This is a genomic window from Arthrobacter sp. UCD-GKA (assembly GCF_001863355.1).
Classification (GTDB): Bacteria; Actinomycetota; Actinomycetes; order Actinomycetales; family Micrococcaceae; genus Paeniglutamicibacter.
Genome location: NZ_MOLR01000006.1, coordinates 228,571 through 286,241, shown reverse-complemented (window position 1 = coordinate 286,241; position 57,671 = coordinate 228,571). Strand labels below are relative to the sequence as shown.

48 protein-coding genes and 2 pseudogenes (2 of these 50 only partly in view) are annotated in these 57,671 nt (G+C 67.6%); 40 read left to right on the top strand and 10 right to left on the bottom strand.

Features of this window, described 5'->3' with window-relative positions; translation table 11 throughout:
- The 11 genes from BLJ79_RS12890 to BLJ79_RS12835 all read left to right on the top strand — a co-directional run.
- Window positions 1-29, top strand: the final stretch of a protein-coding gene (locus tag BLJ79_RS12890) for a DNA polymerase III subunit alpha (RefSeq protein WP_071215141.1). Its footprint begins 3,541 nt before the window's first position; only the last 29 of its 3,570 coding nucleotides appear in the window; its start codon lies off the left edge, out of view; its stop codon occupies window positions 27-29.
- A 437-nt stretch (window positions 30-466) separates the two neighbouring features.
- Entirely contained in the window at window positions 467-1,510 is a 1,044-nt protein-coding gene (gene moaA, locus BLJ79_RS12880; protein ID WP_071215139.1) for a GTP 3',8-cyclase MoaA, read from the top strand.
- 285 nt (window positions 1,511-1,795) lie between these two features.
- Window positions 1,796-4,111, top strand: a complete 2,316-nt coding sequence (locus BLJ79_RS12875; protein ID WP_071215138.1) for an FdhF/YdeP family oxidoreductase — start codon at window positions 1,796-1,798, stop codon at window positions 4,109-4,111.
- Between the two features lie 85 nt (window positions 4,112-4,196).
- Window positions 4,197-4,721 carry a hypothetical protein gene (locus tag BLJ79_RS12870; protein WP_139194855.1) on the top strand — a complete coding sequence of 175 codons (525 nt, stop codon included), beginning with the start codon at window positions 4,197-4,199 and terminating at the stop codon, window positions 4,719-4,721.
- Between the two features lie 52 nt (window positions 4,722-4,773).
- Window positions 4,774-5,445 (top strand): alpha/beta fold hydrolase, encoded by a 672-nt coding sequence (locus tag BLJ79_RS12865; RefSeq protein WP_071215202.1) that lies wholly within the window; start codon window positions 4,774-4,776, stop codon window positions 5,443-5,445.
- Window positions 5,446-5,731: 286 nt separating this feature from the next.
- On the top strand, window positions 5,732-6,406 hold the full coding sequence (locus tag BLJ79_RS12860) for a TetR/AcrR family transcriptional regulator (protein WP_071215136.1): 675 nt from the start codon (window positions 5,732-5,734) through the stop codon (window positions 6,404-6,406).
- 10 nt (window positions 6,407-6,416) lie between these two features.
- Entirely contained in the window at window positions 6,417-7,373 is a 957-nt protein-coding gene (locus tag BLJ79_RS12855) for an ABC transporter ATP-binding protein (RefSeq protein WP_071215135.1), read from the top strand.
- Entirely contained in the window at window positions 7,370-9,010 is a 1,641-nt protein-coding gene (locus BLJ79_RS12850) for an ABC transporter permease (protein ID WP_071215134.1), read from the top strand. Before BLJ79_RS12855 ends, BLJ79_RS12850 begins: the two co-directional genes overlap by 4 nt.
- A gap of 109 nt (window positions 9,011-9,119) precedes the next feature.
- Window positions 9,120-9,497 (top strand): glyoxalase superfamily protein, encoded by a 378-nt coding sequence (locus BLJ79_RS12845; RefSeq protein ID WP_071215201.1) that lies wholly within the window; start codon window positions 9,120-9,122, stop codon window positions 9,495-9,497.
- A 111-nt stretch (window positions 9,498-9,608) separates the two neighbouring features.
- A complete protein-coding gene (locus BLJ79_RS12840) occupies window positions 9,609-9,857 on the top strand; it encodes a helix-turn-helix transcriptional regulator (protein WP_286135385.1) in 249 nt (82 codons plus the stop codon).
- Window positions 9,854-11,050 carry a type II toxin-antitoxin system HipA family toxin gene (locus BLJ79_RS12835; RefSeq protein WP_071215133.1) on the top strand — a complete coding sequence of 399 codons (1,197 nt, stop codon included), beginning with the start codon at window positions 9,854-9,856 and terminating at the stop codon, window positions 11,048-11,050. Before BLJ79_RS12840 ends, BLJ79_RS12835 begins: the two co-directional genes overlap by 4 nt.
- A 72-nt stretch (window positions 11,051-11,122) precedes the next feature.
- On the opposite strand, the gene BLJ79_RS12830 is transcribed toward BLJ79_RS12835, so the two are convergent.
- Complete coding sequence (locus BLJ79_RS12830; RefSeq protein WP_071215132.1) at window positions 11,123-11,863, bottom strand: hypothetical protein; 741 nt, start codon at window positions 11,861-11,863, stop codon at window positions 11,123-11,125.
- Between the two features lie 149 nt (window positions 11,864-12,012).
- Here BLJ79_RS12830 and BLJ79_RS12825 point away from each other — a divergent pair, with 149 nt between their 5' ends.
- Together BLJ79_RS12825 and BLJ79_RS12820 are read left to right on the top strand one after the other, a co-directional pair.
- Window positions 12,013-13,974 (top strand): sensor histidine kinase, encoded by a 1,962-nt coding sequence (locus BLJ79_RS12825; RefSeq protein ID WP_071215131.1) that lies wholly within the window; start codon window positions 12,013-12,015, stop codon window positions 13,972-13,974.
- Window positions 13,965-14,615: a response regulator gene (locus BLJ79_RS12820; protein ID WP_071215130.1), complete on the top strand. Its 651-nt coding sequence runs from the start codon at window positions 13,965-13,967 to the stop codon at window positions 14,613-14,615. The genes BLJ79_RS12825 and BLJ79_RS12820 overlap by 10 nt, the downstream gene beginning before the upstream one ends.
- On the opposite strand, the gene BLJ79_RS12815 is transcribed toward BLJ79_RS12820, so the two are convergent.
- Entirely contained in the window at window positions 14,612-15,052 is a 441-nt protein-coding gene (locus tag BLJ79_RS12815; protein ID WP_286135383.1) for a carboxymuconolactone decarboxylase family protein, read from the bottom strand. The genes BLJ79_RS12820 and BLJ79_RS12815 overlap by 4 nt on opposite strands.
- Window positions 15,053-16,019: 967 nt before the next feature.
- Here BLJ79_RS12815 and BLJ79_RS12810 point away from each other — a divergent pair.
- Window positions 16,020-16,571, top strand: coding sequence for a PxKF domain-containing protein (locus BLJ79_RS12810; RefSeq protein WP_139194853.1), 552 nt, complete (start codon window positions 16,020-16,022; stop codon window positions 16,569-16,571).
- A complete protein-coding gene (locus BLJ79_RS12805) occupies window positions 16,568-16,993 on the top strand; it encodes a hypothetical protein (RefSeq protein WP_139194852.1) in 426 nt (141 codons plus the stop codon). Before BLJ79_RS12810 ends, BLJ79_RS12805 begins: the two co-directional genes overlap by 4 nt.
- A 143-nt stretch (window positions 16,994-17,136) precedes the next feature.
- On the opposite strand, the gene BLJ79_RS12800 is transcribed toward BLJ79_RS12805, so the two are convergent.
- The 3 genes and pseudogenes from BLJ79_RS12800 to BLJ79_RS12795 all read right to left on the bottom strand — a co-directional run bounded on the left by BLJ79_RS12800 (window position 17,137) and on the right by BLJ79_RS12795 (window position 18,938).
- A complete protein-coding gene (locus BLJ79_RS12800) occupies window positions 17,137-17,400 on the bottom strand; it encodes a DUF4190 domain-containing protein (RefSeq protein ID WP_071215126.1) in 264 nt (87 codons plus the stop codon).
- 150 nt (window positions 17,401-17,550) lie between these two features.
- Window positions 17,551-17,866: pseudogene (locus BLJ79_RS22435) on the bottom strand (IS3-like element ISAar4 family transposase); the annotation flags it as partial.
- Between the two features lie 19 nt (window positions 17,867-17,885).
- Entirely contained in the window at window positions 17,886-18,938 is a 1,053-nt protein-coding gene (locus tag BLJ79_RS12795) for a site-specific integrase (protein WP_071215125.1), read from the bottom strand.
- A 290-nt stretch (window positions 18,939-19,228) separates the two neighbouring features.
- Here BLJ79_RS12795 and thrS point away from each other — a divergent pair, with 290 nt between their 5' ends.
- The 3 genes from thrS (at window position 19,229) to pdxS (ending at window position 23,270) form a co-directional block, all read left to right on the top strand.
- Window positions 19,229-21,232 (top strand): threonine--tRNA ligase, encoded by a 2,004-nt coding sequence (gene thrS, locus BLJ79_RS12790; protein ID WP_071215124.1) that lies wholly within the window; start codon window positions 19,229-19,231, stop codon window positions 21,230-21,232.
- A 4-nt stretch (window positions 21,233-21,236) separates the two neighbouring features.
- Window positions 21,237-21,845, top strand: coding sequence for an HIT family protein (locus BLJ79_RS12785; protein WP_071215123.1), 609 nt, complete (start codon window positions 21,237-21,239; stop codon window positions 21,843-21,845).
- A gap of 468 nt (window positions 21,846-22,313) precedes the next feature.
- Window positions 22,314-23,270 carry a pyridoxal 5'-phosphate synthase lyase subunit PdxS gene (gene pdxS, locus BLJ79_RS12780; protein WP_373457910.1) on the top strand — a complete coding sequence of 319 codons (957 nt, stop codon included), beginning with the start codon at window positions 22,314-22,316 and terminating at the stop codon, window positions 23,268-23,270.
- Between the two features lie 279 nt (window positions 23,271-23,549).
- Here pdxS and BLJ79_RS12775 read toward each other — a convergent pair whose 3' ends face one another.
- Complete coding sequence (locus tag BLJ79_RS12775; RefSeq protein ID WP_071215121.1) at window positions 23,550-24,308, bottom strand: GNAT family N-acetyltransferase; 759 nt, start codon at window positions 24,306-24,308, stop codon at window positions 23,550-23,552.
- Entirely contained in the window at window positions 24,305-26,326 is a 2,022-nt protein-coding gene (locus BLJ79_RS12770) for a M3 family metallopeptidase (protein WP_071215120.1), read from the bottom strand. The genes BLJ79_RS12775 and BLJ79_RS12770 overlap by 4 nt, the downstream gene beginning before the upstream one ends.
- Before the next feature lie 79 nt (window positions 26,327-26,405).
- Here BLJ79_RS12770 and BLJ79_RS12765 point away from each other — a divergent pair, with 79 nt between their 5' ends.
- The 10 genes from BLJ79_RS12765 (at window position 26,406) to BLJ79_RS12720 (ending at window position 37,778) form a co-directional block, all read left to right on the top strand.
- The gene (locus tag BLJ79_RS12765; protein ID WP_071215119.1) at window positions 26,406-27,659 is read left to right on the top strand and encodes a CapA family protein; all 1,254 of its coding nucleotides are present in this window, start codon (window positions 26,406-26,408) and stop codon (window positions 27,657-27,659) included.
- A gap of 98 nt (window positions 27,660-27,757) precedes the next feature.
- Window positions 27,758-28,468 (top strand): pyridoxal 5'-phosphate synthase glutaminase subunit PdxT, encoded by a 711-nt coding sequence (pdxT, locus tag BLJ79_RS12760; protein ID WP_071215118.1) that lies wholly within the window; start codon window positions 27,758-27,760, stop codon window positions 28,466-28,468.
- Between the two features lie 2 nt (window positions 28,469-28,470).
- The gene (locus BLJ79_RS12755) at window positions 28,471-29,226 is read left to right on the top strand and encodes a YebC/PmpR family DNA-binding transcriptional regulator (protein WP_071215117.1); all 756 of its coding nucleotides are present in this window, start codon (window positions 28,471-28,473) and stop codon (window positions 29,224-29,226) included.
- Between the two features lie 7 nt (window positions 29,227-29,233).
- Complete coding sequence (ruvC, locus tag BLJ79_RS12750) at window positions 29,234-29,842, top strand: crossover junction endodeoxyribonuclease RuvC (RefSeq protein ID WP_071215116.1); 609 nt, start codon at window positions 29,234-29,236, stop codon at window positions 29,840-29,842.
- Between the two features lie 150 nt (window positions 29,843-29,992).
- The gene (gene ruvA / locus BLJ79_RS12745) at window positions 29,993-30,610 is read left to right on the top strand and encodes a Holliday junction branch migration protein RuvA (protein ID WP_071215115.1); all 618 of its coding nucleotides are present in this window, start codon (window positions 29,993-29,995) and stop codon (window positions 30,608-30,610) included.
- A gap of 9 nt (window positions 30,611-30,619) precedes the next feature.
- On the top strand, window positions 30,620-31,678 hold the full coding sequence (gene ruvB / locus BLJ79_RS12740; RefSeq protein ID WP_071215114.1) for a Holliday junction branch migration DNA helicase RuvB: 1,059 nt from the start codon (window positions 30,620-30,622) through the stop codon (window positions 31,676-31,678).
- 173 nt (window positions 31,679-31,851) lie between these two features.
- Window positions 31,852-32,313, top strand: a complete 462-nt coding sequence (gene yajC, locus BLJ79_RS12735; RefSeq protein WP_286135381.1) for a preprotein translocase subunit YajC — start codon at window positions 31,852-31,854, stop codon at window positions 32,311-32,313.
- A 224-nt stretch (window positions 32,314-32,537) separates the two neighbouring features.
- Entirely contained in the window at window positions 32,538-34,271 is a 1,734-nt protein-coding gene (gene secD, locus BLJ79_RS12730) for a protein translocase subunit SecD (protein ID WP_071215113.1), read from the top strand.
- Entirely contained in the window at window positions 34,264-35,247 is a 984-nt protein-coding gene (secF, locus tag BLJ79_RS12725) for a protein translocase subunit SecF (protein ID WP_071215112.1), read from the top strand. The genes secD and secF overlap by 8 nt, the downstream gene beginning before the upstream one ends.
- Window positions 35,248-35,486: 239 nt before the next feature.
- Window positions 35,487-37,778: a RelA/SpoT family protein gene (locus BLJ79_RS12720; RefSeq protein WP_083411265.1), complete on the top strand. Its 2,292-nt coding sequence runs from the start codon at window positions 35,487-35,489 to the stop codon at window positions 37,776-37,778.
- A 38-nt stretch (window positions 37,779-37,816) separates the two neighbouring features.
- On the opposite strand, the gene BLJ79_RS12715 is transcribed toward BLJ79_RS12720, so the two are convergent.
- Both BLJ79_RS12715 and BLJ79_RS12710 read right to left on the bottom strand, forming a co-directional pair.
- Window positions 37,817-38,479 carry a type IV toxin-antitoxin system AbiEi family antitoxin gene (locus tag BLJ79_RS12715; RefSeq protein WP_071215111.1) on the bottom strand — a complete coding sequence of 221 codons (663 nt, stop codon included), beginning with the start codon at window positions 38,477-38,479 and terminating at the stop codon, window positions 37,817-37,819.
- Between the two features lie 157 nt (window positions 38,480-38,636).
- Window positions 38,637-40,328, bottom strand: a complete 1,692-nt coding sequence (locus tag BLJ79_RS12710; RefSeq protein WP_071215110.1) for a DUF349 domain-containing protein — start codon at window positions 40,326-40,328, stop codon at window positions 38,637-38,639.
- Window positions 40,329-40,603: 275 nt separating this feature from the next.
- Between BLJ79_RS12710 and hisS the strand changes: the two genes are divergently transcribed.
- The 4 genes from hisS to BLJ79_RS12690 all read left to right on the top strand — a co-directional run bounded on the left by hisS (window position 40,604) and on the right by BLJ79_RS12690 (window position 45,948).
- Window positions 40,604-41,938, top strand: a complete 1,335-nt coding sequence (gene hisS, locus BLJ79_RS12705) for a histidine--tRNA ligase (RefSeq protein ID WP_071215109.1) — start codon at window positions 40,604-40,606, stop codon at window positions 41,936-41,938.
- 210 nt (window positions 41,939-42,148) lie between these two features.
- Window positions 42,149-43,951, top strand: a complete 1,803-nt coding sequence (gene aspS / locus BLJ79_RS12700; RefSeq protein ID WP_139194851.1) for an aspartate--tRNA ligase — start codon at window positions 42,149-42,151, stop codon at window positions 43,949-43,951.
- A gap of 496 nt (window positions 43,952-44,447) precedes the next feature.
- A complete protein-coding gene (locus BLJ79_RS12695) occupies window positions 44,448-44,774 on the top strand; it encodes a PadR family transcriptional regulator (protein WP_071215107.1) in 327 nt (108 codons plus the stop codon).
- Window positions 44,775-44,835: 61 nt separating this feature from the next.
- Entirely contained in the window at window positions 44,836-45,948 is a 1,113-nt protein-coding gene (locus tag BLJ79_RS12690; protein ID WP_071215106.1) for a hypothetical protein, read from the top strand.
- 28 nt (window positions 45,949-45,976) lie between these two features.
- Here the strand turns inward: BLJ79_RS12690 and dtd are convergent, their stop codons facing one another.
- Window positions 45,977-46,417: a D-aminoacyl-tRNA deacylase gene (gene dtd, locus BLJ79_RS12685; RefSeq protein ID WP_071215105.1), complete on the bottom strand. Its 441-nt coding sequence runs from the start codon at window positions 46,415-46,417 to the stop codon at window positions 45,977-45,979.
- Between the two features lie 217 nt (window positions 46,418-46,634).
- On the opposite strand from dtd, the gene BLJ79_RS12680 reads away from it, so the two are divergent.
- The 8 genes and pseudogenes from BLJ79_RS12680 to mltG form a co-directional block, all read left to right on the top strand.
- Window positions 46,635-48,548: an HNH endonuclease signature motif containing protein gene (locus BLJ79_RS12680; protein ID WP_083411264.1), complete on the top strand. Its 1,914-nt coding sequence runs from the start codon at window positions 46,635-46,637 to the stop codon at window positions 48,546-48,548.
- Window positions 48,549-48,830: 282 nt separating this feature from the next.
- Window positions 48,831-50,277, top strand: a pseudogene (locus tag BLJ79_RS12675) (replication-associated recombination protein A).
- Window positions 50,278-50,519: 242 nt separating this feature from the next.
- Entirely contained in the window at window positions 50,520-51,146 is a 627-nt protein-coding gene (gene rpsD, locus BLJ79_RS12670) for a 30S ribosomal protein S4 (protein ID WP_071215103.1), read from the top strand.
- 158 nt (window positions 51,147-51,304) lie between these two features.
- Window positions 51,305-51,676 carry a DUF948 domain-containing protein gene (locus BLJ79_RS12665; protein ID WP_071215102.1) on the top strand — a complete coding sequence of 124 codons (372 nt, stop codon included), beginning with the start codon at window positions 51,305-51,307 and terminating at the stop codon, window positions 51,674-51,676.
- Window positions 51,677-51,806: 130 nt separating this feature from the next.
- Window positions 51,807-52,040 carry a hypothetical protein gene (locus BLJ79_RS12660; RefSeq protein WP_071215101.1) on the top strand — a complete coding sequence of 78 codons (234 nt, stop codon included), beginning with the start codon at window positions 51,807-51,809 and terminating at the stop codon, window positions 52,038-52,040.
- Window positions 52,041-52,186: 146 nt separating this feature from the next.
- A complete protein-coding gene (gene alaS, locus BLJ79_RS12655; RefSeq protein WP_071215100.1) occupies window positions 52,187-54,868 on the top strand; it encodes an alanine--tRNA ligase in 2,682 nt (893 codons plus the stop codon).
- A gap of 5 nt (window positions 54,869-54,873) precedes the next feature.
- Window positions 54,874-55,398, top strand: coding sequence for a Holliday junction resolvase RuvX (gene ruvX / locus BLJ79_RS12650; RefSeq protein ID WP_286135380.1), 525 nt, complete (start codon window positions 54,874-54,876; stop codon window positions 55,396-55,398).
- Between the two features lie 172 nt (window positions 55,399-55,570).
- On the top strand, window positions 55,571-57,671 hold the 5' portion of the coding sequence (gene mltG / locus BLJ79_RS12645) for an endolytic transglycosylase MltG (protein ID WP_071215098.1). The gene runs 125 nt beyond the window's last position; only the first 2,101 of its 2,226 coding nucleotides appear in the window; it begins with the start codon at window positions 55,571-55,573; its stop codon lies beyond the right edge, outside the window.

Sequence of the window (57,671 nt, the reverse complement as noted above, 5' to 3'; positions counted from 1 at the left end):
TGGACACCCGCGGCTACCTGGGTGCCTGAACGCACCGAAGGACAACCCCTGGATTGATGCGAAAGGCATCAATAAACACTTTTCACACGCATACACATGGCGCCCGGGATCTGCGCCGACTCACTTCCCCTGCGATTCGGCCGGGGACGCGAGCGCTGGTTGACCGGGGCGGACGGAAAACGGCAAACCCGAGGCGGGCAAGGAAGCGGCGGGAGCGCTTTCCCTCATGATCATGCCCGGACCCATCACCCCACGGCCCGGGTCAAAGGCCACCCGCGAAACCGGCCGGCCTCTTCGGGTGAAGGCAAAGACCAGGTTCAATTGGCGATTCCGGCCAGCACCGATCCCGGGGATGGGCGCGGCGGCCGTCGCACTCGCACTCCCCATCCTCGACGTCGGCTTCGTGCAGGCCTATGGTGGAAACAGGGTTCCGGCCAAGGTCCGGACCCGTGTTGGAGGTTGAACAATGGCTGCCCCACAGATGACCGATACGCTGCAGCGCCCGTTGCGGGACCTGCGGATATCCGTCACGGACCGCTGCAACTTCCGCTGCGTCTACTGCATGCCCAAGGAAATCTTCGGCCGCGATTTCGTGTTCATGCCGCATGACCAGCTGCTCACCTTCGAGGAGATCACCACGCTGGCCCGGATCGCCATGGACCACGGCGTGCGCAAGATCCGGCTGACCGGTGGCGAGCCGCTGCTGCGCCGCGGCATCGAGGACCTTATCGCCATGCTCGCCGCACTGCGCACGCCCGGCGGCGAACCGCCCGACCTCGCCATGACCACCAACGGCTCCGTCCTGGCGCAGAAGGCGGAGGCACTCAAGGCCGCCGGCCTGGACCGGGTCACGGTGTCGCTGGATTCCCTGGACGAGGCCGTCTTCCAGTCCATGAACGACGTCGAGTACCCCGTGGCGAAAGTCCTGCACGCAATCGACGCGGCCCAAGCCGCGGGTCTGGGCCCGGTGAAGGTCAACATGGTGGTCAAGCGGGGCCTGAACGATGGCAGCATCGTTGACATGGCCCGGCACTTCCGGGGCACCGGATTCATCCTGCGCTTCATTGAATACATGGACGTGGGAACCTCCAACGGCTGGAAGATGGACCAGGTGGTGCCGAGCGCGGAGGTGGTTGAACGGATCGGCAGCGTGTTTCCGCTGGAGCCGCTGGAGGCAAACTACCCGGGCGAGACCGCCCAGCGCTGGCGGTATGCGGACGGCGCCGGCGAGATCGGCGCGATCTCCAGTGTTACCCGTGCCTTCTGCGGCGGATGCACCCGGGCGCGGCTCTCCGCCGACGGCAAGCTGTTTACCTGCCTGTTCGCCACCCGGGGCACCGACCTGCGGGCACTGCTCCGCGCCGGTGCCACGGACGAAGACCTGGCCAATGCACTCGCGGCCCTGTGGGGCGCCCGGACGGACAGGTACTCGGAACTGCGCAGTGCCAGAACACCCGGCGTGACCAAGCCGGGCAGGAAAAAAATCGAGATGAACTACATCGGCGGCTGAAGACCGGCGTGCTGCAGCCGGGCTGGCAAGCGGTGCGCGGATGCGCGGTTTCCCGAGGGGATTGCCGGGCCGTTGCGACGGGCAACCGCCAGTGTAAGGCACGTCACGTGATGGCCATGTTGTCTTTGCCAAGTAGCGATGCTAGAACGGTCCTACCTGCTAATGAACGCCCAACGTCGTGCGTGTGGGGGGGCGACGCACACGACACCGGGCGTGGAACCGGATTGACCGGACACACCCTTCATTCCGGAGAATCGATTCTTCAAGCAAAAGGTTGTGTGTGCCATGAGCAACAAGCCCCCGGTCCAGGATGACTCGGACGCCAAGATGAAGGTCGGCCGGCCCGCCCGGGCGGCCGCAGGGCTTCACGGCCTCACCGAATCCCTTCCCCAGGCGCTTTCGGCCATGGGCCCCGTGCGATCCGCAAAAACCCTGCTGGCAATGAACCAGAAGGACGGCTTTGACTGCATGAGCTGTGCCTGGCCGGATCCGCCGCACCGCAAGACGGCGGAGTTCTGCGAAAACGGCGCCAAGGCGGTGACGTGGGAAGCGGGGCTGCTGACGGTGCCGCGGGAATTCTGGGAAGCCAATTCGGTGTCCTCCATGCGGGAGCGCAGCGAGTACTGGCTGGGCCAGCAGGGACGGCTGGTTGATCCGGTCTACAAGCCGGCAGGCTCGGACCATTACCAGCCCATCAGCTGGGACAACGCATTCCGGCTGGTGGCCGGTGAGCTGAACGCCCTCGATTCCCCGAATGAGGCAGCGTTCTATACCAGCGGCCGCACCAGCAACGAGACGGCCTTCCAATACCAGTTGTTTGCCCGCGCCTTCGGCACCAACAACCTGCCGGACTGCTCCAACATGTGCCACGAGTCCACGGGACTCGCCATGGGGGAGACCATCGGGGTGGGCAAGTCCGCGATCTCCTATGAAGACTTTGCCAAGTCCGACCTGATCATCATCATGGGGCAGAACCCTGGCACCTGCCATCCGCGGATGCTGACGGCGCTGGAGGAAGCCAAGCTCGCCGGTGCCCAGATCGTGGCCGTCAACCCGCTGCCCGAAGCCGGCCTGATCAACTTCAGGAACCCGCAGAAGCCCCGCGGGCTGGTCGGCAAGGGCACCGATCTGGCCGACCAGTTCCTGCAGATCCGGCTGGCCGGAGACATGGCCCTGGTGCAGGCCCTGGCCAAGCGGGTCCTTGCCGCCGAAGACGCGGCACCCGGCGCCGTCCTGGATCACGCGTTCCTGGAGGAAAGCTGCCAGGGCCTGGAGGAATACCGGGCCCACATCGCCAACCTCGACGATGCGGAAGTCTTGGCCGCCACCGGACTGCGGACGGCGGAAATCGACGAACTCGCCGACCGCTACCTGAAGGCGGACAAGGTCATTGTCACCTGGGCCATGGGCCTGACCCAGCACAAGAAGGCCGTGCCCACCATCAAGGAAATCGTCAACCTGCTGCTGCTGCGCGGAAACATCGGAAAGCCCGGGGCCGGCCCCTCGCCCATCCGCGGACACAGCAATGTCCAGGGCGACCGGACCATGGGCATCTGGGAGCAGATGCCGCCGGTCTTCCTGGACGCACTGGGCAAGGAGTTCAATTTCGACCCGCCGCGGGAGAACGGTTTCGACGCGGTCCAGAGCATCCGCGCCATGCGCGACGGCAAGCTCAAGGTGCTCTTCGCCATGGGCGGGAACCTGGTCAGCGCAATCTCCGACACCGCCGTGGCCGAGGAGGCCATGCAAAAGATGAAGCTCACGGTCCAGGTGTCAACCAAGCTGAACCGATCCCACGCCTTCACGGGGGAGAAGGCCCTGATCCTGCCCACCATGGGCCGGACCGAAATCGACCGGCAGGCATCCGGCGAACAATTCGTCACCGTCGAGGACACGGTGTGTGCCGTGCATGCCTCGCACGGAAAGGTGGAGCCGGTCGGGACGAACCTGCTCTCCGAGATGGCCATCGTCAGCCGGCTTGCCCGGGCCGTCCTGGGCCGCGACCACCCCATCGACTGGGCCGGGTTCGAGGCCGACTACGACACCATACGCGAGCACATCGGGCACGTCTGCAAGGGCTGCGAGGACTACAACGCCAAGGTCCGCCGTCCCGGCGGCTTCGTCCTGCCGCACCCGCCGCGCGACAGCCGCACGTTCCCCACACCTTCGGGCAAGGCCATCTTCACGGTCAGCGAGCTGGAAACCGTGGAGGTCCCCAAGGGGCGGCTGCTGCTGCAGTCCGTCCGCGCCCACGACCAGTTCAACACGACCATGTACACCCTCAACGACAGGTACCGGGGCGTGAAGAAGGGCCGTCACGTCCTGTTCGTGAACCCGGCCGACCTGGCCGAACTCGGCATCGCCGACGGCAGCTACGTGGACATCCACAGCGAGTCGCCCGACGGCATCGACCGGGTGCTGCGCCAGCAACGCATCATCGGCTACCCCACCGCGCGCGGCTGCGTGGCCGCGTACTTCCCCGAGGCCAATGTGCTTGTCTCCCTGGACGCCACGGCGGAAGGCTCCAATACCCCGGTGTCCAAGTCCGTTGTCGTGCGCCTGGAAAAGGCCTCCGTGCCCGCCTACGCCATGGGTTCCTGAGCAAACCCGCCCGGGGAGCGGGAGGGCATTCCTATGGCCCGGCCTGGATGGTCAACGGCTTTTCAGTTTGCCAAGGAGTATGGCAATGGACTTGATCGTCGAGTCATCGGCGTTTGCGCCGCTGCCGCTGGGTTTTTGCGGCCTGGGGACCGGCTACTTGATCTACGGTCCCGAGGAATTGTTTCACTGGCCCAAGCGTGACGAATCCGTGGACAGGTCGACAGGCGTGTGGGGCATCTGGCTCCCGGGCTTCTGCCAGCTGGTCACCGGCATCATCCTCTTCGTCGGCCTGACATGGTTCCAGGTGTTCAAGGACGCGCCGCTGTACATGGCAGCCCTCGCCTTCTCCGCATACGGGATCCACTGGTTCGCACTGGGCTACAACCGCTGGCAGGGTGTGGACCCGCGCACCAACGCCGGAGACTGGCCCGTCGGGCTGCTGTTCGTGGGCCTGACCTTGATCTACATCAGCGACTTCTTCCACAGCATTGGGCAGGCATGGGGCGAGCGGTCGCTCGGGCTGTGGCACCTGGTCACGGGCCTCTGGCTGATGTACCTGACCTTTGCCACGAGCCTGAACTTCTCCCTGGGCATGACACTGCCCCTGTAGGGTGTTGCTGCGGGCAAGCCAACTACGGGAAAACGGGGTTTCGGTGGCGGTCATGGCGCTGGTGCACGGGTTGTGGTCCGACGGTTCGGCCTGGTTGCGGGTCATCGCCGAGCTGCGCGCCCTTGGCCATGACCCCGTGGCCGCCCAGCTCGGCCTCGAATCGTTTGACGACGACGTGGCCAGCGTGCGCCGGACCCTGGCCACCGTGGGTGCACCGGTCCTGCTGGCAGGGTGGTCGTACGGCGGGGCAGTGATTGGCGAGGCGGCACGCGGGGCCCGAAACGTGGGGGCGCTGGCCTATGTCGCGGCGTCTGCACCGGCCGAGGGCGAATCCGTGAGCCGCTTGTCCAGGCTGCATCCGGGCAGCATGATCCCGCAGCACGTGGTCGTCGCCGGAAACCACACCTACATCGACCGGGCGCACTTCGGCGAGGTGATGGCGGGGGAGCTGTCCTCCGAGGATGCCGCGCTGGGTGCGGCCGTGCAGAAGCTGACGCGCATCGGGCTGGACAAGGCAACGGTGGGGCGGCCGGCATGGCTGGATCTGCCGGCGCATTACCTGGTTGCCACCGCCGACCGTGCCGTGCCTCCGACGCTGCAGCGGGAAATGGCCGAACGGATGGGCGCTGCGGTGACGGAGATCGATTCCGGCCACGCACCCTTGCTCTCCCGCCCTCGCGAGGTGGCCGTCTTTCTGGACGGCGCCTGCAAGGCCTCCCTCTAAGGCCGTCGCCGGTGCGGCGGCCGGCAAGGAGCGCCGGGTCCACGCACGGGCCGGTCGTGCGCCGCCCCTTGCGCAAGCCAAAGCCGGCACATCCGTCCGTGCCGCCCCCGTCCTCGGCAATGAGGTGTTCGCGCCGCCGGACCCGCGAGCGGCACCTTGATCCGGCCGTCCGGCCCTACCTCGAAAACGCCGGGCCCCCGCGGCAAAAACCGAGGCGGAGGACGAAGGGAAAATCGGGACCTTCGACCTATTGCCGAGCGCTATACACGCGAGTAGCGTCCTATACATGAGTACAGCCCGAGAGGATCTGACCGGACGGGCCCGGCTGCGCGACGCCGCCATCGAGTGCTTCGCGGCGCACGGGTTCGATGAATCCCTGCGCGCCATTGCCGCCCGCGCCGAGGTCAGCGCCGGCCTGGTCCGCCACCACTTCGGATCCAAGGAAGCGCTGCGCGCCGAATGCGACGTCACGGTGCTTGCACGCTACCGCGCGCTGAAGAACGAAAGCCTCAAGGCCTCGCCCCGGCAACTCTTTGCACAGTTCCCGTCATCGCGCGAGGGCGGGATCCTGCTGGTCTACATCCTGCGCTCGGTCCGCGAGGGCGGGGAGGCGGGAAGGGACTTTATCGAGCACATGGTCGTCGAGGCCCTGGAATTCTCGCGCGACGCCGTGGAGCGGGGAATCATCATTCCCAGCCGCGACGAGGAGGCGCGCGTGCGCTTCCTGGTCCAGCAGTCGATCGGCGCCATGGTGGTCAGCTTCGCCATGCGTCCCGGGACGCCGCTGGAGGACTTTGGTGCGGTGATGGAACGCTACTACGCCGAGGCAGTGCTGCCAACCCTCGAGCTGTACACCGAGGGGCTGTTCACCAGCCGGGAATACCTCGATGAATACCTGGCCTTCCTGGCCGGCACCAAGAACCCGCCCGCGGGCCTCGCGGGAGAAACCGTGACACGGTAAGGAGAAAACCATGTCCACCAACACCCAGGCCATCTCGGTGGCCGGCCTGCACAAGCATTTCGGGCGCACCGCGGCCCTGGCGGGACTGGATCTGCAGGTCGAGGCCGGAGAGGTCGCCGGATTCCTCGGGCCCAACGGGTCGGGCAAGTCGACCACCATCCGCATCCTGCTCGGGTTGCTGCGTGCCGATTCGGGCAGCGTGAAGCTGCTGGGCGGGGACCCGTGGGACGACGCCGTGGCCCTGCACCGGCGCATCGCCTACGTGCCCGGAGAGGTCGCCCTGTGGCCCAATCTCACCGGCGGCCAGGCCATCGGCATCTTGGCGTCCCTGCGCGGCGGCGTGGATGCCACCAAGCGCGACGCGCTGCTCGAACGCTTCGACCTGGACCCCACCAAGAAGGCGCGCAGCTACTCCAAGGGCAACCGGCAGAAGGTCGCCCTGGTCGCGGCCCTGGCCTCGGACGCCGAGCTGCTGCTGCTGGACGAGCCGACATCGGGCCTAGACCCGCTGATGGAACAGGTCTTCACCGCCTGCATCCGCGAGGTCAAGGCCGAGGGGCGTTCGGTGCTGCTTTCCAGCCACATCTTCGCCGAGGTCGAGAAGCTCTGCGATACCGTCACCATCATCCGCGAGGGCCAGACGGTCGAGGCCGGGCGCCTCGAATCCCTGCGCCACCTGCACCGCACCACCGTCTCGGTGCTGCTGGCCGGAAACACCTCCGCACTTGCCGCGGTCCCGGGCATCGGTGACCTGGTCATGGACGGTCCCAAGGCCACCTTCACCGTCGGCGAGGAAGACCTGGGCGGCGTGCTCGAGGCGCTTTCCAGGTACTCGCCCCGTTCCCTGGTCTCGACCCCGCCGTCGCTCGAGGACCTGTTCCTGCGCCACTACGGGGGGCTGCCGCTACAGCCGGCAGCCGCCAGGCCCGGACGCCACGCCCACGCACCTGCGGCAGGTGCGCGATGAGCAGCGCAACGGCCCCGGGCCGCGCCACGCGCCGAACCTCCGCCTCCACCGGTTCCCTGGCCGGGGTGGGCACGGCCGCGGGATTCATCCTGCGCCGCAACTGGCTGCGGCTGCTCATCTGGGCGGGGGTGCTGGCGGTGATGATCCCGATCGTCTACGGCTCCCAGCAGGAGGCCTTCCCGACCCAGGAGTCCCGCGACGCCTATGCCCAGGTGGCCAACACCCCGGCGGTGGCGGCCATGACAGGCCTGCCCTACGCGGCAGGTTCGCTCGGCGGCATCCTGGTCATCAAGATCTGGATGACCCTGGCCGTGGCCCTGGGCTTCGCCTCGATCTTCCTGGTCACCCGCAACGGACGGGCCGACGAAGAGACCGGGCGCACCGAGCTGCTGCGTTCGGCCGCGCTGGGGCGGCACGCCTACCCCGTGGCCAACTACCTGGTGGCCGGATCGCTGTCCGTCGTCACCGGCTTGCTGATCTCCCTGCTGTGCCTGGGCCTGAAGCTGCCGACCGGCGGATCGTGGACCATGGGCGCCTCCATCGCCGGAACCGGGTTGGCTTTCGTGGCGGTCTCGGCGATCTGCGGCCAGCTGGCGACCACCAGCCGCGGGGCAAACTCGCTGGCCGTGGCACTGTTGGCGCTCTTCTACTTCATCCGCGCGGGCGCCGACCTGCAGGCCAACGGCACCGACCCGAGCGCACTGAGCTGGTACTCGCCCATTGGCTGGGCGCAGAACATGCGCTCCTTCGGCCAGGACAACTGGTGGCCGCTGACGGCCCTGCTGGGGCTGGCGGTGCTCGGATGCGCGCTGGCGCTGCGCCTGGAAACCCGGCGCGACCTCGGCTCCGGCATCCTGCCCGAGCGCGCCGGCCCGGCCACCGCCTCGGCGCTTCTGGCCAACCCGCTGGGCCTGGTGCTGCGGCTGCAACGCGGCTCGCTTCTCGGCTGGTTCCTGGGCGCGGTGGTTGCGGGGCTCTTCTTCGGGTCGGTGGCCCGGGCCATGACCTCGGTGCTGGACCCGGACAACCCGTTCGCCAAGTCCTTCGTGGGCCCCGGACACGACATGCTTGACGGGGTGATGGGCATCTTCGTGCTTTTCAACGGGCTGCTGGCCGGGGCGTTCGCCGTCCAGGCGCTGGCCGGGGCACGCAGCGAGGAGGAAAGCGGGCGGCTGGAGAGCCAGCTGGCCGGATCGCTCTCGCGCTTCGGCTGGCTGTGGGCGCACGTCCTGGTGGCGGGGGCCGGCTCCGCGGCGATGCGGCTGGTCGGCGGCTACCTCACCGGGGCATCGTCCCAGGGCGCGGCGACCGGCGGATCCATGGCCGCCGCCTCGTTCGCCTACTGGCCGGCGGTGCTGCTGATGCTCGGGGTGCTGCTCTTCTGTCACGGATTCATCCCGCGTCCCAGCACCGGCATCGCGTGGGCGGTCTACGGGCTCTCGGTCATGGCCGCGATGTTCGGCGGATTGCTTTCGCTCTCCGAGGACGTTATCAAGGCCACCCCGTTCGGGGCGGTCCCGAGGCTCCCGGCCGAGGACTTCGCCCTGCTGCCCCTGGTGGTCCTTGGCGTCATCGCCCTGGTGCTGGCCACGATCGGGTTCTGGCGCTTCCGGGCCAGGGACCTGATGCCCGAATAGCGGAACGGGGCGCGTGCCCCGTTCCCCTGTGCGGGTGCTGCGCCCCGGCAGGGGTAGGGCCCTTGCAACCCCTTTACACGGGTTTTGTTGCGGCAGTAGCGTGGGCGCCATGGACTGGAAACTGGAACTGGTATTTGTCCCCGTGTCCGATGTGGACCGCGCCAAGGATTTCTACGTGAACAAGGTCGGGTTCAACGCCGACTACGACGAGCGACCCACCGAGGCGATCCGCTTCGTCCAGCTGACCCCGCCGGGATCCGCCTGCTCCATCACCATCGGCGAGGGCCTGAACGACGCGGCCCCCGGAACGGCGCCGAGCCTGCAGATGGTGGTCAGCGACATCCGCAAGGCCCACGACCAGCTCAAGGCCAACGGCGTGGACGTAAGCGACGTCGACATCCAGCCGTGGGGGCACTTCGTGTACTTCGCCGATCCGGACGGCAACAAGTGGGCGGTGCAGTACCTGCCGCAGCGCCCGAACGGGTAGACGCCCAACCGGCAACAAATTGCCGATCAGCCGCCCTGTAGCGGGTGGGCCCGCTCAGAAACCCGTTTTCGGCAAGTTCTTGCCGAAAACGGGTTTTCCGTGGATCATGGGATGATGAAGCATCAAGAGCGGCATTATCTTGCCGGTGCAGGAAGTGGCATTGACACCGTATCGGCACTGGCGCTGGAGATCCGCCGGGCCCGCAAGGACGCCGGGTTGACCCAAGGGGAACTGGCCGACTTGGCCGAGGTCTCCGAACGGACCGTGCGCGCGCTGGAAACCGCCACCGGCAATCCGTCCCTGCGCGCCGTGGCCTCCGTCCTCAACGTGCTGGGGCTCAAGATTGGCGTCGGTCGATGACCCCGGACCTCCACCGGCTCAGGTTCATCGAGGGTGCCGACGTCTACAAGAACGGTGTCCACGCGGGGGAGCTAACCCGGACGGCTGCCGGGGGCATCCGCTTCGGCTACCTAGACAGCTACCTGGCCGGCGGCAAGGCGCCGGTGGCCTTTTCCCTTCCGCTGGAAAACGCCGCAGTCGAAACGCCCAATGGTGCCCTTCCCGCGTTCTTTGCGGGGCTGCTTCCCGAGGGACACCGGCTGACGGTGTTGAAGAATGCGACCAAGACCAGCTTCGACGACGAACTGACCTTGCTGCTCGCCGTGGGTGCCGATGTCCCGGGCGACGTACAGGTGGTTCCCGCGGGGGACGTTCCCGCCGAACCGGAGGCGCTGGCGGACACCTCGACACCGGAAGACCTGGACTTCGCCGTCCTGGCGAACTCGGTGGACCTGCACGCACTTCCCGGGGTCCAGGACAAGGCGAGCGCCTCGATGCTCACCACGCCATTGGCGACGCGGGGCCGGCGCTATCTGCTCAAGCTCGATCCCGCACAGAACCCCCATCTGGTGGCCAACGAGGCCGCGCACCTGGCCGGGGCAAGAAACCTGAACCTCCCGGTGGTTGGCAACCGGATCATCCATGACAAGCACGGACTGGCCGGCCTGCTGGTCGAGAGGTTCGACCGCCGGAAGGGAACCGACGGCCACTGGCACCGGATGGCCCTCGAGGACGGAACACAGGTCATGGGCCTGCCCCCGGCCGCGAAGTACGGTGTGGCGGCCGAGGACCTTGCATTGGCCCTGGCCCGCTTGTGCATTGCCCCTGTGGTGGCCCGCCGAAACCTGTACCTGCAATTTGCCTTTGGCTGGCTGACCGGCAACGGCGACCTTCATGCCAAGAACCTCTCCGTGCTGGGAAGGCAGGCCGGCGGTTTCGAGATCTCGCCCATGTATGACCTGCCCTGCACACTGTTGTACGGCGATGAAACCATGGCACTTCCGATTGCGGGAAAACTGAAGAACCTCAAGGCCAGGCATTGGGCGGAATTTGCCGACGCCCTCGGCCTGCCGCCCAGGGCCGCGGCGTCGGCAAACCGGCTCGCACTCAAGGCGGCGGCCTCGGTGGACCTGGCTGCCTTGCCTTTCGAGGGTTCCCCGTTGCGCGGGACGGAGCGGGAACTGCGCTTCCGCCGGCACGAGCTGCAGGCATAGCACCGCCCCGGCGTCCACGGGGCATCATCTGCACCATGGACGCCGAGACGATCCGTGTTTGTGGTTTTCCCCTCAGCGCATTGCTCGAATCCTGGCCGCGGGCCCCAGGTCCCATTGGTCGTTGGACATCCGCAGGACGGCCAGGCTGACGAAGGCACTGGCAATCGTGGTCAGTCCCCAACCGAGCGTCACATCCAGCAACCTGCTGGGAATGACGACAGCGGCAATGAAGTGGATGGGTTGGGAGACGATTAGCGCGCCGGCGATCCACCAATTGATGATCCCGGCCCTGCCCAGGGCAACGCCGGTCAAGACCATTCCGGCAATGTGCCCGATGAGCCAAATGATGCCGCAGGTCGCGGCAAACGCGCTGTTCTGCACGGCGTCGCCGATGCGCACGATCGTGGCCTGGTCGAATCCGTTGGCACCCAGCCGGGACACCAAGTAGTCCATGTTTGCGGTTGCCGAGCCCATGGTCCAGGCCAGGAAGCCGAAGGCTGCACCCAGGGTGGCCAGCAGCGGCGCCCCGCGCCTGGCAACATGGGCGATGGCCAACACGCCCAGCAGCAGCGCCGGCGAGACGATGATGCCGCCCCAAAGCAGGGCGTCCATGGTTTGCTGGTGCTCCAGGACCCCGGAGACCATGGCGGCGGCGTCGTCTGTGGTCCAATACGGCATGACGCCCCGGCCCACCGCGATGCTCAGGGGCCCAAGGGTGATCACCAGGGCCGCCAGGATCCTCCACACCCCACGCATATCGCGCCCCGCGCCCCGATCCGCGATGCCGGGCCGCACCTCACTGGTCTTGGTCATGTTCTTCCCCTTTCAAACGCAGGTCCACGCTCGTGGACCATGGATCCAGCATGGGCCTGAACCGTGGTTCGCGGATCGTGGGGAACACCGGAAGAATCCCCGTGCCAGCACGGACGAACGGGGCAACGCCACAGGTTTAGGCTTGCTCCATGGCATGGGCGCGTGCGGTATCGATAGCCGTCCTTCCACTGGCAGCTGGGCTGCTGGCGGTGGACGCCACTGCCGTGCTGCTGGGCCTCGACGGCGCAGCGGCGCGTTGGCTCGTGCTGAGCATCGCATTCGCCCTTCCACCACTCGTCTTGGGACAAGCCATCACCGGCAGGTTCCCGGCCCAGGCCGTGGGCGCCTTGCTGTGCTGCGCGGGACTTGCCACGCTGGCGGTCGGCACCAATGACACCTGGATGGCCGCAGCCCAACTGCATCCGGGGCTTCCGCTCAGCGGCTTGCTGGTGTCCCTGGCGCAGGGCAGTTGGATGCTGCTGTACCTGCCATGGGCGCTGATGCTGTTGCTCTTCCCCGCGGGCCGGTTCGGGAGCCGGGCCACACGGAACCTGGCCCGCGGGCTCTGCGCCGTCACCGCGGCCTTCACGGTGCTGGCGGGCCTGGGACCCGGGCCCTACGCCAGCGGTTTCCAGCAGCAACACCGCGCGATGGCGCCGGTGCAGGGCGCCGACATCGCGGCCGCCGCCCTGCTTCCGGTGTTCCTGGTGCTGCTGCTCGCCAGCGCCTACGGACTGCTCGAGCGCTTTCGCGCGGCCGACCCGGCAACGAGGACGCAGATCCGCTGGTTGGCCGTTGCCGGGGCCATTGTGCCGGCGGCCTTGTTGCTGTGCTGGGCGGGCTACCTGATGGGTGGGCGGCAGTGGCCGGTACTGCTGGGCCTGGCTGCCATGAACCTGTTGATCCCCGCCGCCATCGCCGTGGGGATCCTGCGTTCGGATCTCCTTGATGCCGGCCGGGTCCTGGTCGCCCTGCTGGGCCTGACGGTGATGTGCGGCCTGGTCATGGCGCTGACGCTGTTGCTCTTGCGCTGGCCGGGTGTGGGGAGCCCGGCCGCCGCGGTCCTGTCCCTGGTCGGGGTGGCCGCCGGAACCTTGTTCTTGGCCGGGCTGCGGCCGCGCATCCTGCGCGCGATCGGCCGAATCTTCCATGCGGAACACGAAAGGCTCATGGATGCCCTGTCGATGTTCCAGCGGCAGGTCCTGGCGGATGCGGCACGGCCCACGGACCTGGAAGCGGTGCTGCGCACCGCCACCGGGGACCTTTCCTTGCGCCTTGGCTACGCAACGTCCGGCGGTTCGACATACCTGGACGCCTCCGGGCACCGGATCGAGGCCGGCGGGGGCGTCCCGGTGGACCTGGCCGGGCGCAGGATCGGAGTGGTGCTTCCCTCTCCGGGACACCGGGCCGTGTTTAACACCCATGTCACCCGGGCGCTGGCGCTGCCGCTGGAAATGGGCAGGCAACAACTCGAGTTGGCAACCGCACTGGCGGAGACGGATGCCAGCCGCATCCGGATCCTGCTGGCCGCCCACCACGAACGCAAGCGCCTCGAGCGCGACCTGCACGACGGCGCCCAGCAACGGTTGGTGGCCCTGGGCATGGCGCTTCGCCTGATCCAGCGGCAGCTGCCGCCACGTGAGCAGGCCCTGCGCGGGATGCTCGACGAATCGGTGGCCGAGCTCGGCACGGCCGTGGCCGAATTGCGGCAGATCGCCCATGGCATCAGGCCCAGCGCCCTGGACGAGGGCCTGGAAGTTGCGCTGCGGCAACTCAGCGGCCGCTCCCCGACGCCGGTGCAGCTGCGGATCGGGGATTCCCTGGGCATGGTCCCGGAGCTCGTGGGAGCCACCGCCTACTTCGTCGCCGCCGAAGCGGTGCACAACGCCGTCAAGCATGCCGGGGCCCGGCGCATCACCGTCAGGCTGGGACGGGAAGGCGAATCGGTCCGCCTGAGCGTGAGCGACGACGGCCGCGGCGGGGCCACGCGCACCCCGGGCGGGGGACTGGCGGGCCTGGCCGACAGGGTCGGAGCGTTGGGCGGATCAATGAACGTGCGCAGCCCGGACGGCCGCGGCACCGTCATCGAGGCGGTGCTGCCATGCGCATAGTCATCGCCGAGGACTCCGCGCTCTTTCGCCAGGGGCTCTCGAACCTTTTGGAAGACGCGGGACACGAGGTGGTTGCCGCGGTCGGGAGTGCCGCGGCCGCATTGGCGCGGACGCGGGCACTGGAACCTGACGTGCTGGTCTGCGACGTGCGCATGCCCCCGGACCTCACCGACGACGGGGCGCGTGCGGCGGTGCTGCTGCGCGGCGAGTACCCCAGGATGGGCATCGTGCTGCTGTCCCAGCACATGGAAACCACGCACACCGCACGGCTGGTCCCCGGCGGGTACTTCGCCTACCTGCTCAAGGACCGGGTGCTGGATGTGAACGAATTCCTCGAGACCCTGCGCCGGGTGCGCCAGGGCGCCACGGCACTGGACCCGGAAATGGTTGTTGAACTCATCGGAGCCGCACGCACCAACCGCCGCGTCGAGGCACTGACCGCGCGCGAGCGCGAAGTATTGGCGCTGATGGCCGAGGGGCGCACCAACCTGGGCATTGCCCAGCGGCTCTGGCTGACCGAACGCACCGTGGAGACCCACGTGGGAAACATCCTCGCCAAGCTCGAGCTGCCGGTGGCCCCGCAGGACCACCGCCGGGTCATGGCGGTGGTCACCTACCTGCAGGCGCAGGGAAGCAACTAGGGCTTGACCGGGTAACGGGAAGTGATCGCGACCCGGTTGAACATGTTGATCGCCGCGCTCAGCCAGGCGACGGCCGAGATCTGCTCGTCGGACAGCACCGCCCGGGCCATCGTGTACACCCCATGTGGGACGTGGTCCACCGAGATCATCGTGATGGATTCGCACAAAGCCAGGGCCGCGCGTTCCACAGCGGTGAAGTACTCGGAATCGGCCCACGCCGAGACCACTGCCAGCCGGTCGGTGCTTTCCCCGAGTGCAAGGGCATCGCGGGTATGCATGCGCAGGCAATAGGTGCAGCCATTGATTTGCGAAGCCCGCACCTTGAGCAGCTCGCGAAGCTTGGGATCAATTCCTGCGGCGTCGGCGGAATCGCTGGCGGCCTTGTTCATGGCCAACAACGCCGCATACGCAGCAGGATCGGACTTGCTGAGATTCACCCTGGGTTCCATGACTAGATGCTAGCCCGGCTTGCCGACAAGTAGCTAGGGGGTTGACAACGGGCCCCAGAACCCCTGGCGGGCCGTGTTTGGACAGATGGGCACCTGCATTCGGTGTCAACAGGTCTTCGCGGTGTTCGCCGATGCACTTGACGCTTGACCGCGTTTCCCGCGCCCCACGAATTTGAAGGGCTCCCGCATCAACGAGCTTCTGGATCCCCGAGTTGGCGGCGGTTCCGCTGAGATGAGGGCGCCGTGCGGTCGTTTGAACCGTGACCAAGGGTTGGCCAGGGTTATGTAGCCACGCGTCCCGGTCGCTGCGGAAGGCCCCCATATTCTGGTGTGCCCGTTGCGTGCGGAGCCACAGTGCACCCAGTTTTTCGGCCCGGCCTGCGGCATCCGTCCGTGTTCAGGCACGAAGCTCGAGAGCTCACGGGCCCGATCGGCCCACGCCTCGTCCGTGGTCTGCAGCCACCCGGGAAGAAGTTGGTCCAGGGCTTTGGCCCGGAAGGGGCCCATCGCCCCGGAGGCATGGGAAGTGCGCTGTTGGACCAGTAATAACCCGAGCTCTCGCTCACCGGATCGTCGGGTGTTGCGGAGGGCCGGCGGCCGGCGGAAATGAAGTGGTTGGAGGTTTTCTCCACTGCCGCCGTCTCGTGATTGCGGGTCGCGGCCGACGAACATGCGCAGACGGGGGGATGGCACCCTGGATCCTTCGGGGCCGACACCTGGAGGAAACCTTCCCCGGTCGAGCCGGTCCGCGCTGACCAGCACAGCCAACGTAAACTCATTGGGGAAACCGATGGACGCTGTTGAGTTGGCGATGGTAGCTTTAGGCTCGTCATCGTATCTCTGGGGGAGTAGAAATGCACAGTCGTGCGTGGGGAAAGAATTCAGCCATTGCTTTTGCGGCAACGCTCGTTGCCCAACCGGTTGTGGCGCAGACCGTTCCTGAAGGCCAGTGGCGGTGAACAAAACCACCGATTGCAACGAAAACGTTTTGAATGCCAACGACGACTCATCGACGGCGCCAGTCCCGCTTCCATTCGGCGTCAACTTCTACGGGTCGTCATTCCAGAGCCTTTGGGTGAACAACAACGGCAACGTCACCTTCGGTGGGCCCCTCTCCACCTACACCCCAATTGGACTGGCGGGTACCAGCTCCCAGATCATCGCCCCGTTCTTCGCGGACGCAGACACCCGCAGCGCCGGATCCCAGCCCGTTGCCTACGTCTGGGGCGAAACCACGTACGAAGGCCTCGGAGGGGACTTCGGGCTCGACGTCATCAAGGAAGGGTCGCCCACCTCGGCCCGTGTCAGCTGCCCGTCCGACGCTCAAATTGTTGCCGTGGAGGAGGTCGCGACAGCCGGGGCCAGCTCGCTCAGCTATGACGTGGATACCCAGACCTACAACTACGTGTGGAAGACCGAGCCGAGCTGGGCCGGGACCTGCCGGGTGTTCCAGAAGGTGCTGGGCGACGGCAATTCGCATCGGGCAACATTCAGGTTTGTCCGATGACAGGAAACGGAGCCGTGGGGACGCGCCGGGGCCGCGCTTCCCTCAGCCGCCGGGGGTGGCTGGGCGTCATTCCATGGGCCCTCTTGATCGTGGCATCCATCGTCCTGATGGCCAGAGGCCTGTGGATATCGACGTTCATCGGATACATCGCGGTGCCAGGTCTCGAGGAGGACGCCCGCGTCGGCGGCCTCTACCTGCTGGGCGGCTCGGCGGCCTCCCTGGTCGCAGCGTTCTGGTCGTTCCAGCGCGGGCATCCGCACTGGGTCACCGCGTGTGTGGCGGCGCCTGCCGTCCTGATTGGTGGAGTCGCTTTGGTGCAGCCGCATAGCCTACTCCGCCACATTGTGGCAGCAGTCGCCCTGCCGGGCGCGGTGGCGGGACTGATCGGCGGCCTCCTGGACCGGGGTTACCGCAGAACCTGATAGCAAAAGGAAAGGATGGAGCCCGCGAATTCGGGGGCTCCATCCTTTTCGTGCCCGCATGCAAACCCGCGCGGAGTGGGGATCCCGGCCTCGCTCATTCACACACGAACACGAGTTGCGGCACTGGGGGAGTTCGTCCGGCCTCAGCTGAATGACGACAGGAGGGAGACGACGTAGTAAGCCACGATCGCCGTGAGCGAGTAGCCGATCGCCAGCGCGGCGATGGCCAACCACCTGCCGCCTTCACCGGTGGTCTTGATCTGGTGCAGGGAGACGTGCCCCATGATCACGCCGGCCATGCCGATAAAGAACGACGTGACGAAGGCGGCGATGGCAAGAGCGTTGGTCTTGGCGGGCAGGGACCCGCGGGCCTGGCGTGGCGGTGTCCGGTTCAGGGGGACGCTCATGGGCTACGCCTTTCAAGTCCGCGGGTCTAGACATTGCACATGTTGGACGACACCCACAGAGTACCAAGTGGCGGGCTTTTTGTATCTAGGTTCGAAGGCTGCAGCGGCTGGGCTGCCTAGAGTTCCTAGGGCAGCGGATTAGTGGCTTCTCTACGCTGCCAAGGGTGGCTGCTGGTAACCATGGTGGACTTCGTTCGGACTCCGGTAATTGAGCGCGGAATGGCGCCTGCGGCTGTTCTAGAAGCCCTCGATGTAGTGGATGACGTCCTTGCGGTCCTTGGTGGCGTAGGTCGTGCGGGAGACGCGCTTGTTTTTCAGGGCCGAAAAGAAGGTCTCGGCCTGGCTGAAGTCCTGCGTAAATCCCGGTCTTGCCCAGGGAGGAATGCATGCCCAGCCTGGCGACCAGCGCTCCGTAGGAGGCCGAGGTGTAGACGCTGCCACGGTCCGCATTAAGCCGCAATCGGCTTAAGCTCGGACGGTGACACTCAGTGCGGTGATCTCCGAAACGCGGGCCCGGGGTTGTAGGCGGTGGTGAGCATGGCCGCGTCGAGGTGCCCGCTCCAGGTGGAGCGATCCGGGGCGGCCGATATTGCTGCTATCTGTTCCCTGCTCAGATAGCCAAGCACGGGCCGGTCGAATCGCTTGGCAGGGATATCCAACACCCTGGCGGGAATCGGCAACGACGCTGGATCCCGCACCGCCGCATAGCGCATGAAGGAGTGGATTGCCGCCATCCGCGCGTTCCGGGTCCGGACACTGTTCTGACGTTCGTTTTCGAGATGGTCAAGGAAATCGAGCACCATGGGAACGTCCAGGTCAGTCACCTGCAACATTGAGGGCGGGGAGCCGGTCCTGCCCTCAATGTTGCAGAAAAGCAATTCAAACGCATCGCGGTAGCATTCCATCGTACGGGCATTTAGCCCGCGTTGGGTGATCAGTCGTTGGAGGAAGAAATCCTGGACCAGCTGCGGGAATCGGATCTGCACGGACCTCATGATGCACCGACTCCGGGATCGGAAAAGGCTTCGAACTGCCCTGAAATGATTTTCATCAGTTCGGGTGCGGCAGAAAAATACCAGTAAAGGTTTCTCACCTCTTCGTGGCCCATAATGGGTTGCCAACACCGGGATCTTGGCATCAACGTTGAGGTTCTGGGCGTGGCCGGCCTCAACACGCCGCACCACCATGCGATGCCGCAGGTCGTGGAAACGTGGTGTCCGCGTGCGCCCGACAGCGCTCCAGCCCAGCTGCCGCCGCAAGACACTGAACGTGTGATCTGCGGCGCCGTAGCTAATGCGGTTACTTCGGTCGGTGCGGAAGAAAGGGGCGTACCCCTCGGCCAGACCATAACGGTGCTCTCGATCCGCGGCATATGTTCCCAACGGTTCCAAGGCACTGGGATGCAGGGGCACCAGTCGCACCCGGCCTCGCTTGCCGGCACGGATGGTAATGATGCCATTATTCATATCCACGTCGTCGCACTTCAGCGCCAACGTTTCGCTGGTCAGCATGCCGGTGCCGGCGATCAGCCCGAACAAGATCGCATAGCTGTGGGGCCTTAGGCCCTAACCTTGGATAGTGAGTCCGTTATCCAACGTTGGGTACCTAACCTTGAATAGCAGTTGTTTCGACCAAGGTTGGCTCCCAACCTGGCCCCGCCCGTGCATTGGGAGCGCGCCCGCGACTCGCACTTCCCTGACCGGACACGATGACTTGCGCGGTTTTCGATTGGTTGGCACCGGCGGGCGTCGGTTAAGCTGGTGGTTGGCTGGCTGTGGCCACCGTACGCCACAAGCCATGAAGCCGAACCACGAAACGAGGAGCCGTAGTGCTTGAGCAAATCACACTGACCGTCGATGGCGAACAACGCGAGGTGAATGCCGGCACTACCGGGGCCGAGCTGTACTTCGACGACCGCGAGGTCGTCGTCATGCACGTCGATGGGGTGCTGCGCGACCTGTCCCGCCCGCTGGAGGCCGGAACCGCCGTCGAACGCGTCACCATCGATTCCCCCGCCGGGCTCGAGGTGCTGCGCCACTCCACCGCACACGTCATGGCCCAGGCCGTGCAGCAGCTGCGCCCGGATGCCAAGCTGGGCATCGGCCCCTACATCACCGACGGCTTCTACTTCGACTTCGATGTCGCCGAGCCGTTCACTCCCGAGGACCTGAAGACCCTCGAGAAGATGATGCTCAAGATCGTGAACCAGAACCAGAAGTTCGCCCGCCGCGTTGTCACCGAGGACGAGGCCCGCAAGGCCATGGCCCACGAGCCCTACAAGCTCGAGCTGCTGAACAAGGCCAACGAGGCCGACTCGGCCGGCGAGGGCGTCAACGTCGAGGTCGGCGCCGGCGAAATCACCATCTACGACAACGTCGATCGCAAAACCGGCGACACCGTGTGGTGCGATTTGTGCCGCGGCCCGCACCTGCCCAACACCAAGCTGATCTCCAACGCCTTCGCGTTGACCCGCACCTCGGCCGCCTACTGGCTGGGCAACCAGGACAACCAGCAGCTGCAGCGCATCTACGGCACCGCCTGGCCGACCAAGGATGCCCTGAAGGCCTACCAGGAGCGCATCGCCGAGGCCGAGCGCCGCGACCACCGCAAGCTCGGCGTCGAGCTTGACCTCTTTTCCTTCCCCGACGAGCTGGGTTCCGGCCTGCCGGTGTTCCACCCGCGCGGCGGCATCATCCGCAAGGAAATGGAAGACTACTCGCGCGCCCGCCACGTCGAGGCCGGCTACGAGTTCGTCTACACCCCGCACATCACCAAGGGCCATCTCTACGAGGTCTCCGGGCACCTGGACTGGTACCGCGACGGCATGTTCCCGCCGATGCACGTTGACGCGGAGCTCAACGAGGACGGCACGGTGCGCAAGCCCGGCCAGGACTACTACCTCAAGCCGATGAACTGCCCGATGCACAACCTGATCTTCCGCTCGCGCGGTCGGTCCTACCGCGAACTGCCGCTGCGCCTGTTCGAGTTCGGCTCGGTCTACCGCTACGAGAAGTCCGGCGTGGTCCACGGGCTGACCCGCGTGCGCGGCATGACACAGGACGACGCCCACATCTACTGCACCAAGGAGCAGATGAAGGGCGAGCTGACCGAAACGCTGAACTTCGTGCTCGGGCTGCTCAAGGACTACGGGCTGGATGACTTCTACCTGGAGCTCTCCACCAAGAACCCGGAGAAGTTCGTCGGCGACGACGACGTCTGGGAGGAAGCCACCCGCACCCTGGCCGAGGTCGCCGAGGCCTCGGGCCTGGAACTGGTCCCGGACCCGGGCGGAGCGGCCTTCTACGGCCCGAAGATCTCCGTGCAGGCCAAGGACGCGCTGGGCCGCACCTGGCAGATGTCCACCATCCAGCTGGACTTCAACCTGCCCGAGCGCTTCGAGCTCGAGTACCAGGCGGCCGATGGCACCCGCCAGCGCCCGGTGATGATCCACCGCGCCCTGTTCGGTTCCGTGGAGCGCTTCATGGGCGTGCTCACCGAGCACTACGCCGGCGCCTTCCCGGCCTGGCTCTCCCCGGTCCAGGTCGTGGGCATCCCGGTGGCCGAGGCGTTCAACGAGTACATGTTCGACGTGATCGACAAGCTCAAGGCCGCGGGCATCCGTGCCGAGGCGGACATCTCCTCCGACCGCTTCCCGAAAAAGATCCGCACCGCGTCGAAGGAAAAGGTGCCGTTCGTGCTCATCGCCGGCGGCGAGGACGCCGAGGCCGGGGCGGTCTCCTTCCGCTTCCGCGACGGCAGCACCGACAACGGCGTGCCGGTCGACGAGGCGGTTGCCCGCATCGTCGCGGCCGTGAAGAACCGGGAAGCCTAGATCCATGGGGGAGTCCACGAACGCCTACGCATCCACCCATCCGGGTGGCGCGTCCCAGGAAGCAGCCGATGCCGCCATCTCCGACGACTTCGAACTCGCCGGGGTGCCCGATTCGTTCCAGCGCCTGTGGACTCCCTACCGGATGGCCTACATCAAGGCCGGCCAGGACCAGGTCAAGGACGAGGAGTCCTGTCCCTTCTGTGCCGGGCCGACCCGCAGCGACGAGGATTCGCTGATCATCCACCGCGGCAAGACCGCCTACGTGATCCTGAACCTCTTCCCGTACAACCCGGGGCACCTGCTGATCTGCCCGTACCGCCATGTGCCGGACTACACGGACATCACGGCCGAGGAAACCGCGGAGATGGCAGCGCTGGCCCAAAAGGCCATGCGCGTGCTGCGGCACGTCTCGCGTCCCACCGGCTTCAATCTGGGCATGAACCAGGGCGTCACCGGGGGAGCGGGGATCGCCGCCCACCTGCACCAGCACGTGGTGCCGCGCTGGGCCGGCGACGGGAACTTCTTCCCGATCATCGCCGAGACCAAGGCCATCCCGGCAACGCTCGGCGACATCCGCGTGGACCTTGCCGCCGGCTGGGCGGAACTGGACTAAAGCGACGAGGCACTTCATGGATTGGCCGTCGGGGACAACCCCGGCGGCCGATCCGTTTAATGCGCGGTTCGCCGTTGCCGCCATTGCGCCGGCTGTGCGGCTCTTTTGCGTTCGCCATCTTCCCGCATTCCCGCGGTTGAGGGCGACCTGGCGGGTGCGGGTGCAATGAACCGAGAGCCGGGAGGGCCTGCGCGGGCATGGAAGGGCGCGGTGTCCGGTTGCCCCGATGGGGGCGCAGGGGCCAGGGCGGCATTTGATTTTCCGTGTTTTCCGCCCCCGGGATCCGGGGTGTGGCCGGAAACCGGTGCGCAGTCCTAAATAGACGCTCCCACTAGGATGTTTCATTAAAGTCGTCGAGTTGACGCGTCGTTTTCCCGGCGGCTTTACGCGCTGGACATTAGGTGTGTTTGCACCTAGTTTTGAATTGTGACGACACACCCGCGGCCTTTGTGACGCGGCGGACCTACGATGATTCGCGTACTGCTCACCTTATTGAAAGGAACCCCCAAGGTGTCTGAAAACCAAGGCGTCCCCACCCCCGCAACCACCGTAGGTAGCGATCGCGTCAAGCGGGGCATGGCCGACATGCTCAAGGGCGGCGTCATCATGGATGTTGTCACGGCGGATCAGGCCCGCATCGCCGAGGATGCCGGCGCCGTCGCCGTCATGGCCCTCGAGCGCGTTCCTGCCGATATCCGTGCCCAGGGAGGCGTTTCGCGCGCCAGCGACCCGGACATGATCGACAGCATCATCGCGGCGGTTTCCATCCCGGTGATGGCCAAGGCCCGCATCGGGCACTTCGTCGAGGCACAGATCCTGCAGTCCCTCGGTGTCGACTACGTCGACGAGTCCGAGGTCCTCTCCCCGGCCGACTACGAGCACCACATCGACAAGTGGAACTTCAAGGTTCCCTTCGTCTGTGGCGCCACCAACCTCGGCGAGGCCCTGCGCCGCATCAACGAGGGTGCCGCGATGATCCGCTCCAAGGGCGAGGCCGGCACCGGAGATGTTTCCAACGCCACCGGCCACATGCGCAAGATCCGCTCCGAGATCGCCAAGCTTGCGGCACTTCCGAAGGACGAGCTGTACGTGGCCGCCAAGGAGCTGCAGGCCCCGTACGAACTGGTCAAGGAAGTTGCCGCCACCGGCAAGCTGCCGGTCGTGCTCTTCACCGCAGGCGGCATCGCCACCCCGGCCGACGCCGCGATGATGATGCAGCTTGGCGCCGACGGCGTGTTCGTGGGCTCGGGCATCTTCAAGTCCGGCAACCCGGCACAGCGTGCCGCTGCCGTCGTGAAGGCAACCACCTTCTTCAACGACCCGGACGAGCTGGCCAAGATCTCCCGCGGCCTGGGCGAGGCCATGGTCGGCATCAACGTCGCCGACATCCCTGCCCCGCACCGCCTGGCCGAGCGCGGCTGGTAGGTTCCGGGCGATAGCCTGACAAGCAGCGGGCCGGGTGCACCGGATTCAGGATTCCCCTTCAACAAACGGAGGGGAATCCTGAATCCGGAAAGCACCCGGCCCGTTTGCCGTTGCCTGCAGGCGGGAGCGTGGTTGCCCTCCGGAACCCCTGCGATGGGTCCCCACCCGGTGGAAATGCCGCCGGGTTCGATCGCGACGACGTCGATGCCGCCCGCCCCGGGGCAAGAGCGCGGGAAGCGGCCGCGAACCCGGCGTGCCGGGCGCCGCGGCACCGGGCGGCTACTGGCGCAGCACCAGGTGGCGGCCGCGACCCAGCAAACGCATCCCGTTGGCCTCGAAGAACGGTGCCGAGCTCGGGGTAGCGGCGGCAATCAGTTCGATGGGCGTGTCTTCCTCCAGCCCCAGTGGATTGACCATGCCGCGGGCCAGCCCGTTGAGCAGGGCCGAGCCGACGCCCCTCCGGCGCTGTGCCGAGGTCACGGCCAGGCCGTGGATGGCCAGCTGGCCGCCGAAGGCCTGCTGGGCAAAGGCGCGGCCCACCAACTCGCCCTCGAGGGTGCGAGCGGTGGCCTGTTCGATGCGGCGCAACGCCGGGTGCCCGGCGCTCAGCCCGGCAGCGGCCGGATCGCGCCACAGGTTGGCGACCTGCAATTCCTTCGCGTCTGCGCCGCTGGCCTCGGGGATCTCCGTGCCCAGGCGCACCCGCCCGTCCCACGGTTCCGCCGGTCCCACCAGTTCGCCGGCATGCCAGGAGATCTGTGCGGCATCGGAGAACCCTGCGGCCTCCAGCGGGCCGGAGGGCGCACCGGAATTGACCCATGCCTCGACCCGGCGCGCACCCAGGCGCGTGCCTTCGGCCAGGCCCGGGCGCAGCCCGGCCTCCTGAGCGTGGGCGGGGAAGAGCAGCACCAGCCGGCCGCGGGCCGGCTGCCAGGCCCACGAGCAGCCGTGGGTCGTGAAGAGCTTGCCGCCGGTGGCGATCGCCATGGCCTGGTGCCAGTGCGAGAGCGCGTCCTGCGCAAAACCAATGGTTGTCACGCGTTCGTGCTCCTTGCCAGTCCGCGGCGCACCAGCAGCGGTTCGATCCGTGCTTCGCGGCCGCGGAAGATCCCATAGGATTCAAGCGGGTCGCGGGTGTTGCCGCGCGAGAGCAGCTCGGTGCGGAACCTTTCGCCGTTTTCCCGCTTCAGCCCGCCGTTTTCGGTGAACCACTCGACGGTGTCGGCGTCCAGCACCTCCGACCAGATGTAGGAGTAGTAGCCGGCCGAGTACCCGCCGTCGAAAATGTGCTTGAAGTAGCCGGTGCGGTAGCGCGAGGGCACCAGCTCCGGGATCAATCCGGCCTCGGTGAGCACGCGCTGCTCGAAGGCCAGCGGATCGGAAACCAGTTCCCCGTCGGTCAGCGAGTGCCAGGCCAGATCCAGGACGGCTGCGGTGAGGTACTCGGTGGTGGCGAATCCCTCGCCCCACAGCGCCGCGGCCTCCAAGGCCTGGACCGTGCCCTCCGGCAGCGGTTCCCCGGTGCGCGTGTGCGCGGCATAGCCGGGCAGCACCTCGGCGTGCAGGGCCCACATCTCGTTGACCTGCGAGGGGTACTCGACGAAGTCGCGCGGCACACTGGTGCCGGCCAGCGACGGGTAGATCCCGGCGGAAAACAGCCCGTGCAGCGCGTGCCCGAACTCGTGGAACAACGTGTTGACCTCGTCCAGGGACACCAGCGCCGGTTCGCCGTCCGCCGGCTTGGGGATGTTCAGGGTGTTGGTGACCACGGGACGCTCGCCCAGCAGGGATGCGGACTCGCGGATGGAGTTCATCCACGCGCCCCCGGCCTTGGTGGGACGGGCAAAGAAGTCGCCCACGAACAGGCCCAGCGTGGAGCCGTCCTCGTTGAAGACCTCCCAGGTGCGCACGTCGGGGTGGTAGAGCGGGAAGTCGAAACGCTCGGTGAAGCCCAGCCCGTAGAGGCGGGAGGCTGCGGCAAAGACGCCACGCTTGAGCACCGCATCGAGCTCGAAGTATTCGCGCAACGCCCCGCGGTCCAGCGCGTGGCGTTCGCGCGCCACGGCGGCGGAGTAGTACGCCCAGTCCCACGGCTGGACGGGGGATCCGGAAATCTTCTCCAGGTCCCCGGCCTCGGCCCGGGCATTGGCCACGGCCGCCGGGATGAGCTCGGCCAGGCGACCGCGCACCGCAGCCAGGTCCGGGGCGGTGGCCTCCTGCAGCACCACATCGGCGTGTGTCGCAAAGCCCAGCAGGGCCGCACGCTTCGAGCGCAGCGACGCCATCCGCGCCGCCAGGTCCAGGGTCCGGTTTTCGCCTTCCTGGCCGCGGTTCACCGAGGCCTCGAAGAGCCGTCGGCGCGAAGCGGAAAGTTCGAGTCGCTCGAGCAGCGGCTGTCCGGTGGGCAGCACCAGGGTCAACAAGTAGCCGTCGGGGTATCCTGCGTCGCGTGCCGCATCGGCGGCGGAGCCCAGTTCCCCGTCGCTGAGCCCGGCCAGTTCCCCCGGATCGGCGAAGTGTACGGCGGCCTCGTTCATGGCGCCCAGGAGCCTGCGCGAGTATTCGCTGGACAGGTCCGTGATCTCGCTGTTCAGTGCACGCAACTGCTCCTTGCGCTTCGCATCGAGTTCGGCGCCGGCGGCACGGAAGGTGCGCAGCGTCTCTGCGACCAGCCGCTTGTCCTCGCCGTCGAGCGCATCGGCGTCCAAGGAGGCCAGACGCGCAAAAAGCTCCCCGTCAAGGTGGATGGCATCCTGGTGGCCGGAAACCAGGGACTGGATCTGCGGGTCGATCTCGCGCAGTTCGTCGGTGCCATGGGCGGAGAAGACCGTCCAGTACGCCATCACGGCGCGCCGCAGCAGCGCGCCGCTGCGTTCCATGGCCACAAAGGTGTTCTCAAGGGTCGGGGCCTGCGTGTTTTGCGCGATGGCCCGAAGTTCTTCCAGGTGCCCAGCGACACCCTGCTGGACGGCATCCAGATAGTGGGCTGCCTCCAGGGCTGAATAATCTGGGAATTCAAACGGCAAGGTGCTTCGCTCAAGCAACGGATTATGCATGGTGTTAACCCTGTCATAAGCCCGCGGCACTGTGGGTATCCCGCGCCGGAATGCCCGCGGCAAAGGTTAGGCTCGGAGCATGTTTGATCGAATAGCGCATGGGCCTGGGGCCCGGAAACGTGCAGCCATCGGCACCGCACTGCTGCTGGCGGCATCGCTGGCTGCCTGCACTCCCGCCCCGCCGCCGGGTCCCGCCGCGGCCAGCCTGCCGGCGGCCACCACTCCGGCGGCCTCCGGCCCCGAAGCCCCGGCGGCTTCGGCCACCCCGTCCCCGGGCGCCACCAAGGCTGCCGCGGACCCCGCGGACCCGTCGTGCCCGGGGGACGAGTGCATCGAGATCGCGGTGGCGGGGGACATCCTCCTGCACCCGGCGTTGTGGGCCCAGGCAGAGCGCGACGGGAAGGGGAAATACGACTTCGGCCCCCTGCTGGCGGGCATCGCCCCCTACCTTGACCAGAGCGACCTGGCCCTGTGCAACCTGGAAACCCCGGTTGCGGCTCCGAACGGTCCGTTCGGCGGGTACCCGATGTTCAACGTTCCGCCGCAGATCATCCCGGCCCTGAAGAAGGTCGGCTATGACGGCTGCACCACCGCCAGCAACCATTCCATGGACGCCGGGGTTGCCGGGGTCGAACGGACCCTGGATGCGCTGGAGGCGGCCGGGATGGTTTCCACCGGCTCCTACCGCAGCAAGGCCGAGGCCCAAAAGCCGCTGCTGGTCCCGGCGGGCAGCGCCAAGGTCGCTGTCATCGCCGGCACCTACTCGCTGAACGGGATGAAGGAGGACGCCCCGTGGCGGGTCGACGACATCGAGCAGGCCTCGTTGGTGGCCCGGGCCAAGGCGGCACGCGCGGCCGGGGCGGACATCGTGCTCGCCGCGATCCACGACGGCGCCGAATACACCAGCGCACCCACCGCCTCCCAGCTGGCGCTGTACCGATCGCTGGCGGCCAGCGGCGAGTTCGACTTCATCTACTCCCACCACACCCACTCGGTGCTGCCGCTCGAAAAGCACCAGGGCACCTGGATCGTGTACGGGCTGGGCAACTCCGTGGCCAAGCACGCGACCAAGACCCCGCTGAACAAGGAGGGGCTCACGGTGAAGATGCAGTTCGTGCGCACCGGAGACACCTGGAAGCCCGGGGACCTGGTGTGGGCGCCGCACATCATGAAACCATCCCCGTTGCGCTGGTGCGCACTGCCCGCCAAGGCCTCGGCCCCCTGCACCACCGAGGCCCAGGATGCCGCCTCGCTCAAGCGCACCACCGACACCGTGAACTCCATGGACGCCAAGGCCGACGGTGCAAGAATGTGGACCTTGGGAAGCCGCTGACCGGCCGCCGGGCACCCGGGCGTGTCACGAAAATATTCCCACGGGGTGCGGCGGGTTTATCCTGAGCTGTCCACGTACTTCATCTCGGTGCGCGCGGCATGCATGATCCGTTCCACGAGACCAGAAAGCGATCCACCTTGGCGCCACGAATTGGAGTCCTTGCCCTGCAAGGGGATGTACGCGAACACCTGCAAGCACTCGAATCACTCGGTGCCCTTGCGCTGCCGGTGAAGACACCGGGCGCACTGGCGGACCTGGACGGACTGGTCATCCCCGGCGGGGAGTCAACGGTGATCGACAAGCTCGCCCGCATGTACGGGGTGGCCGAGGCGCTCAAGGCCAGGATTGCCGACGGGTTCCCGGTCTATGGATCGTGCGCCGGAATGATCCTCCTGGCCGACACCATTGCCGATCCGACCACCAACATGAAGGGCGAGCCCCAGCAAAGCTTCGGGGGAATCGATATGGTGGTCAAGCGCAATGCCTTCGGGCGACAGGTCGACTCGTTCGAGGTCGACCTTGCGATCAAGGGACTGAACGCCCTTTCCAGCCAGGACCCGGACCGTGCCACGGCGCCGGTCCGCGCGGCATTCATCCGCGCGCCCTGGGTGGAAAGCGTGGGGGAGTCCGTAGAGGTACTGGCCACCATCCCCGCCGAAAACACGCCCCTGGGCGTGGACGGGACAAGGGTGGCTAGAATTGTTGCAGTACGTTCTGGAAAATTGCTGGCGACTTCCTTCCACCCCGAGGTGGCCGGGGAGCGCCGGATCCATGAACTTTTCATTCAAATGATCAGAGGAGACGCGTAAGCATGTCCGGCCACTCCAAATGGGCAACCACGAAACACAAGAAGGCAATCCTCGACAGCAGGCGCGCCAAGGCGTTCGCCAAGCTGATCAAGAACATCGAGGTTGCGGCGCGCGCAGGCGGCGCCGACCTGGCCGGCAACCCGGCCCTCGAGGTCGCTGTCTCCAAGGCCAAGAAGACCTCGGTGCCCAACGACAACATCGACCGCGCGGTCAAGCGCGGCGCCGGCCTGACCGGCGAGGTCATCGACTACACCGAGATCATCTACGAGGCACGCGGACCCCAGGGCTCGGCCCTGCTGATCGAATGCCTGACCGACAACAAGAACCGTGCGGCCTCCGAGGTGCGCCTGGGCATCACCCGCAACGGCGGCACCGTCGCGGACCCCGGCTCGGTTGCATACCTGTTCGCCCGCCGGGGAGTCGTCGGCCTGCCGAAGAAGGACCTCACCGAGGACGACCTGCTCATGGCGGTGCTGGACGCCGGGGCCGACGAGGTCAAGGAATCCGGGGACCACTTCGAGATCCACTCGGAGCCGACCGACCTGCGTGCGGTTGTTGCCGCGCTCGAGGAAGCCGGAATCGAATACGAAACCGACGAAGTCGAATTCGTGCCCTCGATGCAGGTCCAGCTTGATGCAGCGGCGGCCCGCAAGTTCCTGAAGCTTGCCGACGCGCTCGAGGAGCTGGACGACGTGCAGAACGTCTACTCCAACGCGGACATCAGTGCCGAGGTCATGGCAGAACTCGAAGAGGACTAGCCACCACATGCCCCTGCGAGTGGTGGGCGTCGACCCGGGCCTGACCCGTTGCGGCCTGGCCGTGGTCGACGTCGAACCCAACCGCCGGGCCACGCTCATCGATGTCTCGGTGGTGGGGACCCCTCCGGGGACCCCGTTGGACCAGCGATTGCTGGCCATCGCCGACGGCATCGATGCGTGGCTCGATGAGCACAAGCCCGACGTCGTTGCCCTGGAGCGGGTCTTCAGCCAACTGAACGTCAGCACGGTGATGGGCACCGCACAGGCCTCGGGCGTGGTGATCGTTGCCGCGGCCCGGCGGAACATCCCGGTTGCCCTGCACACCCCCACCGAGGTCAAGGCCGCGGTGACGGGCTCCGGCTCGGCCAACAAGCTGGCCGTGGGCAAGATGGTCGCCAAGATCCTGCGCCTGGACGCCCCGCCGTCCCCGGCCGATGCCGCCGACGCCGCGGCGCTGGCCATCACCCACGGCTGGCGCGGCGCCGCATTCGGTGCCGCCGGTGCCGCAGCCTCGGCCTCCGCCCCGCGGCCCTCCGGCGGATCCTCGGGCTTGACGCCCGCCCAGCGCGCCTGGATCGCCGCCGAGGCCAAGGCCCGAGCTGTCAAGGCACGCTAGGGACCGGAGGGAACCTGCCGCTGACGTCCTGCGCTGCGTGCGTCCGCGGGTGTGCGCCAAGGAACCTGTAAGCTGTTCGTAGATATATTCGTATGGCTTGCGTGTTTCGGGTACCACCGGCGCGGCCCGGCACCACGGAGGAACACCCCCATGATCAGTACGCTGCGAGGAGTGCCTCAACAGGTCAACCTGAACAACGCGGTCATCGAGGTCGGCGGCTTCGGCATGCTGATCCAGGCAACCCCGCAGACGCTGGCCACCTTGCAGGTGGGCCGGGAGGCGTTCGTGCACACCTCCATGGTGGTGCGCGAGGACTCCATGACGCTCTTCGGCTTCGCCTCCGGTGACGAACGCGAGGTTTTCGAGGTCCTTACCGGGGTCTCGGGCATCGGACCGCGCACCGGCCTGGCCATCCTTTCGGTGCACACCCCGGAGGAAGTCCGCATCGCCGCCAGCACCAAGGACACCAAGGCCTTCACCAAGGTCTCGGGCATCGGGCCCAAGGGCGCCCAGCGCATCGTGCTCGAGCTCAATGGAAAGCTGGTGCCCACCGGCGCACCGGTTCCGGCCGGAAGCCCGGCGGCACCCACCTGGGAGCCCCAGGTCCTCGAGGCACTCACCGGCCTGGGTTGGACCGAGAAGGACGCCAACAAGGCGCTGGAAGCACTGGCCAAGAACGACCCGGAAATCGTTGCCACCGGCAGCGTGCCGGAAATCCTGCGGGCGGTGCTGCGTTCCCTGGGGCGCGGGAACCGGCCCGGAAACTAGGAGTACGACATGACAGACACCGGCGAGCTGACCAATGCCGGCCCCGAGCCCGAGGAACGGGTGCTCGAGGCGGCCCTGCGGCCCAAGAACCTGGACGATTTCGTCGGACAGCACCGGGTGCGCCAACAGCTCTCCCTGGTGCTCGAGGCCTCCAAGATCCGCGAGCGGACCGCCGACCACGTCTTGCTCTCGGGCCCTCCCGGCCTGGGCAAGACCACGCTGTCGATGATCATTGCCGCCGAGATGAACGCGCCGCTGCGCATCAGCTCCGGCCCGGCCATCCAGCACGCCGGGGACCTGGCCGCGATCCTCTCCTCCCTCACCGAGGGCGAGGTGCTTTTCCTGGACGAGATCCACCGGATGAGCCGCCCCGCCGAGGAAATGCTCTACATGGCCATGGAGGACTTCCGTGTCGACATCATCGTCGGCAAGGGAGCCGGGGCCACCGCCATCCCGCTGGAACTTCCCCCCTTCACACTGGTCGGTGCCACCACCCGCGCCGGGCTGCTGCCGGGCCCGCTGCGCGACAGGTTCGGGTTCACCGGGCACCTGGAGTTCTACAGCGTCGAGGAACTCGAGCTGGTGCTGCGCCGTTCGGCCATGATGCTTTCGCTGAAGGTCAACTCCGCGGCCTTCAGCGAGATCGCCTCGCGTTCGCGCGGCACCCCCCGCATTGCCAACCGGCTGCTGCGGCGCGTGCGCGACTGGGCGCTGGTGAACCGGCTCGAAAGCATCGACGCACGGGCCGCCTCCGCGGCCCTGGACATGTACGAGGTCGACGTCCGCGGACTGGACCGGCTGGACCGCGCGGTGCTCCATGCCCTGTGCACCAAGTTCGGAGGGGGGCCGGTTGGCCTGTCCACCCTGGCCATTGCGGTGGGGGAGGAGCCCGAGACCGTGGAGACGGTCGCCGAACCGTTCCTGGTTCGCGAGGGCCTGCTGGGACGCACCCCGCGCGGCCGGATCGCCACCGCGGAGGCCTGGAACCACCTGGGGCTTCGCATGCCGGCCGATGCCATCTTCGCAGGCCGGTCCGGTTTTGAGCTTGACGACGAAGAAGCCGAGTAGCCGGCAGTGTCTCACCTTGGGGCGCGACGGAGCATTCCAAGGACATTCGCAGGCCAAAACTGCGTTGTGGTCGGGGTTTGGTCAGGAACTCCCTATAGTATGGATAGGCCCACCGGCTGCGCAATCGCGATTGTGCGCGCCGCTGACAATGACTTAGGAACAGGTATCCACACGTGACCGAATACGTTTTGGCCCAAGCCGCTTCCGGCGAAAAGGCCCCATTCGACCCGACCATGTTGATCATGCTCGCCGCCTTCGGCCTGCTGATCTTCATGATGATGCGTGGCCGCAAGAAGGCCGCCAAGGCCCAGGAAGAGATCCGCTCCAACCTTGCCGTGGGTGCCGAGGTGATGACCCAGTTCGGTCTCTTTGGCACCATTGCGAGCATCGACACCGACGAAAACAAGATCGTCCTGGAGGTTTCCCCGGGCAGCTTCGTCACCGTCCACTCGCAGGTTGTCGCCAAGGTCGTCGCCTCGGAAGAGGCTGGTGCCTCGGTTGAGGTCCCCAACGACGCATCCTCGCTGACCTCGGCCTCGGTCGAGAGCGCCGAAGAGGCCCCGGGGTCGGAAAACGAAACCCCGGAAGAGACCTTGCGCCGCCTGAACAACGAGGACAAGGGCCCCAAGGCCTAGTCCGCTTGGCGCCTTCGGGCACGCCAACCCAGCAGTGAACGGCAGCCGGATTTCCGCGGGCCACACAGACCCGCCGGTGAGCGATCCGGCTTTCGATTGACCTTCACCATGCGGCCCGGAGCAGCCCCAACCCCCACCCCGCAGGGGCGGGTTGCAGGCAGGCTCCGGGTTTTCCGCGGAATCTCCATCTCCCAGGGGCGATGGAACAACCAGAAAGCCTCACGATGTCATCTACTGGTCCGATCAAGCAGGCGCGCAAATCCCTGCTGTGGCTCGGCGTTATCTTCCTCATTTCGGCCGCCATCCTGATTACCGGCGTGCTGAGCGGGAAAGCAGCTTTTGCCCCCAAGCTTGCCCTCGACCTCGAGGGTGGCACCCAAATGATCTTGGCACCACGGGTGGCGGGCGGTGCTGCGGCAACGCAGGAGCAGCTGGACCAGGCCGTGGAAATCATCCGCCAGCGCGTGGACGGCACCGGTGTCTCGGAAGCCGAGATCACCACGCAGTCCGGCCGCAACGTCGTCGTCTCCATGCCCGGCATCCCCGATTCCCGCACCCGCGAGCTGATCCAGGCCTCGGCGAACATGGAGTTCCGCCCGGTCATCCTGGCCGGGCCGTACACCGCCGTTCCCAAGGAACAGCGACTGGCCAAGGCGGATCTGCCCAAGCCGAGCGCCAAGCCCGAGAACGCCTCGGACATGAACTGGATCGACGCGGCCCTGTACCAGAAGTTCGAGGCCTACGACTGCCCGACGGAGCTCGGACAGGGTGCGGAAGAGGTCCACGACCCGGCCAAGCCGATGATCTCCTGCGAACCGGATACGGGCTCCAAATACATCCTGGGACCGGTCGAGGTCCCCGGCGCCGACATCACCGATGCCTCCTTCGGCATGTCCCGCGGCCAGCAGGGCGCGGTCACCGGGCAGTGGGCAGTGACCCTCGAATTCAACGCCGAGGGCAAGACGAAGTTCGCCGAGGTCACCAAGCGCATCACCCCCATGCAAGGTTCGCAGAACCAGTTCGCGATCGTGCTTGACGGCACCGTGATCTCCGCCCCGCAGTCCAACGCGGTGATCGCCGACGGCCGCGCCGAAATCACCGGCAACTTCACCGAACAGAGCTCCAAGGCCCTGGCCGACCAGCTGAAGTTCGGCGCCCTGCCGATCAGCTTCGAGATCCAGTCCGAACAACAGATCTCCGCGACCCTGGGTACGGACCAGCTGCGCAGCGGATTGATCGCCGGGCTCATCGGCATGGGGCTGGTGGCGATCTACTCGATCTTCCAGTACCGCCTGCTGGGCCTGGTCACCATCGTCTCGCTGCTGGTTTCCGGCGTGCTGACCTACCTCGCGCTGGTGCTGCTGGGCTGGTCGATGAACTACCGGCTCTCGCTGGCAGGTGTTGCGGGCCTGATTGTGTCCATCGGCCTGATCGCCGACTCCTTCATCGTGTACTTCGAACGCATCCGTGACGAACTGCGTGACGGGCGCCCGCTGCACTCGGCCGTGGAGATCGGCTGGAAGCGCGCCAAGCGCACCATCCTGGCCTCCAAGGCCGTGAACATCCTGGCCGCCATCGTGTTGTACATCGTGGCCGTGGGCAACGTGCGAGGCTTCGCCTTCACCCTGGGCCTGACCGCCGTGGTGGACATCGTGGTGGTCTTCCTGCTCACCCACCCGACGCTGCAGCTGCTGGGCAAGACCAAGTTCTTCGGCGAGGGGCACCGGTTCTCCGGGCTCGATCCCTCGCTGCTTGGCGCTGTGCCGCTGTACCAGGGCGCGGGCAGGATCCGCAGCTTCAGCACCGAGGCGGAAGTCGCCCGCGGCAAGAAGAACGCCAAGGCGGCCAGCGAGGCCGAACGCCGGCAGACCATCGCCGAGCGACGCAAGGCCGCGGCCACCACCGCGGCGCCCACCAAGTCGGACGAACGTGCGGATAAGGATTCATCAAATGGCTAGTCTCGCAACCTGGGGCAACGAGCTCTACACCGGCAAGCGGTCCTACCCGTTCACGGGCAAGCGCAAGCTGTGGCTGTCCGTTTCCGCGGTCCTGGTCCTGCTCGCCATCCTGGTCCCCGTTGTCAAGGGCGGGTTCAACCTCGGCATCGAGTTCCGCGGCGGATCCGAGTTCACCATCTCCAAGGTCGACCACACCGACGTTCCCACCGGCGAGAATGCCGTGGTGGCGATCGCGCCGGACCACCACCCCCGGGTCACCAACATCGCCCCGAACACCATGCGCGTGCAGACCGACAAGCTCACCGACGACCAGACGCTGTCGCTCGCCGAGGCCCTGGCCACCGCGTACGGGGTGACCAAGTCGGAGGTCACCTCGACCTTCGTCGGCCCGACCTGGGGCGCGGACATCTCCAAGCAGGCAATCATCGGCCTGGTCGTCTTCGTGGTGCTGGTGGCGCTGCTCATGGCCGCATACTTCCGCACCTGGAAGATGTCCCTCGCCGCGATCATCGGGCTGCTCCAGGTGGTCGTGATCACCGCCGGGATCTATTCGCTCTCCGGATTCGAGGTCACCCCCTCGGCGATCATCGGCTTCCTGACGATCCTGAGCTACTCCCTCTACGACACCGTGGTGGTCTTCGACAAGGTCCGGGAGAACACCGCCGGTTTCGAGTCACAGACCAAGCGCAACTTCGAGGAGCTGGTGAACCTGGGCATCAACCAAACCCTGGTGCGTTCGATCAACACCTCGGTGGTTGCCGTGCTTCCGGTGGCCTCGATCCTGTTCATCGGCTCCTACCTGCTGGGTGCCGGAACGCTCAAGGACCTGTCGCTGGCATTGTTCATCGGCATCATCGTCTCGGCGCTGTCCACGCTCTTTGTCCAGGCCCCGCTGTACTCGCTGCTGCGTGACGGCGAGCCGGAGATCGAGCGCCACAACAAGAAGATCGCGGTGCACCGCCTGGCCAACGCCTAGGCACGTGCCCGGGCCCGCATTTTGCGGGCACGGCGACGGCGGGACCCCGGAGGCGGACTCCGGGGCCCCGCCGTCCGCCTTTGGGCGCGAAGTGCTATAACCTAGCAAGAGGAACTTGGGCGTGGTGAAAGTCCCGCGGTGCCAGGCCCCCTTCTCGGGGCCGGTGCCGCAAGCCACGGCCGGGCCACACGGCGCGCCACGCGCCCACGCGACGGATCCCGATCGATAGGAGGCACCCCATGGCAGAGAACCACGGTGTCATGATGCCCGGGGCCCCGAATCCCGCACCCAAGCGCGGGACCATTTCCCGGCTGGTCCGCCTGGCCGGACGCGGCTCCACCGCCCAGCCCCCGACCCTGGAACCGCTGCTGCGCACCGTGCGCGCGCAAAACCCCAAGGCCGACATCGACCTGCTCGCCCGCGCGTACGCGGTCGCCGAGCACCACCACGAGGGCCAGAAGCGCAAGAGCGGGGACCCATACATCACCCACCCGGTCGCCGTGGCCACCATCCTTGCCGAGATGGGCATGACCGGGGCGATCCTTGCCGCCGCGCTGCTGCACGACACCGTCGAGGACACCGACTACTCCCTGGAGCAGCTGACCCGCGAGTTCGGCGAGGAGATAGCGAAGCTGGTCGACGGGGTCACCAAACTGGACAAGGTCCAGTTCGGTGAGGCCGCGCAGGCCGAGACCGTGCGCAAGATGGTCATCGCGATGTCCAAGGACATCCGGGTGCTGCTGATCAAGCTGGCCGACCGCCTGCACAATGCCCGGACCTGGCGCTACGTCTCCCCGGAGTCCAGCGCCAAGAAGGCCCGCGAGACCCTGGAGATCTTCGCCCCGCTGGCCCACCGCCTGGGCATGAACACCGTCAAGTGGGAGCTCGAGGACCTTTCCTTCGCCGCGCTGCACCCCAAGGTGTACGAGGAAATCGTGCGGATGGTGGGGGAGCGGACCCCGGAACGGGAGAAGTACCTGGCCACGGTGCGTTCCGCCATCACCGAGGACATCACCGCCGCCAGGCTCAAGGCCACCGTCAGTGGCCGGCCGAAGCACTACTATTCGATCTACCAGAAGATGATCGTGCGCGGCAAGGACTTCGACGACATCCACGACCTGATGGGCGTGCGGGTCCTGGTTGACACGGTCAAGGACTGCTACGCGGTGCTGGGGCTGATGCATGCGCGCTGGACCCCGCTGCCCGGGCGCTTCAAGGACTACATCGCGCTGCCCAAGTTCAACCTGTACCAGTCGCTGCACACCACCGTGATCGGGCCCGACGGCAAGCCGGTGGAGATCCAGATCCGCACCCACGACATGCACCAGCGCGCCGAGTACGGCGTGGCGGCGCACTTCAAGTACAAGCACGGCAACGGCGGGGACTCCCGCTCGGTCGAGGAACAGGACATGGACTGGCTGCGCAGCCTCATGGACTGGCAGAAGGAGACTTCCGACTCCAACGAATTCCTGGATTCGCTGCGCTACGAGATCAACACCGCCGAGGTCTTCGTCTTCACCCCCAAGGGCCAGATCATGTCCCTGCCCGTGGGCTCCACCCCGGTGGACTTCGCCTACGCGGTGCACACCGACGTGGGGCACCGCACCATCGGCGCCCGGGTGAACGGCAAGCTGGTCCCGCTGAACTCGGAACTGCACCACGGCGACATGGTGGAGGTCTTCACCTCCAAGGCCGAGAACGCCGGCCCGTCCCAGGACTGGGCCGGCTTCGTGAAGTCCGCGCGCGCCCGGAACAAGATCCGCCAGTGGTTCACCAAGGAACGCCGCGAGGAAGCCATTGAGAAGGGCAAGGAGCAGCTGACCAAGGCGCTGCGGAAGAACAACCTTCCGCTGCAAAAGCTCATGACCCACGACGTGCTCTCCGCCGTCGCCCAGGAGCTGCGCCACCACGACATCTCCGCGCTCTACGCCGCCGTCGGCGACGGGCACACCAGTGCGCAGAATGTCATCGAGCACCTCACCGCGCTGGTCGGCGGAGAAAACGGATCCGTCGCGGAGGTGCTGGAGGAAACCCCCATCTACGCGGTGCCCGGGCGGGCCACCGAATCCGATGCCGGGGTCGTCGTCCCGGGTGCCGGCGAGGTGCTGGCGAAGCTGGCCCGCTGCTGCACCCCGGTGCCGCCGGATCCGATCCGCGGCTTTGTCACCCGCGGCTCGGGCGTCTCGGTGCACCGCACCGACTGCGTGAACCTCAAGCAGCTCGAGCAGCAGCCCGACCGCCTGGTGGAGGTCCAGTGGGCCCCGACCAAGTCCAGCGTCTTCTTGGTGGAGATCCTGGTCGAGGCGCTTGACCGCAAGTCACTGCTCTCGGACGTGACGCGGGTGCTTTCGGAGAACCACGTGAACATCCTGGCCGCGAGCGTTTCCACCTCCCGGGACCGGGTGGCCTTCTCCCGCTTTGCCTTCGAAATGGGCGACCCGAAGTACCTCAGCCACGTGCTGAACGCGGTGCGGCGCATCGACGGGGTGTACGACGTGTACCGCACCTCCGGGGGCAACCGCCGCTCCTAGGACGGTTTCCACCCGGCGGGGAGGACCCGCGGCGGTGCTCAGGCCGCCGCGGGCAGGCTTGCGTCCATCAGGCGGGTGACCGCGCCCAGCGCGCGGCGCCGCCCGGGCCGGCGGACCTGCTCGTTGATCGAATCCAGCATCTGCCGGTACCCGCAGCGCAGACGCGGGGAGGCATCGATGGCCGCGAGCACCGGCAGCGATTCACGCCACTCGGAATTGAAGGCGATGTCCATCGCGGTGCGCAGCGGCGAGGTCACCGCCACGCCTCCAACGGTGCAGATCTGCTCCTCGTCCAGCACGCCCTCGCTCAACCGCAGCAGCATCCGGGCCGTCGGGGCGCACGGCCGGTGGTAGCGCGGGACCACGATGTCCAGTTCGCGCGGCATCGGCGCGCAGCCGTACACCCAGGCGGCGGTGCCCTTGCACAGGGCCCTGCCGGGCACCAGCTGCTCCCCGGCCACCGCTGCGGCCACCTGCGCCCGGGTCACCGGGTTTTCCGGATGCACCGCGGCGATGTAGGCCCCGGGCAAGACTTCCCGCAACGACCCGCGCAGCCGCAGTGCCTGCAGCTCGTTGAGTGTGAACGGCTCGTCGACCAGGACCACCTGCGGGCCCCCGCGTGCCCGGGACGGAATCTGTGGTGGTGCGGCCGGTGCTGCGGGGCCCGGGACGCGGTTGCGGCCGGTGTTTGTGCTTTCCATTCCTCCACTCTCACAGGCCACGGTGCCCCGGCGGCAGGGGAGAGGCCGAAATTGTGGATAACTGTGCCCGCGCGCATTGCACGGGGCAGCAAAAAGCGCCGGGCGGCTGCGGTTCTTGCGAACCACACCCGCCCGGCGCCATGCTGCCGTGAGGCTGTTACTGGAAGTCGGCCGAGGACTTCTGCAGCGTCTCGAGCCACAGGCGGCGGGCGTCCAGGGCTTCCTGGGCGGCCTTGATCTTGGACTCCACGCCCTTGGCCTTCGCCTTGGCCAGGTCGTCCTCGAGCCCGGCAATGGCGTCCTCGAGCTGGGTCAGCATCGAGTTCGACCGTGCCTTGGTCTCCGGGTTGGAGCGGCGCCACTGGTCGTCCTCCGCCGAACGAACGGCGTCCTCGACCTGGCGCAGCGCAGATTCCACGCGCTGCATGTCGGCGCGCGGGACCTTGCCCGCGGCTTCCCAGCGGTCGCGGATCGAATCGAGCAGGCGCTTGGCGGTGGCCAGGTCCTTGATCGGCAGCAATGCCTTGGCCTCGAGAAGCAGCGCCTCCTTGACGATGAGGTTCGCTCCGAACTCCTCGTCGATGGCGGCGTTTGCGGACTGGCGCGCCTCGAAGAACACGTCCTGGGCGGCGCGGAAGCGTGCCCACAGGGCGTCGTCGTCCTTGCGCGAGGCGCGCTTGGAGGCCTTCCACTCGTCCATCAGGCGGCGGTATTCCCCGGCCGTTGCCCCCCAGTCGGTGGAGTGCGAGAGTTCCTCGGCACGGGCGATCAACGCTTCCTTGGCGGACTTGGCCTCGGCGTTGGTGGCATCGAGCTGCGAGAAGTAGGCCCTGCGGTGGCGGTCGAAGGTGGTCCGGGCCCCGCGGAAACGCTTCCAGAGCGAATCCTCGGTGGAACGGCCCAGGCGCACGCCCGACTTCTGCGCGGTCTTCCAGGCATCGAACAGGTCGTTCATCCGGTTGGAGCCCTGCTTCCACTGCACGGTGGTCGGGTCCAGCGCTGCCAGGGCCTCGGCCTCGGCGACAATGGCCTCGCGGGCGGCGAGCTCGGTGGCGCGCAGCTCCTCGTTGGCCTTGCGCTCCACGGCGACCAGCTCGGCGACGGCCGCGCGGGCGGTCTCGATGCGTGCCTCAAGCGCCGGGATGTCGCCGACCATGGCGCGTTCGGCCACGGTGGCGGCCAGGTGGTCCAGGGTCTTGTTCATGTCCGAGCTCGGCGCCTTGGCCGCCACGCGCTGCTCGAGCAGCATCAGGGAGGAGACGACCTCGTCGTGCTTGCGCACGAAGTAGGCCAGGGCCTCCTCGGCGGTGGCGTCGGGGTACTGGCCCACCGGGTGCTCGGTGCCGTCAATGATGACAAACACGTGGCCGTCCTCGGAAACGCGGCTGATCTTCGCGGCTTCCTCCAGCGGGGTGGTGAAGCTCGGGGGAGCTGCAACCGGCGCAGCGGCCTTGGCGGCGTGCTTGCCCATCGGGCGCGGTGCGCCGGGCGACGGGGCCATGGCGGCCGGGGTCGGCACTGCTGCGGGTGTCGGCATTGCGGCCGGGGTCGGTGCCGGGGCGGGAGCTGCTTCCTCGGCCGGAGCCTCGGTTGCCGCTGCTTCTGCCGCCGGGGCTTCCTCGGCCACAGGGGCTTCTTCTGCCGCGGGGGCCTCTGCTGCCGGCGCTTCCTCTGCCGCGGGGGCTTCTTCGGCCGGCTGCTCGGTGGCTTCGGCTGCCGCGCTTGCAGGGGCCGCGTCGGGTGCCGGCGCGGCTGGCGCCTCAACCGGCGCCGGGGTGCCTTCGGTTTGCTGCTCCTCGGCCACTGCTGCTGGCTGGAGATTGTCGTCGGATTGCTGACTGGTGGTCACCGCTGAAACTCTTTCGCTAAGGATCGGCCCAGAGACTATGCGCTCAGGACACAACTGTCACCGCCACTTTACCCGCCATGGCCCGCCCACCGGTACTCTGCCGCCCCGAATCGGCGACGCATTCGCGTCGTTTCGCCCTCGGCGCACCGACACGCCAGTAGACTTGGTTCCCTACGTGCCCGCTGGGCGCGGCACCCGCCCCCGGCGGGCCCGCCGCTGCCAGGGACGTGGCAACCACCATCGCTTTCCCCCTTTCATACAGGAGTACAGACTTCATGGCACGCAAGGCCTCACTATCCGGTTTCCCCGAATGGCTCCCGCAGGAGCGTGCGGTGGAGCAGCACGTACTTGACACGCTGCGCCGGATCTTCGAGCTGCATGGGTTCGCCAACATCGAGACCCGCGCCGTGGAAACCGTCGGGCAGCTGCTGCGCAAGGGCGAAATCGACAAGGAGGTCTACGGGCTTTCCCGGCTGGCCGCCGAGGAGTCGGCCAAGTCCGACCCGAACGCGCTGGCCCTGCACTTCGATTTGACCGTGCCCTTCGCCCGCTACGTGGTGGAGAACGCCGGGCACCTGGCCTTCCCCTTCCGCCGCTACCAGATGCAGAAGGTCTGGCGCGGCGAACGCCCGCAGGACGGCCGCTTCCGCGAATTCACCCAGGCCGACATCGACGTGGTGGGCGACGGCACCCTGCCCTTCCGCTACGACGTCGAGCTCGCCCTGGTCATCGCCGAGGCCCTGACGGCCCTGCCGATCGGGGACTTCCGGCTGCGCGTGAACAACCGCAAGCTCGCCGAGGGCTTCTACCTGGGCCTGGGCCTGGAAGACACCGCCGGGGTGCTGCGCTCCATCGACAAGCTGGAAAAGATCGGGGCGGCCAAGGTCGCCGAACTGCTGCAGACCGAACTCGGCGCCACCGCCCAGCAGGCCGCAGCGGCCCTGGCCCTGGCACAGATCTGCACCGCCGACACCTCCTTCGTCGAGCAGGTCCGCGCGCTGGGGATCACCCACCCGCTGCTCGAGGAAGGCCTGGACGAACTGTCCAAGGTCATCGAGGCCGCCGTGCGCCGCGCCCCGGGCAAGGTCGTTGCCGACCTGTCCATCGCCCGCGGCCTGGACTACTACACCGGCACCGTCTACGAGACCGTGCTGGTGGGCCACGAGTCCCTCGGCTCGATCTGCTCCGGCGGGCGCTACGAATCGCTGGCCTCCACCGGCAAGAAGAACTACCCTGGCGTGGGCCTGTCCATCGGCGTCACCCGCCTGGTCTCGCGGATGCTTGCCGAGGAAACCGCCACCGCCGCACGCACCGTGCCCTCCGCGGTGCTGGTCACCCTGGCCAACGACGAGAGCTGGAACGAGGCGCAGGACGTGGCCGCCGCGCTGCGCGCCCGCGGCATCGCCTGCGAGGTCGCCGCGAAGGCGGAGAAGTTCGGCAAGCAGATCAAGTACGCCGACAAGCGCGGCATCCCCTTTGTCTGGTTCACCTCCGAGGACGGCACCCACGAGGTCAAGGACATCCGCAGCGGCGAGCAGGTTTCCGCCGACCCGGCCGGCTGGAGCCCGTCGGCCGAGGACCTCGACAACCGCATCACCGCCGCCGGCTAGCGGCCCAGGCACCGCCACCGGAACCCCTCCCGGCGCGCCCCGCACGTGAGTCAGGGCACAACCGCCGGGGTTCCGGTGCCGCGGGTGCACCGCTGCCGGTAAACTCGCAGATAGATTCTTCCCTTTTCCGCACCGAACCCCACGCGCCACCGGCGTCACAAGAACTTCGGGACACCCGCGGAAATTCGCACCTTTGTAGAAAGGAATGCAGTGCTACGCACTCATCAGCTCGGCACCTTGAACGCCGAGCACATCGGAGAAACCGTCACCCTCACCGGTTGGGTGGCGCGCCGCCGCGACCACGGTGGGGTCGCCTTCCTTGACCTGCGCGACGCCTCGGGCTTCGCCCAGGTCGTGGTGCGCGAGGAGGAAGTCTTCCACCCGCTGCGCAACGAATTCGTGCTGCAGGTCACCGGCAAGGTCGAACGCCGCCCCGAGGGCAACGAGAACCCCGCGCTGGCCACCGGCCAGATCGAGGTCATCGCCGAGACGGTGGTCGTGCTGAACACCGCCGCGCCGCTGCCCTTCCAGGTCGACGAGCACGTCGAGGTCGGCGAGGAGGCGCGCCTGCGCCACCGCTACCTCGACCTGCGCCGCCCCACCCCGAACCGCAACATCCGCCTGCGTTCCGAGGCCAACCGGATCGCCCGCAACCTGCTGCACGACGACGGCTTCGTGGAAATCGAGACCCCGACGCTGACCCGCTCCACCCCCGAGGGCGCCCGCGACTTCCTGGTCCCGGCACGCCTGGCCCCCGGGTCCTGGTACGCGCTGCCGCAGTCCCCGCAGCTGTTCAAGCAGCTGCTGCAGGTCGGCGGATTCGAGAAGTACTACCAGATCGCCCGCTGCTACCGCGACGAGGACTTCCGCGCCGACCGCCAGCCGGAGTTCACCCAGCTGGACATCGAGGCATCCTTCGTCGAGCAGGACGACATCATCGCCCTGGGCGAGGCCCTGGTGAAGGAGCTGTGGAAGCTGATCGACGTCGAGATCCCGACCCCGATCGCCCGCATCACCTACCACGAGGCCATGGCCAAGTACGGCTCGGACAAGCCGGATATGCGCTTCGGCCTCGAGCTGACCGACATGACCGAGTTCTTCAAGGACACCGGCTTCGGCGTCTTCAAGGCCCCGCACGTCGGTGCCGTGGTCATGCCCGGCGGCGCCTCCCAGCCCCGCCGCACCCTGGACGGCTGGCAGGAATTCGCCAAGCAGCGCGGGCACAAGGGCCTGGCCTACGTGCTCTACAAGGAGGACGGCGAGCTGGCCGGCCCGGTCGCCAAGAACCTGACCGATGCCGAGCGCGCCGGCCTGGCCGAGGCCACCGGCGCCAAGCCCGGGGACTGCATCTTCTTCGCGGCCGGACCCAAGACCGAGGCCCGCTCCCTGCTGGGCGCCGCGCGCGTGGAGATCGGCCACCGCACCGGATTGATCAAGGAAGGCGACTGGGCCTTCGTGTGGGTCGTCGACGCCCCGATGTTCGAGCCGGCCGCCGCAGCGGTTGCCTCGGGCGACGTGGCCGTGGGCACCGGCGCCTGGACCGCCGTGCACCACGCCTTCACCTCCCCGAAGCCCGAGTTCATGGACACCTTCGACAAGGATCCGGAAAACGCGCTGGCCTACGCCTACGACATCGTGTGCAACGGCAACGAAATCGGTGGCGGCTCGATCCGTATCCACCAGGCCGCGCTGCAGCAGCGCGTGTTCAAGATGATGGGCATCGACGAGGAAGCGGCCCAGGAGAAGTTCGGCTTCCTGCTCGAGGGCTTCAAGTACGGCGCCCCGCCGCACGGAGGCATCGCCTTCGGCTGGGACCGCGCGCTGCAGCTGCTCACCGGCTCCGACTCGATCCGCGACGTCATCGCCTTCCCGAAGACCGGCGGCGGATTCGACCCGCTGACCAGTGCCCCGGCACCGATCACCGCGCAGCAGCGCAAGGAAGCCGGAGTCGACTCGAAGCCCGAGCCCAAGAAGGCCGAGTCCAACGAGCCGGCCACGGCCGACGCGAAGTAGTTCCACGCACCGCCTTCGGGCGGTTCCATGGGGGCGTCCACCATTCCCGGTGGGCGCCCCCATGCGCATGTCCGGGGCCAAATGCCTGGGTGCGGCCCGACGGGTGTGCCGCCCGGGTCCCGGCCCGGGGGAGTGGGGAAGGGGGAGCCCGCACCGGCGCCGCCCTGCTGCAGCCCTGCGCCCGCGGTGCCTCCGCCCTGCCGCCGAAAACCGCTCCGGGCGCGGCCCCGCCGGCAGGTCGGGCGCGATAACGGGATTCAGGCGGGGGCGGTGGCCGCAGACACGTCGTGGAAAACCGTCGCCAAATGTGCACAACCTTGCTATTGTTTTAAATCTAGATCAATTTTTGACTTAGTCAGGATTTTCGCGGCGTGCGTCACCCACGATACGCACCCTCCAAGAAAGGCCACGACATCACGACCCCAAACCCGCCGCACGGCGGCCACCTAACGCCCCGCCCGGGCCCGCGGCGACTGCCGGAAACGGGGGAGCGGCCATGCTAGGCGGCGGCAAGGAATTCCCCGGCACCTGGCAACGCGCGCTGCTCCCGCTGAGCCTGCTCGACGCGCTGGAGGCGGGCCCCAACCACGGCTACGCCCTCGGCCAGATCCTGGAGGCCCGGGGGTTCTCGCCCATCAAGGGCGCCACGCTCTACCCGGCCCTGGTCAAACTCGAGGCCGCCGGATACATGGAGAGCACCTGGGAGGACGGCGACGGGGCACCGGGGCGCAAGGTCTACACGCTCACCGGAACCGGCCGAGGCCACCTGGCCTCCCAGCGCGAGCTGTGGGCCTTCTTCCAGGATGCGGTGCTGCGCGCATGAGCGGCACCCACGGGGACAAGGAAACGGAAGTTGGAAGAACCACCAGGGCAGGAGCACCGGCATGAGAAACCAGAACCGCAAGAGGACCGCGTGGAGCGCGGAGGTCGGGCTTTGGCCCGAGGCCTACCGGGAATGGGCGGAACTGGCGGCGGGAGCCATGATCTTCGCCAACGCGCCGGACGAGGCCGTTGCACCGGCGCTGGCCCAGGTGCGCGAAAGCGTTGCCGCGAGCGGCCAAAGCCCGACCGAACTCTTCGGCGAGGCGATTGAGTTCGGCCGCACGGGCGGCAGGCGGCTGCGCCGGCCTTCCGACATCCTGGAGGGCGCCCTGCCCTTCAACAGCGCCTCGGGAGCCATTACCGTGATGCTCGCGACCCTGGGCATGTTGCTGCTGGTGCTCGGCATCTGGATCGGGTTCTCCGACGGATGGAATGCACACACCTTCGCCGGCCCGGTCATGCTGCTCTTCCCGATGCTCACCGTGCTGGTGGCAATCGGCTTCTGGGGCTGGGTGCTGCGCACCCGGGGACACCTTCATGCCCCGCTGGCCATCTGGGGCGCAACCCTGGCAGGCGCTGCCGGCACGATCGCGTTGATGTCGGGCCTGGGCGGCTTCGAGGCGCCGGGCCCGCCAAACTGGGCCATCGCCCCGGTCGGTCTCGCCTTGGTGCTGGCGGCCGTGAAACTGCCCGAGGCAAGGCCGCGGGCGCTGCTCAATGACACGCACTGGGACGATGCACGGTACTTCACCCATGCGGCCAACCTGCTGCGCGGACGCTACCTCTTCACCAGGGCCCGCGCCGGCCGCGCCCTGGCCGAGGCCCGCAGCCATCGAAGGCTTTCAGGCACCGGCACCGCGGCCGCCGAATTCGGCAACGTCGAGCTTTTCGCCGCGCAGCTGGCCGCCGCCGAACGCGCGGCCCCCACGCGCGGAATCCTGTTGCGCCGTGCCGGATTCAGCCTGGTCGTGGCATTTTTCGGCTTCACCATCGGTGCTGCCTACCTCGAGGGCCCGGTCACGGCCTGGCTGGTCATCCAGTCCGGGATGTGGCTGTGCCTGGCCGTCATGGTGGTGTTCTCCTGGCGGCCGACCCGGATCAACGCCGAGGCCACCAAACGCCAGGACGAACGCCGGGCCGATGCCCGCACCCTGGCGGGCCACGACGAGGACTGATCGATGGCCGGCGGGGGCCCGGAGAAACCTAGCCCGGCAGCTCGTCGGTGTCGACGATCAGCGTGTACGGCCCCGAATTCACCAGCGAGACCTCCATCATCGCCCCGAACACCCCCGACTCCACATGCGCACCCAACGCGCGCAGCTGCGCCATGAACTCCTCGTACAGAGGCTCGCTCACCGCGCCCGGCGCGGCATTCGTCCACCCCGGGCGGCGCCCCTTGCGCACATCCCCGTAGAGCGTGAACTGGCTGACCACCAGTAGCGGGGCGGCCAGGTCCTCGCAGGACTTCTCGCCCTCGAGCATCCGCAGCCGCCACACCTTCGCGGCCAGCTTCGCCGCCAGGGCAGGGGTGTCGCCGTGGGTCACGCCCAGCAACACCACCAGGCCGGGGCCGTCGATCTTCCCGACGACCGAGCCCTCCACCTCGACCGAGGCCCGGGAAACCACCTGCAACACTGCCTTCACGCATCCACCTTTGCTTCTTCACGTCCATCTGGTTCTCCACGTCATGGCCCGCCGTCGCGGCACCATGTGTCGCCCGCACGAGCGCGGACGTATCGACTCTACCGATTTGCGTCCCCGTCCACCCATTCACGGACCGCCGGGGGACAACCATCCGCTTCCCCGCACATCTGGCCGCTCTCGGAGGCGCGCGCAGCCCCAAGGGCGCAGACTCGTGGACATGGGCACACCACTATCCACGCCCCGGACGGGGCAGATGAGCACCGCGGATCTCGGCCAGCAACTGGCCGCCGCGGCTCTTGCCCTGTCCGTCGCCACCGGGCAACTGGCCCTGGTGCCGCTGGATGCCGCCGCGGCCGCGGCCATGATGGGCCTTCTCGAACGCAGCCACCGGGCCATCGCCTACGCCCAACTGCTCATCACCCGGCGAGCCGGCGAGGCCGAGGTCCACCGGCTGGACCCGGTGACCGCCCAGCGCATCGACCAGCTTGTCGCGCAGCCCGGCCCGTTGGCCGACGGAACCGCGGGCATCCCACTCGAGGAACTGCGCCAGGGCATGGCCCCGCACCGCAACACCCAGGCCTACATGCAGGCCCACCTGCACATATCCACCAGCGAAGCCCGCCGACGCATCAACGGATCCAAGCTCCTGGTCGCCCCGCCCACGGGCACCGGCGAAGCACCACCGGCCCCCAGCTACCCGATCCTGGCCCAGGCGGCCTCCGACGGCAGCGCGGATGTCGCCAACCTCGCTTCCATGGCCGGACAGCTGGAGTCCATGCAGCCACGCATCAAGACGCGGCCCGACGCCGAAAACGTGAACACCGCCATCGAGGACTCCCTGGCCCACGAGGCCAGGACCGGCGACCCGAAGACGTGCGGCCAGGCACTGCGCGACTGGGGCGGCTTCCTGGCCGAAAACGGCACACCCATCAGCGACGAGGAAATCCGCGCCCGGCGCGGGATGTTCTACCGTGGTTTCCGCGACGGCAGCGACGAGTACCTGTTGCGCTGCGATCCCGAGGACTCGGAGGTGCTCTTCTCCTACTGCGAGGCGTGGACCAATCCACGCTCGACGAAGTCCCCGCCGTTCTCCGTTTCCACCACGCCTCGGCCTCCGGCCGGCGAGTTCCCGACCCTGCCGGTCGTGCCGACCAGCCCGCCCTGGCCCGTCGACGGCCAACAGCCGGAAGGCAAGCCCCTGCCCGAAGCCGACCGGGGGCAACGTCCCGCCGCACCGGGTCCCGACACCGGCGACGGTGTTCCGCCCCAGGCCGGCGCCAACCCGGACCCGGCAACGAAAGTCGCCCCAGACGGAGCCGCCACGGGCGAAGGAACCACGGGCGAAGCCCTGCAGCCGGAGCCCCTGGATCCCTCACCCTCCGGCACGCCGACCTATTCCCCGGCCGGCGTCCCCGCCCCGGAATGGGCCCGGCTGCCGGGTGCCAGCGGCTCGCAGATTCCGCTCAGTGAGTTCGCCTGCGGCCTGCCTCCCGACCGTTCGGGGCTGGAACAACCCACCAGCCAAGATCCACGCACCAACCCCCAGCTACTGCTCGACGCGCTGATCGCCGCCTGTGCAGGGGGCATGAACGGGGCAGACATCGCCGAATCCGGCGGGATGCGCGTGAAGATCGGTGTGCTGATCGGCTACCGCAGTCTGCTGGGGCAATGCGAGGACGCCGGGCTGACCGACCACAACCGCCCCATCTCCGCGGCCAACGTCAGGAGACTCGCCTGCAACGGCGACATCCTGCCGGCGGTCATGGGAGACGAAGGCGCCGTCCTGGACCTGGGCCGCGAGATCCGCGGCTTCACCAAGGCCCAGCGCCGGGCCATCGCCATCCGGGACCGCGGCTGCATCATCCCGGGGTGCAAGCATCCGGCGTCCATGTCCGAATGCCATCACGTGATTCCCTGGAGCGAGGGCGGACCAACCAGCGTAGGCAATTCGGCGATGCTCTGTGAATTCCATCATTTGCAAGTGCATGCCGGGCTGATCAAGCTCCGTTCGATCAACAGTGTGCCGTACGTCGTTGAAATTGCAGGCCAGCCACGCGGTGCCCCGCAGCGAAACCTGTACTGGCATCCCGAGCTTCGCACCGCGGGCTACCAGGCGCCACTTTTCGATTAGCGCCGGGCGCTGGGCGCGGCGAACAGGCGCCGACCGTTCCACGCCAAGCTCCCGGGTGCTATCTTCCCGCCGGCGAGGCCGCCCCCATGCCCCACCGGCGCGACAGCACCCGGGCCACCTTCATCCCGGCCGCGCTCCGATGATCCGGCCCGCGGGTGAACCGCCCGGACGCACGCCCGCCCGGGCACGCCGCCCGGGTAACCGGGTGCCCCGGCGAAGCGGCAAACCGCCTCGTCGGCAACGCCGGAAGCGGACACCCGGATGCTCAACTAGGCTGGGGGAGTGAACGATCTGCTCAGTGCCTTGGGTGACGACGAGGAAAACGACGAAGAACATGTGCGGCCGCGCGCACCCCTGGCCGTGCGCATGCGCCCCCGCTCGGTCGAGGAGCTGGTCGGCCAGCAACACCTGCTGAAGGCGGGTTCGCCCCTGCGGCAACTGGCCGGCGTCGACGGGCCGGGCCCGTCGGGGCCCTCCAGCATCATCCTCTGGGGCCCACCGGGCACCGGAAAAACGACCATCGCGCACGTGATCGCCCGATCCCCGGGCCGCCGCTTCGTCGAGCTCAGCGCCATCACCGCCGGCGTCAAGGACGTCCGCCGCGTCATGGACCAGGCGCTCGAGGACCGCGACCTGCGTGGCTTCACCACCGTGCTCTTCCTCGACGAGATCCACCGGTTCAACAAAGCGCAGCAGGATGCGCTGCTGCCCGGGGTGGAAAACCGCTGGGTCGTGCTGGTCGCCGCCACCACGGAAAACCCGTCCTGCCTTGGAGGCTGCGGCAGGCGTGGCCTGGAGCGCCGCCGAGGCCCACGGACTGCTCGCCAAGCGCGCCAAGTTGCTGCAGGCCGTCCGCTCGGATAACACCGCGGAGCTCCCGGACGGGGACACTGTCGACACGCCGGCCCCGGTTCCACCCGCGGCCCGGCCCGACGAGGAGGCCGCGGACCGCGAACCCGCCGATCCTGCGGACGGAGCCCCACCCGCCGAGGCAACCCCTGACGCCGACGCAACCCAAGACACCGCTGCCGCCCATGACGACGCCGATGACACCGGTGCGCTGACCCCGGAGGGGCAGATCGTCATCACCATCGAGCACACCGAGCGCGCCATGGATGCCGCGGTCCAGCGCTACGACAAGGCCGGGGACCAGCACTACGACATCATCAGCGCCTTCATCAAGTCGGTCCGCGGTTCCGACGTGGACGCCGCGCTGCACTACCTCGCGAAGATGCTGGAGGCCGGGGAGGACCCGCGCTTCATCGCCCGGCGCATCATGATCAGTGCCTCCGAAGACATCGGCATGGCCGATCCCACCGCACTGCAAACCGCCGTGGCAGCCGCCCAGGCGGTGCAGTTGATCGGGATGCCCGAGGCCCGGCTCATCCTGGGACACGCCGTGGTGCACCTGGCAACCGCACCCAAATCCAACGCGGCCTACAACGCCATCAACGCCGCGGTGGCCGACGTCCGGGCCGGCCGGGGCAGGGGCGTGCCCAAGCATCTGCGCGACGCCCACTACGCCGGCGCCCAGCAGCTGGGCCACGGCAAGGGCTACATCTATTCGCACGATGCGCCGCACTCGGTCGCCACCCAGCAGTACGCGCCGGACGACCTGCTGGGCGTGGACTACTACAAGCCCACCGCCAACGGGGCCGAACGCGGGATCGGCGAACGCGTCGAACGCATCCGCGGCATCATCCGCGCCAAGGACCGCCGACGCACGTAATCCGACGCGCGAAGACGACGCATCCCACAGGGCGGGCCGCCACCCGGGGTGCACTTTGGGTTTGTCCACGGTGGTAGGATTGATCCTTGGCTGGCAAGCTGCCCAACCGCAAACCACCCGGAACCCCGGTCCCGGACGGTGCGCACCGCGGCAGTTGTAGTGACTAGGGATGCGGTTTCCCACAACTCTCCATCATGGAGGCCAGACCCAATGACAACCGCTCACAAAAGATAAGGACACTCGTGGCTAACAACACTCGTGCCCGCCGCAAGGTTCGCCTCTCGCGAGCCCTCGGCCTTGCCCTGACCCCCAAAGCTGAAAAGTACATGGAGCGTCGTCCGTACGGTCCCGGCCAGCACGGCCGTGCCCGCAAGAAGCAGGACAGCGACTACGCAGTGCGTCTGCGCGAAAAGCAGCGTTTGCGCGCCCAGTACGGCATCCGCGAAGCACAGATGACCCGTGCCTTCGAGGAAGCCAAGCGCACTCCGGGCCAGACCGGTGAAAACCTGGTTGCCCTCCTGGAAATGCGTCTGGACGCCCTGGTTCTGCGTGCAGGCTTCGCCCGCACCATCGCCCAGGCCCGCCAGCTGGTTGTGCACCGCCACATCATGGTCAACGGCCAGCGCGTGGACCGTCCCTCGTTCCGCGTGTCCGAGGGTCAGCTGATCCACGTTCACGAGCGTAGCGAAAAGATGGGCCCGTTCCAGATCGCCGCTGCAGGCGCCCACCGCGATGTTCTCCCCGCCGTTCCGGCCTACCTGGACGTCAAGCTTGAAGCCCTTCAGGCCAAGCTCGTCCGCAAGCCGAAGCGCTCCGAGGTTCCAGTAACCTGCGAAGAGAACCTCGTCGTCGAGTACTACGCACGCTAAATTCACCGGGTTCACACCCAGCGAATGCAGTTTGCAACACGAAGCCCGTGGCCCCGCGCCGCGGGCTTCGTGTTATCCAAGACGTTTCGGTTCCGTGCTACAGCCAACCATTCGGTAAGGTGGAAAAGCACACGTCACCAACGGTAGAGGAAAAGCACATGACAGGGTCGGATATCGCCGGACTCATTGCGGCAGGCGTCTTCGCCGTACTGGTGGCCTTGCTGGCCATCCCCATTTGGAAGCTCGGAAAGGTGTTCGACGAGCTGCGCGGCGCCGTGCGGGAAGTGTCCGACGGCACCACCCCGTTGCTGTCCGAGGTCACCAACACCGTGGCCACCACCAATGACCAGCTGCGCAAGGTCGATGGCATCACCTCGCACGTCTCCGACGCGTCTGCCAACATCAGCGCGCTGTCCTCGTTGACCGCGGCCACCGTCGGCCGTCCCCTGATCAAGGTCGCGGCCTTCTCCGCAGGGGTCCGCTCGGCCCTTGGCACCAAGCCGACCGGCAAGGGCCGACGCTCGCGCTGACCGGCGCCGAGGCAGCACCGGGCTTGTTGGCCCGTAACCACCCGGTCCCGTCGGGGGAGCGGAGGCTGCCGGCAACCGGCAGCTGCCGTGCAGCGCACGATCCACCATCCACGAAACGAGGAAACCGCAGATGAAGAAACTATTCTGGGTCGGCATCGGTATCGGCGTCGGAGTGCTGGCCGCCCGCAAGCTTTCCGAAGCCAGGGGCCTTGCCAGCGCCGACGGACTGAACCGCACCGTGGGCCGCATCAGCGATTCGCTGCACGAAGTGGCCGAGGCCTTCCGCACCGGCATGAACGAACGTGAAACGGAATTGCGCCAGGCCCTGGGCCTGGATGAAACAACCGGCGCAAGCCACCACTAAACTTATTGACGTGGCACTCCGGTGACCGCCACGATGGCGGAACCCGGCAGCACGCCGTTCCCCGGCCAACCGGCCTCGGGGGAACCGGAACTGGAAGCCACATCCAAGCACAGCGCCCGTAAGCTCGAAGGGATCGAAGAGGAACGATGAAATCGCAGGAAATTGCACGCCGGTGGGTCGACTACTTTGAGTCGAAGGGCCACACCGCGGTTCCCAGCGCCTCGCTGGTCTCCTCCGACCCGTCGTTGCTGTTCACCGTCGCCGGCATGGTGCCGTTCATTCCGTACCTGACCGCACGCGAAGAACCGCCGTACAGCCGCGCCACCTCCGTCCAGAAGTGCATCCGCACCGGCGACATCGAAGAGGTCGGCAAGACCGTGCGCCACGGCACCTTCTTCCAGATGGCCGGAAACTTCTCCTTCGGTGACTACTTCAAGGAAGGCGCCATCTCTTACGCCTGGGAGCTGCTGACCAGTTCCCTTGAGGACGGCGGCTACGGCCTGGACCCGGAAAAGCTGTGGATCACCGTCTTCCACGAGGACACCGAGGCGCTGGAGATCTGGCGCGACAACATCGGCATCCCGGAGAACCGCATCCAGAAGATGGGCATGGAGGACAACTACTGGTCCACCGGCCAGCCCGGCCCGGCCGGCCCCTGCTCGGAGATCTTCTACGACCGCGGACCCGAGTACGGCATCGAGGGCGGCCCGGAGGCCGACGACACCCGGTACATCGAAATCTGGAACCTCGTGTTCATGCAGTACCAGCGCGGCGAGGGCACCGGCAAGGACAGCTTCGAGATCCTGGGCGAACTGCCCAAGAAGAACATCGACACCGGCCTGGGCCTCGAGCGCCTGGCCATGATCCTGCAGGGCGTCGAGAACATGTACGAGACCGACCAGGTCCGTCCCGTGCTCGACAAGGCCGCGGAGCTGGCGGGCAAGGCCTACACCTCCACCGAGGACCCGAAGGACCCCAACCACGCGGACGACGTGCGCATGCGCATGGTCGCGGACCACATCCGCTCTTCGCTGATGCTGATCTCCGACGGCGTCTCCCCGGGCAACGAGGGCCGCGGCTATGTGCTGCGCCGCCTGATCCGCCGCGCCGTGCGCGCCATGCGCCTGATGGGCGTGGAAACCGCGGTGCTCCCCGAGCTGCTGCCGGCCTCCCGCGACGCCATGAAGGGCGTCTACCCGATCGTCGAAACCGACTTCGAGCGCATCGCCCGCATCGCCTACGCCGAGGAGCGCGCCTTCCTGCGCACCATCGCCTCGGGCACCACCCGCCTGGAGGAGGCGCTGAAGGCCTCCAAGTCCAAGGGCGGCTCGCTCTCCGGCGAGGACGCCTTCGCGTTGCACGACACCTTCGGCTTCCCGATCGACCTCACGCTGGAAATCGCCGCCGAGGCAGGCCTGGCCGTCGACGAAACCAAGTTCCGCGAGCTGATGAACGAGCAGCGCACCCGCGCGCAGAAGGACGCCAAGGCCAAGAAGGCCGGACACGCGGACCTGACCGTCTTCACCCAGCTGCACGAGCGCGGCGACGTCATCTTCACCGGCTACGAGGAACTCACCAGCGAATCCACCGTGCGCGGCATCGTGCGCGACGGCTCTCTGGTCGAGGTGGCCGAACAGGGCCAGCAGATCGAACTGGTCCTCAACGAGACCCCGTTCTACGCCGAGGCCGGCGGACAGGCCGGAGACGTCGGACTGATCACCGGCGACGGCTTCGTGCTCGAGGTCCTGGACGTCCAGGCCCCGATCCGCGGGCTGAACGTCCACCAGGTGATCGTGCGCGAGGGCGAACTGCCCGCCGGCGCCTCGGTGCTGGCAGAGGTCGACCGCACCCGCCGCCATTCCGGGGAACAGGCGCACTCCGCCACCCACCTGGTTCACGCGGCGCTGCACGAGATCCTGGGCCCCGACGCCCTGCAGTCCGGCTCCTTCAACAAGGCCGGCTACCTGCGCTTTGACTTCTCCTGGTCCGAGGCCTTGTCGGCCGCGGCCCGCAACGAGATCGAAGAGGTCGTGAACCTGGCCATCCGCAACAACCACCAGGTGCACACCAACGTCATGCCGTTGGCCGAGGCCCGCGCCGCCGGCGCCATGAGCCTGTTCGGCGAGAAGTACGGCAACACCGTGCGCATGGTGGAGATCAACGACGCCTGGAGCCGCGAGCTTTGCGGCGGCACCCACGTGGCCAACACCGCACTGATCGGCTCGCTGACCCTGCTGGGCGAAGCCTCCGTGGGCTCGGGCAACCGCCGCGTGGAGGCTCTGGTCGGCATGGAGGCCTTCCGCCACGGGGCGGCAGAGCGCGCACTGGTTTCGGATCTCTCGGCCATGTTCAAGGTCCCGGCCGCACAGCTGAACGAACGCATTTCCGACACGGTCGCGAAGCTGCGCCACGCCGAAAAGGAAATCGAGAAGCTGCGCGGGGCCCAACTGGCCGCCCAGGCCGGCGCCCTGGCGGCAAAGTCCGCCACGGTCAACGGCATTAAGGTCCTGGCCCAGGATGTCGGCGAGGTCCCCTCGGCCGAAGCGCTGCGCACCCTGGCCCTGGACCTGCGCGACCGCCTCGGCTCGGAGGCATCCACCGTTGCCCTCACCGGTGCGTCCAACGGACGCCCGCTGGTGCTGGTGGCCACCAACGACGAGGCCCGCGCCAAGGGCGCGAAGGCCGGGGCGCTGGTGCGCACCGCCGCGAAGATCCTCGGCGGCGGCGGCGGCGGCAAGGACGATGTGGCACAGGGCGGCGGCCAGGACGTTTCCAAGACCGCCGAGGCCCTGGAAGCCATGGTCCGCTCGATCCGGGAGCTGTCATAACCTCGGTGCCAGGCGAAAGCGCACCTTCCGGGGTAGCCGGTGTGCTGCTGGGCGTCGACGTGGGCATGGCCCGCGTCGGCGTCGCGGCGTCCGACCGCAACGGGGTGCTGGCCACCCCGGTCAAGACGCTCAAGCGCGACCTGAAGAAGTCCAGCGACATTTCGGTGCTGGTCAAGCTGGCCGCCGAGCGTGAGGTCGCCCAGATCTTTGTCGGGCTGCCACGGTCGATGTCCGGCGGGGAGACCGCCTCCACGACAATGGCCCGCGATTATGCACGAGACTTGGCTAACGCCCTGACCCGTGCCCATGTGGGGGCGGAAGTCAGGCTGGTCGACGAGCGACTGACCACCGTCAGCGCGCACCGTGCCCTGCACGAAGCCGGTCTGGACGGGCGCAAGCACCGGGCGGTGGTCGACCAGGTCGCCGCCGTGGAGATTCTCCAGCAAGTGCTTGAAATGCGCCGCAACGGGCAGCACTCGCCCGGGCAGCTTGCCGACGGCCGAACCTTAGGGCCGGGCGATGGCAGCTGAACCGGGACAAACCGCCAGCGCCGAACCGGGGAGCGCACGCCGCGCTGCCCCCGGGGTGGTGCCCGGCGGCCCCGCTTTGGGTTACGATCGCATAACATCTCATTCGGCTGAAGACACGGGCCTGCGTCGCCCCTCGGCTACTACGTTGCCTGCGGGCAAGGGAGAAAACCGCATGACACACGAATCGTCCAACGATTCTCCGCGCCACGAACCCGGGACTTCACCCCGGCGTGCCGCCCGCGCCGCGCGCGAAAACGCCGAGCGCGAACGCGCCACGGCCCAGGCACCGGGCACGGGGGATCCGTCCCCCGACCCCGCGGCGGCAACCGCCACCGGCAACAACCCTGCCGGTGAAGCCCTGCCCGAACGCCACGGCACGGCGCACCATCACGCTGCGCCCGCCTCGGGGCATCGGGCCCCGGACGACGCCACGCCGACGGAACACGGCCTGGAGTTGCCTGCCGCAACCGCAGCCGGCGAAGAAGCCGCAAGGGCCGCCGCCGCTGCACAGGTTCTTGCGGAGGAACGCGCGCGGACCGCCGCCGCGGAACGCGCCACAGCGCTGGATGCCGCACAAAAGGCGCGGACCCAAAGCGCGCAGCGGGCACGCAAGGAAGCCATCGAGGCACAGCGCGCCGCCGCCGAGCGCGTGCGCCAAACGCTGCGGGCCAACGCCGCGCCGTTGCGTGACAGGTCCGCCGCGGCCCGAAGCGCCATGACCCCCGATTCATCGCACGCCGCGCAGTCCACCGGACAACCCGTAGTCCCGGCCGCCGCACCGTTCGACCAGGACGCGTCGCGGCACCGCACCGGCGCCACCCCTGGAGCAGCGGATCCGGCGGCAACCCAGGCGCAGGCCCTGTCGACTCCCGGCGCCCAGGGGCCTCCAACCCACCCGGCCGTCCCTCCGACCTTGGTGCCGGCCGTGCAGAAGCAGCAGACCCGGGAAACGCGCCCGGACCAGGCCGCCGCGGCCGGTTCCGCCTACCCGGCCCCCGACCCCGAACACCTGCAGTTCCCGGATGCCCACGGTGCAGGGGTCCACGCGCGGCCGGAGGCCCACGAGGACCCCGGCGCCCACCCCGAGGCCTACGCCGCGGGACCCAGCATGGAAAATGCCGACACGGATCAACATGCCATCGATCCCCACCAAGCCGGATACCAAGATGCCGGCCACTACGACGCGGGGCACCCGGACCTTGGGCAGCCCGAGGCCGGATTCCTGGCCGCGGGTCACTACGACGGCACCACCGCTTATCCGGCGGCAGCCGACGAATCGCTGGAACGCGAAAACTTGTTCCTGACCACCATGGAGGCAGACCCGAAGGCGCGCAAGACCCGCCGCCGCCGGCGCAACTGGATCGTGCTCGTGGTGCTGCTGGGCTTCTGCGCCGTCATCTTCGGCGTCGTTCTCTTCCTGCAGGGACTCATGGAACGCCTGAACCCTGCGGACTACCCGGCTCCTGGCGGCGCGGCCGTTTCCTTTGACGTCAAGCCCGGCTGGGGCCCGAAGCAAATCGGGCGCGAACTGGAAAACCGGGACATCGTCGCCAGCGACAAGCTCTTCCTCGAAGCCATCCAGCTGGTGGACACCGAAAACCGCGAGATCCACCCCGGAACCTACGACCTGCGCCAACAGATGCCCGCTCTGGATGCCGCCTCGATCCTGATCGGCGAGCCCGCCGCCAAGGTCTCCTACGTGGCCATCAAGCAGAACACCCGCCTGGCCGGCGTGCTCGAGGAAATCTCCACGTCCACCGGCCTGAAGCTCGAGGACCTCCAAGCCCTGTCCGAGGACCCCCAGGCCTTCGGCATCAAGTCCGGGGCCAGCAACCTCGAGGGCTACCTGCACCCGGGCGAATACCGCTTCCCGCTGGATGCCGACGCCAAGACGGTGCTCAAGGCCATGGTCGATGCCACCGCCAAGACACTGAAGGCCAACGGCGTCACCGACCCGAAGCAGCAGTACCACGTGCTCAAGGTCGCCTCGATCCTGCAGGCCGAGGCCCGCCAGAACGACTACGCCACCGTGGCAGGGGCACTGGAAAACCGCCTGCACCCGAGCAACACCGAGACCAACGGCCTGCTGCAAGTCGACTCGGCCGTCATCTACGGGCTGGACCGCTACACCCTGCAGATCAGCGGGGCGGAGAAGGTAGACGCGGGAAACCCCTACAACACCTACGTGCACAAGGGGCTGCCGCCGACCCCCATCGGTTCCCCGGGGGACCCGGCCATCAAGGCCGCGGCCAACCCGACGCCCAACGACTACT

Bases quoted from the DNA above. Each gene is read 5' to 3' on its own strand.
- BLJ79_RS12850 (WP_071215134.1), top strand. From the start codon at position 7,370: ATGAGCAGCGCAACGGCCCCGGGCCGCGCCACGCGCCGAACCTCCGCC.
- hisS (WP_071215109.1), top strand. From the start codon at position 40,604: ATGGCACGCAAGGCCTCACTATCCGGTTTCCCCGAATGGCTCCCGCAG.
- BLJ79_RS12860 (WP_071215136.1), top strand. From the start codon at position 5,732: ATGAGTACAGCCCGAGAGGATCTGACCGGACGGGCCCGGCTGCGCGAC.
- moaA (WP_071215139.1), top strand. From the start codon at position 467: ATGGCTGCCCCACAGATGACCGATACGCTGCAGCGCCCGTTGCGGGAC.
- BLJ79_RS12665 (WP_071215102.1), top strand. From the start codon at position 51,305: ATGACAGGGTCGGATATCGCCGGACTCATTGCGGCAGGCGTCTTCGCC.
- BLJ79_RS12720 (WP_083411265.1), top strand. From the start codon at position 35,487: ATGGCAGAGAACCACGGTGTCATGATGCCCGGGGCCCCGAATCCCGCA.
- BLJ79_RS12680 (WP_083411264.1), top strand. From the start codon at position 46,635: ATGGGCACACCACTATCCACGCCCCGGACGGGGCAGATGAGCACCGCG.
- BLJ79_RS12690 (WP_071215106.1), top strand. From the start codon at position 44,836: ATGAGAAACCAGAACCGCAAGAGGACCGCGTGGAGCGCGGAGGTCGGG.
- BLJ79_RS12845 (WP_071215201.1), top strand. From the start codon at position 9,120: ATGGACTGGAAACTGGAACTGGTATTTGTCCCCGTGTCCGATGTGGAC.
- BLJ79_RS12835 (WP_071215133.1), top strand. From the start codon at position 9,854: ATGACCCCGGACCTCCACCGGCTCAGGTTCATCGAGGGTGCCGACGTC.
- secD (WP_071215113.1), top strand. From the start codon at position 32,538: ATGTCATCTACTGGTCCGATCAAGCAGGCGCGCAAATCCCTGCTGTGG.
- BLJ79_RS12875 (WP_071215138.1), top strand. From the start codon at position 1,796: ATGAGCAACAAGCCCCCGGTCCAGGATGACTCGGACGCCAAGATGAAG.
- BLJ79_RS12770 (WP_071215120.1), bottom strand. From the start codon at position 26,326: ATGCATAATCCGTTGCTTGAGCGAAGCACCTTGCCGTTTGAATTCCCA.
- BLJ79_RS12820 (WP_071215130.1), top strand. From the start codon at position 13,965: ATGCGCATAGTCATCGCCGAGGACTCCGCGCTCTTTCGCCAGGGGCTC.
- BLJ79_RS12695 (WP_071215107.1), top strand. From the start codon at position 44,448: ATGCTAGGCGGCGGCAAGGAATTCCCCGGCACCTGGCAACGCGCGCTG.
- BLJ79_RS12800 (WP_071215126.1), bottom strand. From the start codon at position 17,400: ATGAGCGTCCCCCTGAACCGGACACCGCCACGCCAGGCCCGCGGGTCC.
- BLJ79_RS12870 (WP_139194855.1), top strand. From the start codon at position 4,197: ATGGACTTGATCGTCGAGTCATCGGCGTTTGCGCCGCTGCCGCTGGGT.
- secF (WP_071215112.1), top strand. From the start codon at position 34,264: ATGGCTAGTCTCGCAACCTGGGGCAACGAGCTCTACACCGGCAAGCGG.
- BLJ79_RS12715 (WP_071215111.1), bottom strand. From the start codon at position 38,479: ATGGAAAGCACAAACACCGGCCGCAACCGCGTCCCGGGCCCCGCAGCA.
- alaS (WP_071215100.1), top strand. From the start codon at position 52,187: ATGAAATCGCAGGAAATTGCACGCCGGTGGGTCGACTACTTTGAGTCG.
- BLJ79_RS12805 (WP_139194852.1), top strand. From the start codon at position 16,568: ATGACAGGAAACGGAGCCGTGGGGACGCGCCGGGGCCGCGCTTCCCTC.
- BLJ79_RS12765 (WP_071215119.1), top strand. From the start codon at position 26,406: ATGTTTGATCGAATAGCGCATGGGCCTGGGGCCCGGAAACGTGCAGCC.
- BLJ79_RS12855 (WP_071215135.1), top strand. From the start codon at position 6,417: ATGTCCACCAACACCCAGGCCATCTCGGTGGCCGGCCTGCACAAGCAT.
- pdxT (WP_071215118.1), top strand. From the start codon at position 27,758: ATGCATGATCCGTTCCACGAGACCAGAAAGCGATCCACCTTGGCGCCA.
- BLJ79_RS12660 (WP_071215101.1), top strand. From the start codon at position 51,807: ATGAAGAAACTATTCTGGGTCGGCATCGGTATCGGCGTCGGAGTGCTG.
- ruvB (WP_071215114.1), top strand. From the start codon at position 30,620: ATGACAGACACCGGCGAGCTGACCAATGCCGGCCCCGAGCCCGAGGAA.
- ruvA (WP_071215115.1), top strand. From the start codon at position 29,993: ATGATCAGTACGCTGCGAGGAGTGCCTCAACAGGTCAACCTGAACAAC.
- BLJ79_RS12785 (WP_071215123.1), top strand. From the start codon at position 21,237: ATGGGGGAGTCCACGAACGCCTACGCATCCACCCATCCGGGTGGCGCG.
- ruvC (WP_071215116.1), top strand. From the start codon at position 29,234: ATGCCCCTGCGAGTGGTGGGCGTCGACCCGGGCCTGACCCGTTGCGGC.
- BLJ79_RS12840 (WP_286135385.1), top strand. From the start codon at position 9,609: ATGATGAAGCATCAAGAGCGGCATTATCTTGCCGGTGCAGGAAGTGGC.
- BLJ79_RS12830 (WP_071215132.1), bottom strand. From the start codon at position 11,863: ATGACCAAGACCAGTGAGGTGCGGCCCGGCATCGCGGATCGGGGCGCG.
- BLJ79_RS12865 (WP_071215202.1), top strand. From the start codon at position 4,774: ATGGCGCTGGTGCACGGGTTGTGGTCCGACGGTTCGGCCTGGTTGCGG.
- pdxS (WP_373457910.1), top strand. From the start codon at position 22,314: ATGATTCGCGTACTGCTCACCTTATTGAAAGGAACCCCCAAGGTGTCT.
- BLJ79_RS12825 (WP_071215131.1), top strand. From the start codon at position 12,013: ATGGCATGGGCGCGTGCGGTATCGATAGCCGTCCTTCCACTGGCAGCT.
- BLJ79_RS12755 (WP_071215117.1), top strand. From the start codon at position 28,471: ATGTCCGGCCACTCCAAATGGGCAACCACGAAACACAAGAAGGCAATC.